Source organism: Microbacterium sp. ZW CA_36 (assembly GCF_044987475.1).
Lineage (GTDB): Bacteria > Actinomycetota > Actinomycetes > Actinomycetales > Microbacteriaceae > Microbacterium.
Genome location: NZ_JBJDRL010000008.1, coordinates 1 through 56,394 on the forward strand (window position 1 = coordinate 1; position 56,394 = coordinate 56,394).

At 67.5% G+C, this 56,394-nt stretch carries 57 protein-coding genes (1 of these 57 only partly in view); 34 read left to right on the plus strand and 23 right to left on the minus strand.

Annotated elements, in window-relative coordinates; translation table 11 throughout:
• Positions 1-2,326 (plus strand): chitinase N-terminal domain-containing protein (locus tag ACI3KX_RS05700; protein ID WP_404908511.1); only part of this gene is annotated, 2,326 nt, incomplete at its 5' end.
• 414 nt (positions 2,327-2,740) lie between these two features.
• On the opposite strand, the gene ACI3KX_RS05705 is transcribed toward ACI3KX_RS05700, so the two are convergent.
• Positions 2,741-4,153 (minus strand): PLP-dependent aminotransferase family protein, encoded by a 1,413-nt coding sequence (locus tag ACI3KX_RS05705; RefSeq protein WP_404908514.1) that lies wholly within the window; start codon positions 4,151-4,153, stop codon positions 2,741-2,743.
• Between ACI3KX_RS05705 and ACI3KX_RS05710 the strand changes: the two genes are divergently transcribed.
• Positions 4,152-5,096, plus strand: a complete 945-nt coding sequence (locus ACI3KX_RS05710) for a DMT family transporter (RefSeq protein WP_404908516.1) — start codon at positions 4,152-4,154, stop codon at positions 5,094-5,096. The genes ACI3KX_RS05705 and ACI3KX_RS05710 overlap by 2 nt on opposite strands.
• Positions 5,096-5,704 (plus strand): FMN-binding negative transcriptional regulator, encoded by a 609-nt coding sequence (locus ACI3KX_RS05715; RefSeq protein WP_363356713.1) that lies wholly within the window; start codon positions 5,096-5,098, stop codon positions 5,702-5,704. Before ACI3KX_RS05710 ends, ACI3KX_RS05715 begins: the two co-directional genes overlap by 1 nt.
• A gap of 121 nt (positions 5,705-5,825) precedes the next feature.
• Here ACI3KX_RS05715 and ACI3KX_RS05720 read toward each other — a convergent pair whose 3' ends face one another.
• Positions 5,826-7,157 (minus strand): DUF222 domain-containing protein, encoded by a 1,332-nt coding sequence (locus ACI3KX_RS05720; protein WP_404908519.1) that lies wholly within the window; start codon positions 7,155-7,157, stop codon positions 5,826-5,828.
• 167 nt (positions 7,158-7,324) lie between these two features.
• On the opposite strand from ACI3KX_RS05720, the gene ACI3KX_RS05725 reads away from it, so the two are divergent.
• Positions 7,325-8,344, plus strand: coding sequence for a zinc-dependent alcohol dehydrogenase family protein (locus ACI3KX_RS05725; protein WP_404908521.1), 1,020 nt, complete (start codon positions 7,325-7,327; stop codon positions 8,342-8,344).
• 135 nt (positions 8,345-8,479) lie between these two features.
• On the opposite strand, the gene ACI3KX_RS05730 is transcribed toward ACI3KX_RS05725, so the two are convergent.
• Positions 8,480-9,520: a lactonase family protein gene (locus tag ACI3KX_RS05730; protein ID WP_404908524.1), complete on the minus strand. Its 1,041-nt coding sequence runs from the start codon at positions 9,518-9,520 to the stop codon at positions 8,480-8,482.
• Positions 9,521-9,560: 40 nt separating this feature from the next.
• Between ACI3KX_RS05730 and ACI3KX_RS05735 the strand changes: the two genes are divergently transcribed.
• Positions 9,561-9,827: a hypothetical protein gene (locus ACI3KX_RS05735; protein ID WP_404908526.1), complete on the plus strand. Its 267-nt coding sequence runs from the start codon at positions 9,561-9,563 to the stop codon at positions 9,825-9,827.
• A gap of 97 nt (positions 9,828-9,924) precedes the next feature.
• Here the strand turns inward: ACI3KX_RS05735 and ACI3KX_RS05740 are convergent, their stop codons facing one another.
• From ACI3KX_RS05740 to ACI3KX_RS05755, 4 genes are all read right to left on the minus strand, one after another.
• Positions 9,925-10,056: a hypothetical protein gene (locus ACI3KX_RS05740; protein WP_404908528.1), complete on the minus strand. Its 132-nt coding sequence runs from the start codon at positions 10,054-10,056 to the stop codon at positions 9,925-9,927.
• Between the two features lie 241 nt (positions 10,057-10,297).
• A complete protein-coding gene (locus ACI3KX_RS05745) occupies positions 10,298-11,143 on the minus strand; it encodes a class I SAM-dependent methyltransferase (protein WP_404908531.1) in 846 nt (281 codons plus the stop codon).
• 124 nt (positions 11,144-11,267) lie between these two features.
• Positions 11,268-12,356 (minus strand): alpha/beta fold hydrolase, encoded by a 1,089-nt coding sequence (locus ACI3KX_RS05750; RefSeq protein WP_404908533.1) that lies wholly within the window; start codon positions 12,354-12,356, stop codon positions 11,268-11,270.
• Between the two features lie 64 nt (positions 12,357-12,420).
• Positions 12,421-13,782 carry a D-alanyl-D-alanine carboxypeptidase family protein gene (locus tag ACI3KX_RS05755; RefSeq protein WP_404908536.1) on the minus strand — a complete coding sequence of 454 codons (1,362 nt, stop codon included), beginning with the start codon at positions 13,780-13,782 and terminating at the stop codon, positions 12,421-12,423.
• Positions 13,783-14,092: 310 nt separating this feature from the next.
• Here ACI3KX_RS05755 and ACI3KX_RS05760 point away from each other — a divergent pair, with 310 nt between their 5' ends.
• From ACI3KX_RS05760 to ACI3KX_RS05770, 3 genes are all read left to right on the plus strand, one after another.
• A complete protein-coding gene (locus ACI3KX_RS05760) occupies positions 14,093-15,112 on the plus strand; it encodes a carbohydrate ABC transporter permease (protein WP_404908538.1) in 1,020 nt (339 codons plus the stop codon).
• Complete coding sequence (locus tag ACI3KX_RS05765) at positions 15,112-16,062, plus strand: carbohydrate ABC transporter permease (RefSeq protein ID WP_404908540.1); 951 nt, start codon at positions 15,112-15,114, stop codon at positions 16,060-16,062. The genes ACI3KX_RS05760 and ACI3KX_RS05765 overlap by 1 nt, the downstream gene beginning before the upstream one ends.
• Positions 16,063-16,132: 70 nt before the next feature.
• The gene (locus ACI3KX_RS05770) at positions 16,133-17,500 is read left to right on the plus strand and encodes an ABC transporter substrate-binding protein (protein ID WP_404908542.1); all 1,368 of its coding nucleotides are present in this window, start codon (positions 16,133-16,135) and stop codon (positions 17,498-17,500) included.
• Positions 17,501-17,529: 29 nt separating this feature from the next.
• Here the strand turns inward: ACI3KX_RS05770 and corA are convergent, their stop codons facing one another.
• A complete protein-coding gene (corA, locus tag ACI3KX_RS05775) occupies positions 17,530-18,528 on the minus strand; it encodes a magnesium/cobalt transporter CorA (RefSeq protein ID WP_349426165.1) in 999 nt (332 codons plus the stop codon).
• 109 nt (positions 18,529-18,637) lie between these two features.
• Between corA and ACI3KX_RS05780 the strand changes: the two genes are divergently transcribed.
• From ACI3KX_RS05780 to ACI3KX_RS05835, 12 genes are all read left to right on the plus strand, one after another.
• A complete protein-coding gene (locus ACI3KX_RS05780; protein WP_404908545.1) occupies positions 18,638-19,636 on the plus strand; it encodes a squalene cyclase in 999 nt (332 codons plus the stop codon).
• Between the two features lie 69 nt (positions 19,637-19,705).
• The gene (locus ACI3KX_RS05785) at positions 19,706-20,629 is read left to right on the plus strand and encodes a S1C family serine protease (RefSeq protein WP_404908546.1); all 924 of its coding nucleotides are present in this window, start codon (positions 19,706-19,708) and stop codon (positions 20,627-20,629) included.
• Between the two features lie 355 nt (positions 20,630-20,984).
• On the plus strand, positions 20,985-21,347 hold the full coding sequence (locus ACI3KX_RS05790) for an SdpI family protein (protein WP_404908549.1): 363 nt from the start codon (positions 20,985-20,987) through the stop codon (positions 21,345-21,347).
• 103 nt (positions 21,348-21,450) lie between these two features.
• Positions 21,451-21,858 (plus strand): hypothetical protein, encoded by a 408-nt coding sequence (locus ACI3KX_RS05795; protein WP_404908551.1) that lies wholly within the window; start codon positions 21,451-21,453, stop codon positions 21,856-21,858.
• Positions 21,859-22,040: 182 nt separating this feature from the next.
• The gene (locus ACI3KX_RS05800; protein ID WP_404908553.1) at positions 22,041-22,487 is read left to right on the plus strand and encodes an HTH domain-containing protein; all 447 of its coding nucleotides are present in this window, start codon (positions 22,041-22,043) and stop codon (positions 22,485-22,487) included.
• A 174-nt stretch (positions 22,488-22,661) separates the two neighbouring features.
• Positions 22,662-22,853 (plus strand): hypothetical protein, encoded by a 192-nt coding sequence (locus ACI3KX_RS05805; protein ID WP_404908713.1) that lies wholly within the window; start codon positions 22,662-22,664, stop codon positions 22,851-22,853.
• A 94-nt stretch (positions 22,854-22,947) separates the two neighbouring features.
• A complete protein-coding gene (locus ACI3KX_RS05810; protein ID WP_404908556.1) occupies positions 22,948-23,364 on the plus strand; it encodes a hypothetical protein in 417 nt (138 codons plus the stop codon).
• A 152-nt stretch (positions 23,365-23,516) separates the two neighbouring features.
• Positions 23,517-24,551 carry a DUF4037 domain-containing protein gene (locus ACI3KX_RS05815; RefSeq protein ID WP_404908559.1) on the plus strand — a complete coding sequence of 345 codons (1,035 nt, stop codon included), beginning with the start codon at positions 23,517-23,519 and terminating at the stop codon, positions 24,549-24,551.
• 87 nt (positions 24,552-24,638) lie between these two features.
• On the plus strand, positions 24,639-25,052 hold the full coding sequence (locus ACI3KX_RS05820) for a hypothetical protein (protein WP_404908561.1): 414 nt from the start codon (positions 24,639-24,641) through the stop codon (positions 25,050-25,052).
• A gap of 174 nt (positions 25,053-25,226) precedes the next feature.
• Entirely contained in the window at positions 25,227-25,472 is a 246-nt protein-coding gene (locus ACI3KX_RS05825) for a hypothetical protein (RefSeq protein ID WP_404908564.1), read from the plus strand.
• A gap of 155 nt (positions 25,473-25,627) precedes the next feature.
• Positions 25,628-27,007: an FAD-binding oxidoreductase gene (locus ACI3KX_RS05830; RefSeq protein WP_404908567.1), complete on the plus strand. Its 1,380-nt coding sequence runs from the start codon at positions 25,628-25,630 to the stop codon at positions 27,005-27,007.
• Positions 27,004-28,344, plus strand: a complete 1,341-nt coding sequence (locus tag ACI3KX_RS05835; protein ID WP_404908570.1) for a class I SAM-dependent methyltransferase — start codon at positions 27,004-27,006, stop codon at positions 28,342-28,344. Before ACI3KX_RS05830 ends, ACI3KX_RS05835 begins: the two co-directional genes overlap by 4 nt.
• Positions 28,345-28,797: 453 nt before the next feature.
• Here ACI3KX_RS05835 and ACI3KX_RS05840 read toward each other — a convergent pair whose 3' ends face one another.
• Together ACI3KX_RS05840 and ACI3KX_RS05845 are read right to left on the minus strand one after the other, a co-directional pair.
• Positions 28,798-29,868 carry a serine hydrolase domain-containing protein gene (locus ACI3KX_RS05840; protein WP_404908573.1) on the minus strand — a complete coding sequence of 357 codons (1,071 nt, stop codon included), beginning with the start codon at positions 29,866-29,868 and terminating at the stop codon, positions 28,798-28,800.
• Between the two features lie 529 nt (positions 29,869-30,397).
• Positions 30,398-31,231 (minus strand): hypothetical protein, encoded by an 834-nt coding sequence (locus ACI3KX_RS05845; protein WP_404908576.1) that lies wholly within the window; start codon positions 31,229-31,231, stop codon positions 30,398-30,400.
• A 237-nt stretch (positions 31,232-31,468) separates the two neighbouring features.
• Between ACI3KX_RS05845 and ACI3KX_RS05850 the strand changes: the two genes are divergently transcribed.
• The 6 genes from ACI3KX_RS05850 (at position 31,469) to ACI3KX_RS05875 (ending at position 38,510) form a co-directional block, all read left to right on the plus strand.
• A complete protein-coding gene (locus ACI3KX_RS05850; protein WP_404908578.1) occupies positions 31,469-32,098 on the plus strand; it encodes an ATP-binding cassette domain-containing protein in 630 nt (209 codons plus the stop codon).
• 71 nt (positions 32,099-32,169) lie between these two features.
• Entirely contained in the window at positions 32,170-33,588 is a 1,419-nt protein-coding gene (locus tag ACI3KX_RS05855) for a hypothetical protein (protein ID WP_404908581.1), read from the plus strand.
• A gap of 164 nt (positions 33,589-33,752) precedes the next feature.
• The gene (locus ACI3KX_RS05860; protein ID WP_404908583.1) at positions 33,753-35,201 is read left to right on the plus strand and encodes a WD40 repeat domain-containing protein; all 1,449 of its coding nucleotides are present in this window, start codon (positions 33,753-33,755) and stop codon (positions 35,199-35,201) included.
• Positions 35,202-35,702: 501 nt separating this feature from the next.
• The gene (locus ACI3KX_RS05865; protein ID WP_404908586.1) at positions 35,703-36,533 is read left to right on the plus strand and encodes an alpha/beta fold hydrolase; all 831 of its coding nucleotides are present in this window, start codon (positions 35,703-35,705) and stop codon (positions 36,531-36,533) included.
• On the plus strand, positions 36,530-36,967 hold the full coding sequence (locus ACI3KX_RS05870; protein WP_404908588.1) for a GbsR/MarR family transcriptional regulator: 438 nt from the start codon (positions 36,530-36,532) through the stop codon (positions 36,965-36,967). Before ACI3KX_RS05865 ends, ACI3KX_RS05870 begins: the two co-directional genes overlap by 4 nt.
• Positions 36,968-37,751: 784 nt before the next feature.
• Positions 37,752-38,510 carry a class I SAM-dependent methyltransferase gene (locus tag ACI3KX_RS05875; protein WP_404908591.1) on the plus strand — a complete coding sequence of 253 codons (759 nt, stop codon included), beginning with the start codon at positions 37,752-37,754 and terminating at the stop codon, positions 38,508-38,510.
• Between the two features lie 573 nt (positions 38,511-39,083).
• Here the strand turns inward: ACI3KX_RS05875 and ACI3KX_RS05880 are convergent.
• The gene (locus tag ACI3KX_RS05880) at positions 39,084-39,236 is read right to left on the minus strand and encodes a hypothetical protein (RefSeq protein ID WP_404908593.1); all 153 of its coding nucleotides are present in this window, start codon (positions 39,234-39,236) and stop codon (positions 39,084-39,086) included.
• Positions 39,237-39,619: 383 nt separating this feature from the next.
• Here ACI3KX_RS05880 and ACI3KX_RS05885 point away from each other — a divergent pair, with 383 nt between their 5' ends.
• Entirely contained in the window at positions 39,620-39,952 is a 333-nt protein-coding gene (locus ACI3KX_RS05885; protein WP_404908596.1) for a DUF3887 domain-containing protein, read from the plus strand.
• A 416-nt stretch (positions 39,953-40,368) separates the two neighbouring features.
• On the opposite strand, the gene ACI3KX_RS05890 is transcribed toward ACI3KX_RS05885, so the two are convergent.
• Both ACI3KX_RS05890 and ACI3KX_RS05895 read right to left on the minus strand, forming a co-directional pair.
• Positions 40,369-41,040, minus strand: a complete 672-nt coding sequence (locus tag ACI3KX_RS05890; RefSeq protein WP_404908599.1) for a DUF6226 family protein — start codon at positions 41,038-41,040, stop codon at positions 40,369-40,371.
• A gap of 115 nt (positions 41,041-41,155) precedes the next feature.
• The gene (locus ACI3KX_RS05895; RefSeq protein WP_404908601.1) at positions 41,156-42,049 is read right to left on the minus strand and encodes an alpha/beta fold hydrolase; all 894 of its coding nucleotides are present in this window, start codon (positions 42,047-42,049) and stop codon (positions 41,156-41,158) included.
• Between the two features lie 409 nt (positions 42,050-42,458).
• Between ACI3KX_RS05895 and ACI3KX_RS05900 the strand changes: the two genes are divergently transcribed.
• A complete protein-coding gene (locus ACI3KX_RS05900; protein WP_404908604.1) occupies positions 42,459-43,283 on the plus strand; it encodes an MOSC domain-containing protein in 825 nt (274 codons plus the stop codon).
• A 514-nt stretch (positions 43,284-43,797) separates the two neighbouring features.
• On the plus strand, positions 43,798-44,505 hold the full coding sequence (gene budA, locus ACI3KX_RS05905) for an acetolactate decarboxylase (protein ID WP_404908606.1): 708 nt from the start codon (positions 43,798-43,800) through the stop codon (positions 44,503-44,505).
• 168 nt (positions 44,506-44,673) lie between these two features.
• Here budA and ACI3KX_RS05910 read toward each other — a convergent pair whose 3' ends face one another.
• Together ACI3KX_RS05910 and ACI3KX_RS05915 are read right to left on the minus strand one after the other, a co-directional pair.
• Complete coding sequence (locus tag ACI3KX_RS05910; protein ID WP_404908608.1) at positions 44,674-45,168, minus strand: hypothetical protein; 495 nt, start codon at positions 45,166-45,168, stop codon at positions 44,674-44,676.
• 295 nt (positions 45,169-45,463) lie between these two features.
• On the minus strand, positions 45,464-45,949 hold the full coding sequence (locus tag ACI3KX_RS05915) for a tetratricopeptide repeat protein (protein WP_404908610.1): 486 nt from the start codon (positions 45,947-45,949) through the stop codon (positions 45,464-45,466).
• Positions 45,950-46,076: 127 nt separating this feature from the next.
• Here ACI3KX_RS05915 and ACI3KX_RS05920 point away from each other — a divergent pair, with 127 nt between their 5' ends.
• Together ACI3KX_RS05920 and ACI3KX_RS05925 are read left to right on the plus strand one after the other, a co-directional pair.
• Positions 46,077-47,057 (plus strand): hypothetical protein, encoded by a 981-nt coding sequence (locus ACI3KX_RS05920; RefSeq protein WP_404908613.1) that lies wholly within the window; start codon positions 46,077-46,079, stop codon positions 47,055-47,057.
• A 315-nt stretch (positions 47,058-47,372) separates the two neighbouring features.
• Complete coding sequence (locus ACI3KX_RS05925) at positions 47,373-48,176, plus strand: trypsin-like serine protease (RefSeq protein ID WP_404908616.1); 804 nt, start codon at positions 47,373-47,375, stop codon at positions 48,174-48,176.
• 261 nt (positions 48,177-48,437) lie between these two features.
• Here ACI3KX_RS05925 and ACI3KX_RS05930 read toward each other — a convergent pair whose 3' ends face one another.
• The gene (locus tag ACI3KX_RS05930) at positions 48,438-49,829 is read right to left on the minus strand and encodes a DUF2252 domain-containing protein (protein WP_404908618.1); all 1,392 of its coding nucleotides are present in this window, start codon (positions 49,827-49,829) and stop codon (positions 48,438-48,440) included.
• Between the two features lie 50 nt (positions 49,830-49,879).
• Positions 49,880-50,473 (minus strand): TM2 domain-containing protein, encoded by a 594-nt coding sequence (locus ACI3KX_RS05935; protein ID WP_404908621.1) that lies wholly within the window; start codon positions 50,471-50,473, stop codon positions 49,880-49,882.
• A 294-nt stretch (positions 50,474-50,767) separates the two neighbouring features.
• Here ACI3KX_RS05935 and ACI3KX_RS05940 point away from each other — a divergent pair, with 294 nt between their 5' ends.
• On the plus strand, positions 50,768-51,127 hold the full coding sequence (locus ACI3KX_RS05940) for a hypothetical protein (protein ID WP_363356762.1): 360 nt from the start codon (positions 50,768-50,770) through the stop codon (positions 51,125-51,127).
• Between the two features lie 129 nt (positions 51,128-51,256).
• Here the strand turns inward: ACI3KX_RS05940 and ACI3KX_RS05945 are convergent, their stop codons facing one another.
• From ACI3KX_RS05945 to ACI3KX_RS05955, 3 genes are all read right to left on the minus strand, one after another.
• The gene (locus tag ACI3KX_RS05945; protein WP_404908623.1) at positions 51,257-52,402 is read right to left on the minus strand and encodes an RNA polymerase sigma factor; all 1,146 of its coding nucleotides are present in this window, start codon (positions 52,400-52,402) and stop codon (positions 51,257-51,259) included.
• Between the two features lie 5 nt (positions 52,403-52,407).
• The gene (locus ACI3KX_RS05950; protein WP_363357050.1) at positions 52,408-52,815 is read right to left on the minus strand and encodes a YciI family protein; all 408 of its coding nucleotides are present in this window, start codon (positions 52,813-52,815) and stop codon (positions 52,408-52,410) included.
• Positions 52,816-53,275: 460 nt separating this feature from the next.
• Positions 53,276-54,025, minus strand: a complete 750-nt coding sequence (locus ACI3KX_RS05955; protein WP_363356764.1) for a YhjD/YihY/BrkB family envelope integrity protein — start codon at positions 54,023-54,025, stop codon at positions 53,276-53,278.
• 300 nt (positions 54,026-54,325) lie between these two features.
• On the opposite strand from ACI3KX_RS05955, the gene ACI3KX_RS05960 reads away from it, so the two are divergent.
• Together ACI3KX_RS05960 and ACI3KX_RS05965 are read left to right on the plus strand one after the other, a co-directional pair.
• Complete coding sequence (locus ACI3KX_RS05960; RefSeq protein WP_363356765.1) at positions 54,326-54,607, plus strand: type II toxin-antitoxin system RelE/ParE family toxin; 282 nt, start codon at positions 54,326-54,328, stop codon at positions 54,605-54,607.
• A 13-nt stretch (positions 54,608-54,620) separates the two neighbouring features.
• On the plus strand, positions 54,621-54,917 hold the full coding sequence (locus tag ACI3KX_RS05965) for a HigA family addiction module antitoxin (protein ID WP_349426184.1): 297 nt from the start codon (positions 54,621-54,623) through the stop codon (positions 54,915-54,917).
• 754 nt (positions 54,918-55,671) lie between these two features.
• Here ACI3KX_RS05965 and ACI3KX_RS05970 read toward each other — a convergent pair.
• The 3 genes from ACI3KX_RS05970 to ACI3KX_RS05980 all read right to left on the minus strand — a co-directional run.
• Complete coding sequence (locus ACI3KX_RS05970; RefSeq protein ID WP_363356766.1) at positions 55,672-55,869, minus strand: helix-turn-helix transcriptional regulator; 198 nt, start codon at positions 55,867-55,869, stop codon at positions 55,672-55,674.
• Complete coding sequence (locus tag ACI3KX_RS05975) at positions 55,866-56,285, minus strand: hypothetical protein (RefSeq protein ID WP_349426187.1); 420 nt, start codon at positions 56,283-56,285, stop codon at positions 55,866-55,868. Before ACI3KX_RS05975 ends, ACI3KX_RS05970 begins: the two co-directional genes overlap by 4 nt.
• A 105-nt stretch (positions 56,286-56,390) precedes the next feature.
• On the minus strand, positions 56,391-56,394 hold the 3' portion of the coding sequence (locus ACI3KX_RS05980) for a MerR family transcriptional regulator (protein WP_363356767.1). Its footprint extends 788 nt past the window's final position; the window shows 4 of its 792 coding nt (coding positions 789-792); its start codon lies off the right edge, out of view — the gene reads right to left on this strand; it ends in the stop codon at positions 56,391-56,393.

Below are 56,394 nucleotides of genomic sequence, written 5' to 3' on the forward strand. Positions count from 1 at the left end.
GATCACATCGGCGCTGACGCCCAAGGACGTCAGCGCCGATGTGATCGACCTCGGCGTGGTGTCGATCACGTCGGCCGATCGCACGCTGCCGGCCGAGCTCACCCTTGCGGGTGCCGAGGCGAAGGTGACCTGGAGCCTCGGCTCCGTCGCCGCCGCGAAGACCACGGCCGAGCTCGGCACGTTCGCCGCGACGGGCCGTTCGACCGAGAAGCTGTCGTCGGGTGTGTACCAGCGCTTCAGCGCCACGGTCCTCGTCGTGCCGGCCGACCTCGAGTACTTCATCGACTCGGGATCCTCGGGTGCGCCGGACGGATCGGTGTACGCCGCCGCTCTGGCATCCTTCCCGGATCTGCGCAACGGCACGAGCGACCAGAAGTGGGACGGCACGACGGCCGGCGAGACGTGGGGCTACTCCACGACCGCGACGACCCTGGCGGCCGGCACGCCGCAGGACTGGGGCTCGTCGTACGTCGGCGCCGACTACAACAAACCCGTCACCTATCACCTGACGCTGCCTGCGGGCTCGTACAACATCGTGGGCGTCCAGGCGCCGCGTCCGGGCCTCACGACCAACGTCTACTCCAAGCTGAAGGTCGCCGGCGCCGAGACCACGAAGACCGCGGTGTCGACGGGATCGGCGACGCCGGTCGCGCAGACGCTGACGATCGACGAGGACGCCGTGGTCGACGTGGAGTTCGGCACCAACGGCACGAGCGGCTACAACGCCCGCCTCGCGCTGGTCTACGTGCAGAGCCTGCCGCGCGACCTCGGTCTGCAGGGTGCTCTCGGCGTCGAGGACGACCTGCCCGAGACGGTCGACGTCGCGGGCACCGAGCGGGCCGTCCAGTGGGATGCCGCGTCCGCCGCGCAGCCCCGCACCGAGTACGCCAAGCTCACCGTGGCCGGTCGCCTGACCGACACCGATCAGGCCGTCATCGCGGGCTTCGAGATCGTTCCTCCGGCGCTGGTGTACTACATCGACGCGGGAACGAACGGCGCACCGTCCCCGCAGTACGCGGCGGTCGCCGACGCCGTGGCGCTGCGCAACGACAAGGTCGACCAGGTCTCGACGGCCGCCGACCAGTGGGGTTACGTCGCCGACGGCATGAAGACGAAGGGCACCACCGACATCAACGACAAGTACTCGACGGGTCTCTACCAGGACACGACGAAGCTCGTCTACCGGCTGCCGCTCGACGCAGGCACGTACACGCTGACGGGCGGTTTCACCGAATGGTGGGGTGTGAACCGCGCGATGTACCAGACGGTGTCGGTCGCGGGAACCGAGCTCGCCAAGGGCACCGTGCCGCTGTCGGGCTCGAGCACGCCGATCGCCGCTCCGCTCACCTTCACGCTGAGCGCCCCGGCCGTCGTCGACTACCTCGTCACCAACGAGGGCGCCGGCAGCGAGAAGCCGGTCATCTCGTGGCTCGCCGTCGCCGACCAGACGCTTCCGGGGGCGCCGCAGAACGTGACAGCCGCTCTCGCGGGCGACACCTCGATCGCCGTCTCGTGGGATGCCTCGGCCCTCACCGGACCGGGATTCACCGGCTACCGGGTCTACGAGGCCGGTGGGACCGACGCCGTGTGCGAGACGAGCGGCACGACCTGCACCGTGAAGGCGCTGGAGCTCGGCACGACGCACGCGTACGAGGTGGCTGGTGTGAACGTCCTCGGCGAGGGTGCGCGGTCGGTGGCCACGGCATCCGTCACCCTCCCCGAGGTCGCTTCCGACGACGGCGCGAAGACGGCGCCGGGCAAGGGCGTGCTCTCGTCGAACGACGGCTGGGACACCGGCCTCGAGGACGGCACGTTCCAGGTCACGATGAACCTGTGGTGGGGCGAGAACGGCTCGCTGTTCAAGCTCTACCGCGACGGCGAGCTCGTCGCCAAGGTGCCGCTCACGATGATGACGCCGGGTGCGCAGCGCGCCGTCGTCGACATCGCCGGCCTTCCGAACGGCACCTACGTCTTCACCGGCGAGCTGCTGAACTCGAAGGGCGCGACCGCGAGCCAGCCGCTCACTGTGAAGGTCACCGACGCCGCACCGGGCAAGCCGGTCCTCTCGGCCGACAACAAGGACGGCGACGGCAGGTACACGGTCACGGCCGACCTGTGGTGGGGCACGAACGCCACCTCGTACCGGTTCCTCGAGAACGGCGCCGAGGTCGCCTCGGGCCCGCTGACCGCGGCCTCGCCGGAGGCGCAGCGCGCGACGCTCCCGGTCACGGGCAAGGCGAAGGGCACGTACACCTACACCGTCGAGTTCACCAACGCGGCGGGGACGACGGTGAGCGCACCGCTCAAGGTGACCGTGTCGAAGTAGCAAGTCCCTGACGGATGCCGCTCTCCGGTCGTTGAGCGAGCGAAGCGAGACGAAACGCGCTCAACGACCGGGTGATGCGGCGTGTCGGTCGTTGAGCGAGCGAAGCGAGACGAAACGCGTCGGGCCCTTCGGGAGCCTCGGCGCGTTTCGTCTCGCTCGTTCCTCGCTCGCTCAACGACCGGTGACGTGCATGTCGGTCGTTGAGCGAGGGAGCGCCGGCGACCGAGACGACCGGGGACGTGCATGTCGGTCGTTGAGCGAGCGAAGCGAGACGAAACGCGTCGAGTCCTGCGGGAGCCTCGGCGCGTTTCGTCTCGCTCGTTCCTCGCTCGCTCAACGACCGGGTGATGCCGGCATGTCGGTCGTTGAGCGAGCGAAGCGAGACGAAACGCGCTCGACGACCGGGTGACGGCGTCAGCCGGTGATGATGTCGAGCACCTCGCCGAGGATCTGCGCGGCCTCTCCGAAGCGGGCCGGGGCTTCGCTCGAGTAGTTCAGGCGCACGTAGGGTCCTGACGGCTCCGCGGGGAACCACTCGTCGCCCGCCGCGATGATGAGCCCCCGCGCCTCGGACTCGCGGACGACCCGCGCGGCGTCCACACCGTCGGGCAGGCGCGCCCACAGGTTGAGGCCGCCGGCGGGGACGGTCTCGATGTGAGCCGTCGGCGCGTGCTCGCGAAGGCCGTCGAGCAGGAGGTCGCGGCGGCTGCGCAGCTGCGGGCGCAGGGCGCGCAGGTGACTGCGCCACGACGGCTGGGTCACCACGTCGAGCGCTGCCGCCTGCAGGAGCCCGCTGACGTACATGGACTCTGCGGCGCGGTCGGTGAGGATGCGCTCGCGTGCCGGTCCGCGGGCGATCACGGCTGCCACACGCAGTGCGGGAGAGACGCTCTTGGTGAGGGAGCGCACGTAGATCACGTGCCCGTCGTCGTCGTGCGCCGCGATCGGACGCGGGTCTGCGTCGATCGCGAGATCGTGCGCCCAGTCGTCCTCGATGAGGAACGCGCCGCGCCGGCGGCAGATCTCGAGCACGGCGTCGGAGGTCGAGGCCGGCCACTGCCCGCCCGTCGGGTTGGCGAACGTGGGCTGGGCGTAGAACGCGCGCGCACCGCTGCGCTCCAGCGCGCGATCGACCTCGTCGGGGTCGGGGCCGAACGCGCCGGACGGGACGGGCACCAGGGTGACGCCGGCCTGCTCGGCGGCGAGCATCGCGCCCCAGTACGTGGGCGACTCGATGACGAGCGGCTGCCCGGGACCCACCACGGCGCGGAAGATCGACGACAGCCCGCTCTGACTGCCCGAGATGATGAGCACGTCCCGGGCGGTGGGCGGCGTGACGCCCGCCGGGGCGGCCTCGGCGAGCTCGTGGGCGAACCACTCCTGAAGTTCCGGCATCCCGGCGACCGGCGAGCGGGCGATGGCGGCGTGGGTGCGTGCCGCGCGGGCGATCGCAGCCCGTACCGCGCGCTCCGGAAGCAGATCGGATGCCGGATACCCGGAGTGCAGCCCGATGGCGTCGGGTGCCGCCGATCGCTGCGTCGACGACAGCATCGACACGCGCGCCGGGGGAGAGCCGAGGGCTGCGGTCTGCCACCCGTACTCCGCCGGACGTGCGGTCCGCACCGCGCGTACGAACGTCCCGACCCCGGGGCGGCTCTCGACGAGACCGGCGCCGATGAGGTGCCGCATGACCTTCTGCACGGTGACGGGGCTCGCGCCGTACCGGGCGACCAGCGCACGGTTCGAGGGCAGCTGGGCTCCCGGCGGCGCCGCGGCGATCCACGCGCGCAGTTCCGCGGTCATCCGTGCGGTGCTATCCTGACTCATGACAGAACAGAGTAGCGCTACTCTCCGCGAAGCGACAGTGCTACCCCGACTTGCTGGCCTGGGGTGGGGGCTGCTCGGCATCGTCGCCTTCTCGTTCACGCTTCCCTTCACGCGCGTCGCGGTCGGCGGGCTGTCGCCGCTGTTCATCGGATCGGGTCGTGCCGTGGTCGCCGCGGCGCTCGCCGTGATCGCCCTCTCGATCGCCCACCGACGGCGGCCGGGCTCCGTTCCCGTGCCGTCCCCGAGGCAGTGGGCGCGTCTGGCGATCGTCGCCGCGGGCGTCGTCGTCGGGTTCCCGCTGCTGACGTCGTTCGCGCTCACGTCGGTGCCTGCCAGCCATGCGGTCGTCGTGATCGGTCTCCTTCCCGCGGCGACGGCCGTGTTGGCGGTGCTGCGCGGCAAGGAGCGACCGGCCGTGTCGTTCTGGGTGTTCGCGAGCCTCGGGGCGGTGGCGGCCATGACCTTCGCATCGCTGCAGAACGGCGGGCTCGGAGAACTGCACGAAGCCGATCTGCTGCTGTTCCTCGCGGTGGTGCTGTGCGCGATGGGCTACGCGGAAGGCGGTCTGCTCGCGCGCGAGCTCGGTGCCTGGCAGACCGTGTCGTGGGCGCTCGTGCTGGCCGCGCCGCTGATGATCGTCGCGACGATCGTGGCGGTCGTCCAGCAGCCGCCCGCTGCCGCACCGGTCGAGTGGGCGGCGTTCGCCTATCTCGCGGTCGTCAGCATGTTCCTGGGATTCTTCGCCTGGTACCGCGGTCTCGCGATCGGCCCGATCGCCCAGGTGAGCCAGGTGCAGCTCGTTCAGCCCGTGCTCGGCATCCTCTGGTCCGCCGTCCTCCTGCACGAGCGGATCGGCATGCCCACCCTGCTCGGGGGGCTCGCCGTCATCGCCTGCGCGGGCCTCGCCGTCCGCACCCGACTCACCCGAAAGGACACCCCCTGATGCGTCACACGCCGCGCTACCTCATGACCGACCCCGAGCAGGTGAAGGAGCTCATCCGCCACCACCCGTGGGCCACGTTCGTCTCGCACACCCCCGACGGGCTGGTGGCCTCGCACTATCCCGTGCTCCTCGACGAGCAGGCCGACGACATCGTCGTGCTCAGTCACTTCGGGCGACCCGACGACGAGCTCCACGAGCTCGGACAGCACGAGATGCTCGTCATCATCCAGGGGCCGCACGACTATGTGTCGTCGAGCTGGTACGCGCCGGGCGACCTCGTTCCGACGTGGAACCACGTGACCGCCCACCTCTACGGCACGCCGGAGATCCTCTCCGACGAGGCGAACTACGCCATGCTCGCGCAGCTCACCGACCACTTCGAGCAGGGGCATCCGCACGGTCGCAGCCTCGCCGAGGACGAGACCGGCACCCGCCGCATCGCGAAGGGGACCGTCGGCCTGCGCCTGCGCGTCACGCGGTTCGATGCCCGGGCGAAGCTGAGCCAGAACAAGCCCGCCGAAGTGCGCGACGGCATCGCCGCCCACCTCGACGCGCACAACGCCGCACTCGCGGAGGCGATGCGGGCCGTCGACCTCAGCGACCGGTGACCTCAGCGACCGGTGACCTCAGCGACCGGTGACCTCAGCGACCAGTGACCTCAGCGACCAGTGACCTCAGCGACGGTTGACCTCAGCGACCGATGACCTTCCGGGCGTGGGTCGCTCGCCCTCAGAAGGGCGCGTCCGCGCCATCGCCGGCGAGGCGGGAGGAGGCGGAGCCTGAAGCGGTGAACACGGGGACCTTGCGTTCCGGACGCACGACATACTGGCGTCCGGTGGGGGAGGTCCACGCCACAGCTCCCCCCGAGCCTTCGAGTTGGCGGACGCTCCAGTCGGTGTTGTCCTTCACGAGGTGATGGCCCTTGCAGAACGGCAGATTGTTGTCGAGGCCTGTCTCGCCGTCGTCGGCCCACCGGATCTGATGATCTATCTCGCAGCGAGATGCCGGCATCGCACAGCCGGGGCCCATGCACCGGTCGGCGCGCCATCTGACGAGCCGTTGCAGGGCGGCGGGTGGGCGATAGCTGTCTCGACCGACGGAGAGCACCATTCCGGTCTCGGGGTGAGTGAGCACCCGCATCCACCGAGCGTCGCCGCCGCACAGTTCGCGTGCCTTCGACAGCGGGATCGGGCCGATGCCCTCGACGACCGGCGATTCGCCGGCATCTGCGTACTCGTCGTCGAGAAGGGCGAGGACCGGAACGGTGACGACGACCTGTGCGCGGATGCCCGACGCCTCGGACGGGAGGTGGTCGGTGGTGCCGTCGATCAGGAGGTCGGCGGCGACGTCGGCGCGCAGCTGATCGAGAGTGCGGGTCTCGCCGTCGACTCGTCCGATCGCCTTCGCGATCTGGGTCATGCGGTTATGGATCGCATGGATCTCGACTTCGGGGCCGAAGATCCAGAGGCCCGCCATGGCGTCCGGCCCGCGCTCGACCATGATCCGGCGCTGCGCGACCGCTCGATGGTGTCGCTCTTCCAGTGTCGTCGCCTGTGCGGCCTCGATCAGGGTGCGCAGCGCTCGCCGGAATGTGCCCACCGGCTCGGACTCGGCCAGCGGCACCGCGCGCCGCAGGAGCTGTTCCCGGAGCTCGGCCGGCGCCTCGTCGAGCAGATCCGCGATGATCTCGGCGTGCGTCTCGGTGATGCGGGCCGCACTCAGGGCATCGAGAGCGGAAGGGTAGCGTCGTGCGAGCGCTTCGGCACGTGCGAGCAGGCGGCCGGCGGCATACTCGGTGACCCGCATCGCCGCCGCCAGCTCGAGCCGGATGGACCGTTCGACGATGTCGCGTACGCCCTCGCCGCGATCGATCGCCTCCTGCAGCAGCTCGCGACGCATGGAGTCGATACGAGTCAGCCGCTCTGCCGCGAACACCGACATCATCACCGCGGTCTCGACGACCAGGTCCACGGCATCCGGAACCGGCGGGATGAACTCATCGCCGCTCCCGATCGGCCACGCCCCACCCTCGATGTCGGGGGGAGAGGGTGGTTCAAGCATGAGTCGAGTTTAGAACATAGTTTCGAACAAAGCAACCCCTGAATCGTGAGGAGAAGAACGGCCGACAGCGGCGCGAAGGGGGTCCTCCTGGTACCGGTCAGAGCCGCACCTGGCTGAGGCGCTGCCGACGGGGTTCACTGGGTGCGACCCACACGAAGGAGAACCACATGCGCGCCGTCGTCATGTACGCACCCGGTGACATTCGCGTCGAGGAGCGGGAGGACCCGGCCATCGTCGAGCCCACCGACGCGATCATCCGCCTCGCGGCCACCTGCATCTGCGGGTCGGACCTGTGGCCCTACCGGGGTGACGACGACGTCGATCACACCCCGATGGGGCACGAGTACGTCGGCGTCGTCGCCGAGATCGGCGACGAGGTGAAGACGCTCCGGGTGGGCGACTTCGTCGTCGGGTCGTTCTTCGCCTCCGACAACACCTGCGAGATCTGCCAGGCCGGATACCAGTCGCGCTGCATCCACGCGTACCCGATGGGTGCCCTCGGCACGCAGGCAGAGTACGCGCGCGTCCCGTTCGCCGACGGCACCCTGGTCGCCACGCCGGGCATGCCCGACGCCGACCTCGTCCCGTCGCTGCTCGCGGCATCCGACGTCCTCGGCACCGGCTGGTTCGCCGCCGTCGCCGCAGAGGCGGGCCCCGGCAAGACCGTCGCTGTCGTGGGCGACGGCGCCGTCGGACTGCTCGGCATCCTCGCCGCCCGGCAGCTCGGAGCCGAGCGGATCATCGCGATGAGCCGTCACGCCGACCGCCAGGCCCTCGCCCGTGAGTTCGGCGCCACCGACATCGTCGAGGAGCGCGGTGATGCGGGCGTCGCGAGGATCAAGGAGCTCACCGGCGGCTACGGCGCGCACAGCGTGATCGAGGCCGTCGGCACGCAGGAGTCCATGATGCAGGCGATCCGCGCGACGCGGCCCGGCGGTCACATCGGCTACGTCGGGGTCTCGCACGACGTGTCGCTCGACGGACTCGAGCTGTTCTTCTCGGGCGTGCACCTGCACGGCGGGCCGGCGCCGGTGCGCCGCTTCCTTCCCGAGCTCATCCAGCTGATCTGGGACCGCCGGATCGACCCGGGCAAGGTCTTCGATCTCACCCTGCCCCTCGAGGACGCGGCCGAGGGCTATCGGGCGATGGACGAACGGCGCGCGACGAAGGTGCTCCTGACGGTGTGATCCCGCGCTGCCGGCCGTCGCGCACGGCCGGCGGCGCCTCACGTCGCAGGCCGGCGGTCGCGCACGGCCGACGGCGTCTCGGTCGCGGGCCGCCCGAGGCGGGTCGACTTCCCACCCGCTCTTCGGCGGTCAACGTCACACGAAGCGCACCCAGTTCGCACCGCGACCGGTCTCGGCTCGCCGGAGCAGCTCGAGGCGGTCACCGTCTACGGCGTAGAGGGAGATCGTCGTCGACCGCTCGCCCGCAGCGATCAGGTGTGCGCCGTCCGGACTGAGGGCGAAGCCGCGCGGCTGCGGCTCGGTCTCCACGAAGCGCTCGGGCGCCGACACCGAGCCATCGTCCGCGACCGACACCGCACCGAGCGTGCTCTCCGTCCGCTCCGAGCACCACAGCCGGCGCCCGCCGGCGCCGAAGTGCAGGTCGGCGCCCCAGATGAGGTGATCTGCGCGCGGATCGGCCCCGAAGCGGCTGTGGTGAAGGCCCTTCGACGGGTCGAAGGCGTCTGCGGCGTCCCGCAGCTCGAGGGTCCCCGCCTCGGCGTCGCGTGTGAAGTGGAGCACCTGCCCGGAGAACTCGGTGAGCACGTAGACAGCGTCCTGCGCGTCATTGATCACGAGATGCCGGGGACCGCTGCCCTCGGGCGCGGCTACCGTCGCCGGCTCCAGCGCCACGAGCCGCAGGTCGTCGGTCAGCGCGTACTGCGCGACCAGATCGGCACCGAGCGACACGAAGTACGCGAACCGGCCGCCCGCACTCGGCAACACCGCGTGCAGGTTGGGGAACTCGATACGTGACACGGGGGCGCCGACGACACCATCGGCGACCGCGCAGCTGATCCCGTAGCCGCCGCCGTAGGAGGCGCCCAGGAGACCCGCGCCGTCCCTGCACAGCGCGAGATAGTTCATGCCGCCGTCCGGGAGATCGAGCCGCGACACGGGGTCGAGCCGCCCGGTCTCGCGGTCGAGGCGCAGCGTCACGATGCCCGCCGGCTCGGCATCCGACCCGCCCTTCACCGCCGCGTAGACCAGGTCCCGGGCCGAGTCCGCGACGAAGGACGAGCAGCCAGGAAGGCCACCGCTCACAGCGAGCCGCTCGATCGAATCGCCCGAGAGCCGGAAGGTGCTGATGCTGCCGTCGCCCGCGTTGGCCACGAGAACGAGTGAGGAGTCGGTCATGCACCGATCGTAGGCGCGGCGCGACGTCTCACGCTTGCCTATGCGAAGAGCCGGCGAGGCGGTCGCCGCAGGTCAGCAGCGAGGAGACGCTCAGCGCGACAGCGCGGTGAGGGGATCCACGCGGGATTCCGGCGGCGAGCGAACCGAGCACGGCGATGGCGTCGCGGGGAAGCCGGCGTGCGTATCGCTCACCTCGCGCACCCAGCGCGCCTGGAACACGAGTGCTGCGGGTCGCGCCCTTGACCTGTGCTTCGAGTCCGGCACCTTCGGCGGCGCCGACTTCTTCGCCGCCTTCGAAGAGGACTGACGACCCCCGGGAGCAGGTCGCGCGTGCGCGGTGCCGCCGTGCCGCCGTGCGAGAAAGCCCGCGTCCTCGGTGAGAGGACGCGGGCTTCCACGGCGGGTTACAGCATCGGATGACGGGTGTCGTAGTCCCACGCGGTCGGATGAGGCGGTCGCGGGTCCCGAGCCCACGCGACGATGGCGCTGATCGCGCCGACGAGGCAGAGGGCGGCGAGCGCAAGCACGAGAACCATGTCGAGCCTCAGCTCTTCGCGACCGGGCGAACCTGCCCAGTCTCCAGACGAACGGGCCACGCCCGCAGGCGAAGACGCAACGCCCCGAGGCGAAGACGCCACGCCCGGAGGCGAGCTCGTCCCGTCAGTCCGGCTTCCTTGCGGGCGGTGATGAACGCGTAGCGTGCCGCGGCATCACGGCTCACCTCGCGACTGTCGGGGAGCAGGCCCTCGTACATCAGCGGATGCAACATGGCCGCGCCTAACGACGTTTCGCGGTGACGATGACGTACTCCCAGGACATGATGCCGTCGTGGAAGAAGCGGTCGGCGAGCGCGGCGATGTCCGCATCGAGGGCGGCGACCCGCGTCGGGTCGTCGGCGATGAAGCGGTAGACCGCGATCGTCGGGCCGTAGTTCGCCTTGAAGAAGTCGCGCAGCTGGGCTCCGTCGCCGAATCGGTCGACCCGTAGCCCCTGCTGGTGCGCGACGAAACCCTCCACACGATCGCCCAACAACGTGCGGACGTGGTCGACGTCGCCCCAGAGCGGTGCCGGCGACGCCCCGGCGGGAGGCGGGGGTGCGAAAGGCTTCATCGTCGCGAAGAGCTCCCCGATGAAGCCGTTCGGCGTCCAGCTGAGGACGCCGATGCTCCCACCGGGACGGCAGACGCGGACGAGCTCGTCCGCCGCCAGCTCGTGGTGCGGAGCGAACATCACGCCGATGCTCGACAGGACGACGTCGAAGTCGGCGTCGGCGAACGGCAGGGCCTCGGCGTCGGCGGTCTGCCACGTCAGGTCGAGTCCTTCCGCTTCGGCGGCGTCGCGTCCGACCGCGAGGAGCTCGGGCGTGAGGTCGGTGGCGACGACCTCGGCGCCGCGCCGGGCAGACGGGATCGCGGAGGTGCCGGTGCCGGCGGCCACGTCGAGGACGCGCTGCCCGGGCTGCACGTCGATCGTCTCGACGAGGATGCCGCCGAGGGGGTGCACGACGTGCTCGACGACCGTGCGGTAGCTGCCGCTGGCCCACATCGCAGCGTGCTTCGCCTTGAGCGCGCGGTCTTCGTCGGTTGCGGTCACGGTGTCGGTGGTGCGGGTAAAGGATGACATCTGGTTTCCTCCTGTGGATGGGTGATGCCACCACGGTAGGAATCGCGCACCGCCCGCCACATCGGCGCTGACGCGCAGGCAAGGGCCGACGGGCGTACTGCTGTTGGCGGCTGACGCGTACGCGTCATGCGTGGGAGAGCAGCCGCGCGACGGCGGCGGTGCGCGCCGTCCGGCCGCTCAGCCCGAGCTTCGCGTAAGCGTTCTGCAGGTGGCGCTCGACCGTGCGCACGGAGAGGAACAGCTCCGCCGCGATCGCGTCGTTGTCGTGGCCTGCGGCTGCCAGTCGCAGGATCTCGAGCTCCCGGCGCGAGACGAGAGCAGCGACGTCGTCGGCGATGACGTCGGGTGCGTGCCGCCGGTCAGGTTCCATGAAGTCGGTGATCTCGCGCAGGAGCGCCGGCCAGGCGGGCTCGTCGGCAAGCACGATGTGATTGCTGCTCTCGAGTGCCACGAGGCGTGCGCCCCGGATGCCGGCGGCCAGTTCCCGCGCGTGGTGGAACTCGTTCATCTGATCGCTGCGGCTGTGCAGGACGAGCGTCGGGAGATCCAGCTGCGGCAGACGCCAGGTGGAGTCCGTGCTCTGTCGCTGGGACCACGACATGACCGCCGTCTCGCTGTCGCACGCCTGCTTCTGCAGATCATCGAGCCAGCGCATCTGCTCCTCGGTGCCACCCGGGATCATCATGCTGCTGAACACGCGACGAAACTCGGACGTGGGACGTGCCCAGCCGACTCTGATCAGTGCCTCGAACGCGGCGAGAAGTTCCAGCTCCTCTGCACTCGACCCTGCCCGGGCGCCCGAGTAGCTCCCGTAGAACATGAGGCGGGTCAGTCGCTCCGGGTGTCGTGCCGCGTACTCGATCGCCACCGGGCCGCCCTGCGCCATGGCCATGAGTGCGAACCGATCCAGTCCGGCATCCGCCACGACCGCTTCCAGATCACCCACGCGGGCTTCCAGACCGTGGTCGGTCACGCCTCGGTCGGAGAGGCCGTGGCCGCGCTCGTCGTAGCGGATGACGGTCGCGATCTTTCCAAGCTCGACCAGGTAATGGCGCCAAACCGGGCTCTCCCAATCGAACTGAAGATGACTGAGCCAGCACGCGTCGATGAGCAACGGCGGGCCAGAGCCATGCATCGCATACGCGACCCCGACGCCGTCAGCGGAGCGCGCGAAGCGGATGTCCTGCACGACGTCCGCCTTCAGCGTCTCCACGCCGACATCATAGGAGCGCTATCGGCCGAGCACATCAGGGTCGCATGACGGCCCGTATCGCGGCCTACCCCTCGCCGAGCTCGGACGGGTGCGTCAGGCGCCACCACTCGGTCGGCGGGATGATGGTCCCGTCGACCTCGAGCGGGACCGTCGTCGTGTTCGGACCCGCCGTCCACGTGATGCTGCCGACGATCTCGCCGTCCTCGTATGTCTTCGGCGTCGTGGTCGTCATCGTCGCCGTGATCGGGGTGTCGGACCAGGTGAAGATCGACGCGTCGTCGGCGACGACCATCCGGGCGGTCGACCCCCACGGCGTCGAGAAGGACCCGACTTCCCGGCCCTCCGACACCAGTGGCACGTGCTGGAAGCCCGCCCGGATGCTGTCGAGCGTGCGGATGACGTCGCGGTTCACCGACTCGCGCGTCGCTCCGCCCAGGGCGACTCCGACGACGGTGAGCGGCTCGGCCGCGCCCACATCGAGGGTCGCTGAGTACAGCAGGTTGTAGCTGTCCTCGCCCAGGTTGCCGGTCTTCAGCCCAGTGATCCCATTGACCCCGAGAAGCGTGTTCGTGTTGGACATCCCACCGGGACCGGGCAGTGACAGTGAAGGCGTCGCGGCGATGCTCGCGATCGCCGGATGGGCGATGGCGAGCTTGCCGATCATGAGGAGGTCGGCGGGCGTGCTGGTGTTGCGGGAGCTGATGCCGGTCGGTTCGACGATGGTGGTGCCGGTGAGTCCGTGGGCGGAGAGCCACCTCCGCGCCGCATCGAGGAAGGCGCCCTGGGAGCCGAACGCCCAGGTCGACACCGCCTCGGCGTAGTTGCTGGCCGACGGGATCAGCATCGTGGCCAGCGCGTCGCGCAACGACATCGTGCTGCCGGTCGGCATGCGGGCGATCGTCGCGCCCATCACGTAGTACGTGTCATAGAGGTCGTGATCGGCCTTATCGAAGGTGATCGTCGGCCCGGGGTCGTTCGCGTCGGCGAGCGGCTTCGCATCCAGGATGACCATCGCGGTGATCAGTTTCGTGAGGCTGGCCATGGCGCGCGCCTCATCGGTACCGGACGTCGCCCAGATCCCGCTCGCGGTCGGACCGAGGTAGGCGTCGCCTCCCGAGACGCTGATGGCCGCCGCGCCCTGGGACGGAAAGGCGAGGGTGGCGGCAGCAGGCGCCGCCCCCACGGGCGTGCTCGACACCACGGCGTCGGGCGCGGCGAGGGGAGCGGTCAGCGCCCAGCCGATGTAGGTTCCCGACCCGCCGAGCAGGAGGGCGAACACGACGGCCGTGATGATCCAGCCACGGCGGCGACGGGCCCGTCGCACCCTCGGGTCGACCCCGTAGCCGCGACCGGGGAACTCCTCCTCGCGCCGCATGAGGTCCGCGAACTCCGACAGCTCGTCGGGCGTCTGCTGGTCGGTCGTCATCGCAGGAACACCGGGACGTGACCGGTGCGGAGGAGGGCCGGCGAGATCATCGGATGCGAGTCGCCGAGACCATACATGAGGCCACACTCTCATGCGCGGCGCGAGGGCGCATCGCTCGATGCCGAGCTGTGGATAACGTCAGCCCCGGTGTCGCAGGTCCTCGATCAGAAGCACACGAGACGGCTCTCGCGCAAGCCCCGTGATCGGCGCGACACGGCGTGTCTAGCATCACGCGCATGACGGCCCCTGACACTGGGCGTCGGGCTCCTGGTGAGCCCGACGCGGAGGCCCCGCTGGGGGAGGACCCGCGATGAGCATCACGACGCCGCAGAACGACGCCGTCGTCGAGGCGCTGCACGAGGCGTCCGACGAGAGGGACGGTCGCGGCCGCGCCGGCCGTTCCCGCCGCAGGGAGCGTGCCCGCAAGGTCAAGGTGCACTACAACAAGCGCGAGGCGCTGGCCGGCTACCTGTTCATCTCGCCCTGGATCATCGGCTTCCTCGTGTTCACGGCGGGTGCGATGGTCTACAGCCTGTACATCTCGTTCAGCAACTACAACCTCGCCACCAACACGGCGAAGCCGGTGGGCTTCGAGAACTACGCCAACCTCTTCGAGGACCCCCGCGTCGGGGTGTCCCTCGCGAACACGCTCTTCTACGTCGTGATGGCGGTGCCGCTGGAGATCATCTTCGCCCTCACCCTCGCCATGCTCCTCAACCGCGCCGCACGCGCGGCCGGCTTCTGGCGCACGCTCTACTACCTGCCGAAGATGACGCCCGCCGTCGCCACGGCCGCCGTCTTCTTCCTGATGCTCAACGGCAACACCGGAGCGATCAACCAGTTCCTGCGAGTCTTCGGCATCGAAGGCCCGCAATGGCTGGTGGACCCCGCATGGGTGAAGCCGAGCATCGTGATCATGACGCTGTGGACGGTCGCCGGCACCATGGTGATCTTCCTCGCGGCCCTCAAGAACGTGCCCGTGGAACTCTACGAGGTGGCTTCTCTGGACGGCGCCGGCGCGGTCCGCAAGTTCTTCTCGATCACGCTGCCGATGATCTCCGGCGCGATGTTCTTCAACGTCATCGTGCTCTCGATCGCGGCGTTCCAGGTGTTCGACCAGGCCTTCCTGCTGTTCTGGCGAGATCAGAGCAACGCCTCCCCCGAGGCATCCCTCTTCTATGCGATCTATCTGTTCCAGCAGGCGTTCCGGCAGTTCAACTTCGGCTTCGCCGCGGCGATGGCCTGGCTGCTGTTCGTGATCATCATGATCATCACCGTCATCCAGGTGAAGTTCGGGAACCGTTTCGTCTACTACGAGGGAGACCGCTGATGTCGGCGTCGCTGCAGACCCCGGGCGTCACCCGAGCCGTGCCCGAGGCGGCGACCGTCGCGGTCACCGTCCCGAAGCGCTCGCGCTGGCGCCGGCACATCGCGCGGCCCAAGACCTTCGTCGGCCGCATCGTCCTGACCATCGTCCTCATCGGCTTCGGCCTGCTGTTCCTCTACCCGTTCGTGTGGCTGCTCTCGGCGAGCCTGAAGCCACGCGGCGAGGTGTTCGACAACGCGCTCATCCCCAAGACATGGATGCCCGAGAACTACGTCGAAGTGTGGAACCAGCTGCCCCTCCTGAGCTGGATGTGGAACAGCGTCGCCATCGCGGTGCTGGCGGCCGGGACCGTGGCGATCTCGAGCTCGATCGTCGCATTCGGGTTCGCGTACTTCACGTTCCCGGGTCGCGGCCTTCTGTTCGGCCTGGTCCTCGCCACGATGATGCTCCCCGGCGCCGTCACCATGATCCCGATCTACCTGATCTGGAAGGAGACCGGGTTCCTCGGGACGTGGGTGCCGCTGTGGGGCATGAACCTCTTCGGCTCGGCCTTCTACATCTTCCTTCAGCGCCAGTTCTACCTGGGGCTTCCCAAGGAGCTGTTCGAGGCGGCACGCCTGGACGGCGCCAGCTACTGGGGCCTGTTCTGGCGCATCGCGATGCCGCTGTCGATCCCGTCGTTCATCATCGTGTTCCTCTTCGAGTTCCAGGCCAGCTGGAACAACCTGCAGGCCGCCCTGATCTACCTCAACGCCGGCTCGGTCGACGAGTTCACCGCGCCGCTGGGGATCGCGTACGCCATGACCAAGTACAGCCCGACGGCCGGCGGCCAGGGCGACTACCAGTACGTCATGGTGGCGTCGTTCCTCGTCACCCTGCCGATGCTGATCATCTTCGCCTTCGGGCAGCGCTACTTCATCGAAGGCGTGGCGACTCAGGGCAGGAAGGGATGAGACGGATGCCGCGATGCGGCCGACATCGATTCCACGACGTACACACAACACCGGATCGAAAGGGAAACAGATGCGCAAGCGCATGATCGGAATCGCCGCACTCGCGGCATCCGCTGTCCTCCTCGCCGGCTGCGGAGGCGGCGGCAACGGCGGCGGCGGTACGGGCGGTGACGTCGACTTCGATGCCGAGCCGACCGGGTCGCTCACGGCATGGGGCTTCGAGAACGCCGACGACGTCGGCCAGTCGCGCCTGGACTACGCGGAGGAGCAGCTGAGCGACGTCGATGTCGAGCTCGACGCGACCGCCTTCGACGCCCAGAAGTTCACCACCCGCATCGCGAGCGGCGACGTGCCTGACGTCGTGCAGATGGACCGGCGCTACGTGACGCAGTACGCGGCGCAGGACCTCATCATCCCGCTGGACGCGTGCTTCGAAGCGCACGACGTCACGCCCGACGACTACTGGTACCCGTTCGTCGTGGACGACGTGCGCTACGACGACGAGGTCTGGGCGGTGCCGCAGTTCTACCAGCCGCCGGCGATCATCCTGAACAAGAGGGTGATGGACGAGGCGGGCGTCACCACCGAGGAGATCGACACGTCCAACCCGGACGCCCTCCTCGGCGCGATCGGCAAGATGTACCAGGAGTCGGGCGGCGTTCCGACGCGCCTGGGCCTGGACCCGGTGTCCACCGGCCAGGCGCCCCTGTGGATCCTCGGCATGGGCGGCCAGCTCACCGACGAGGACGGCACTCCGACGCTCGATGACCCGAGCAACATCGCCGGCATCGACATGCTCACGCAGATCAACGACGCGCAGGGCGGCTACGCCTCCGTCAAGAGCTTCACCGACTCGTTCGACACCTTCGGAGAGAACAACCAGTTCGTCGCCGACCAGGTGGGTGCGCAGGTGAACGCGCAGTGGTACCCGAACGTGCTGTCGCCGTATGTCGACCAGATCCAGATCGAGGCGGTGCCGTTCAAAGACAGCGAGGGCAACCCGTTCTCGGTGGCGGGCGGACAGGCGTTCGTGATTCCCGCCGGCGCGGAGAATCCCACCGCGGCCTGCGCCTGGATGATCGCGCTGACGAACGAGGAGGCCTGGGCGGCGGCGGGCGCGGCCCGCGCCGCGACGCGCGAAGAGGACGGCGGCATCAACACCGGACTGTTCACCGGCGCACCCGGTCCTGACCAGTCGATCCGCGACGAATACGTCGTGGAGTCGGGCAATGCGGGCTTCGACCAGACCATCGCGACGTACTACGACGTGCTGGACTACGGCCGGTCGTTCGGCTCTTCGCCCGCGGGTCAAGACATCCAGAACGAACTGAACAACGCCGTCACGGCCGCTCTTCTCGGAGACAAGACGCCGGAAGAGGCGCTCGCCGACGCGCAGGCCGCGGCCATGCGGGCGTACGAGAACGCGACCGCCGGCTGAGGAGCTCGCCAAGAAGCTCGAGGAGTTCGTCAGAGCCAGTGCCGCTTGCGGAAGACCCAGTACAGCGTGAGACTCGTCGCTGCCATGAGGGCGAGCGCCATCGGATAGCCGAGCGGCCATTCCAGCTCGGGCATGTACACGAAGTTCATGCCGTAGATCGTGCCGACGAGCGTGGGACCGAAGAGGATCGCGGCCCAGCCCGAGATCTTCTTCACCTGCTCGTTCTGCAGCAGCGCGGTGTCGGTCTGGCGCTGCGTCACGATCGTGGCGTTCACGGTGAGCGCGTTGTCGAGGATCGAGCGGAACGCGGCGGCCTTGTCGATGATCCGCAGCGCGTGGTCGTGCACGTCGCGCAGCGACCGCTGCAGCTCGAGGTCGACCTCGTACTTGGGCGCCCCGCGCTGGAGGGCCTCGAGCATGTCGGCGAGCGGCGCGACCGCGCGCTGCAGGGTGATCACCTCGCGCGACAGGTCGTAGATGCGCTTGGAGAGGGTGACCCCGCCACTCTCGAACAGAGCGTCCTCGATCTCGTCGATGTCGTTCTCGACGCCCTCGATCACGGGCGTGTACTCGTCCACGACCTCGTCGAGGATCGCGTAGAGCACGGCCTCCGGACCGAGGGCGAGCAGCTGCGGGTCGCGCTCCATGCGGTGGCGCACGCGGCTCAGATCGGGAGACTCGGCGTGGCGGATCGTGACGATGAAGTCCGGGCCGACGAACACGTGAAGCTCGCCGAACTCGACCGTCTCGGTCTCGTCGACGTACCGCGCGGGCCGCAGCACGATGAAGAGGATGTCGCCGTACCGCTCGAGCTTCGACCGCTGGTGACCCGTCAGGGCGTCCTCGACGGCGAGGGAATGCAGTGAGAACTCGTCGGCGACCTGCGCGATCTCCTCGGCGGTGGGGCGGAACAGCCCGATCCAGGCCATTCCATGCTGCGCGCGCGTGTACTCGAAGGTCTCGGCCAGGCTCGTAGGATTCTTGATCCGCTGTCCGGCGACGTACACGCCGTTGTCGACGATGGGCATCGGGCAATCCTCCCTCGCCGCCGGGCACCCGGCAACGATCCTCACAGTATCCAGACGAGCGGATGCCGTGGCCCTGTGCCACGTCGGCGGCCCTGGGTACTCTGCCCTCATGTCCACGCCGCGACTCGTGCTCGACTGGCTGCTCGACTCCGACCCGTCGCTGCGCTGGCAGGTCGAGCGGGACCTCGTCGGCGCTCCGCCCGCCGTGTGGGAGGCGACACGAGCGCGCGTCGCGACCGAAGGTTTCGGCGCGCGGCTCCTCGCGGAGCAGGACGCCGACGGTCAATGGGCCGGGGGTGCCTTCTTCCCGGCGGGCTTCTTCGCCAGCGCCGAGGCGGAGGCGCCGGGTCAGCCCTGGGTTGCGACGACATGGGTGCTCAAAGAGCTGCGGGAGTGGGGCGTGGATGCTGCCGTGCTCGAAGGCACCGCTGAGAAGCTCGCAGCGCACAGTCGGTGGGAGTATGAGGACCTGCCCTACTGGGGCGGCGAGGTCGACGTCTGCATCAACTCCTACACGCTCGCGAGCGGTGCCTGGCTCGGCGCTGACGTGTCGCAGCTCGGCGCGTGGTTCCCCGAGCATCGCCTCGCCGACGGCGGCTGGAACTGCGAGGCCGAGGAGGGCGATTCCGTCCGCTCGTCGTTCCACTCGACGTTGAATGCCGTGCGGGGCATGCTCGCGTACGAGCGGATCACCGGCGACTCGAAGATGCGCGGGGCCCGTCACGGCGGCGAGGAGTACCTGCTCTCGCGGCGGCTCATGTTCCGCGCCAGCACGGGCGAGGTCGTCGGCGACTTCGTGACCCGCTTCGTCAACCCGAACCGGCACCGGTACAGCGCACTCGCCGCGGTCGACCACTTCCGCGACGTCGCGCTGTTCGAAGGCACGACGCCCGACCCGCGGCTCGCCGAGGCGATCGACGTCGTGAGGGCGGCCCGGCAGCCCGACGGCACGTGGCTGCAGACGACGCCGCTGCCGGGGCGGACCTGGTTCGACGTCGACGCGCGCGAGGGGGAGCCCTCGCGCTGGCTCACCCTGATGGGCACCCGCGTGCTCGACTGGTGGGACTCATCGGCGGGCTCCTCGCCGGTGGCGGATTCCGAGGACTGACGTCGGCCCCAGGCTTCCGCCGTGCGCGAACTCGCGCCGTGTGAGCCGTGAGAGGTCGACACTGGTCGCATGGACGACAGGGAGGCGCTCGACGCGTACTCGTCGACGGTGATGCGCGTCGCGCAGACGGTGCTGCCGTCGGTCGCCGCGGTGAGCGTACGCACCCGTCAGGGGATGGGCGCGGGCAGCGCCTCGGTCATCACTGATGGGGGACACCTCCTCACCAGCGCTCACGTCGTCGAAGGGGCGGTGGGTGTCGAGCTGGCCTTCCCCGACGGCACGGTGGCGGCGGCATCCGTCATCGGCGCCGACCCGCTCTCAGACCTGGCCGTGCTGCACGCCGACGGACCGACGCCGCCGCCGGTGCGGATGGGGGATGCCGCCGCCTTGGGAGTCGGGCAGCTCGTGGTCGCGCTGGGCAACCCGCGCGGCTTTTCGGGAAGCGTGACGGCCGGCATCGTGTCGGCACTCGGACGATCGCTGCCGACCCGCTCAGGGCGGGTCATCGACGAGGTCATCCAGACCGACGCCGCACTCAACCCCGGCAACAGCGGCGGCGTGCTGGCCGACAGCGCCGGCCGGATGGTCGGCGTGAACACCGCCGTCGCCGGCATCGGACTGGGACTCGCCGTGCCCATCAACGCCACGACGCGCGAGATCATCGAGGCCTTGCGCACGACCGGCCGGGTGCGGCGCGCCTGGCTCGGGATCGCCGGTGCGACGGTGCCGCTCGGCCCCGACGTGGCACTCAAGGCCGGGGCGCGGGTCGGGATGCAGGTGGTCTCGGTCGTGGCGAACAGCCCGGCCGCCGCAGCCGGTGCCCGCACCGGCGACATCGTGCTGTCATTGGACGGCGTCGCGATCGCCGACCCCACCGCGCTGCAGCGCCGCATGGTCGCGGGAGCGATCGGGCGGCGGATGGAGATGACGGTCTGGCGCAACGGCGCCCTCGTCGATGTGGTGGTCGAGCCCGAGGAACTCCGCGTCGGCTGAGCCCGGTGGTTATGCGATCCTCGGTGCGGGGCCGAAAGCCGGGCACCGGAGATTGCGGATCCGCCACCCACCGAGAGCGCGGCGGCGTGCATCTGTTAGCGGGCCCGCGCGGGCAAAATCAGCCCGTCCGCTCCTACCGCACGTGGGAGCGCGGTGGGTGAACCCAGCGTGGCGGCGTCCCCGCCAGCCGCGCTGACGGGGTGAGCGCCCACGAGGCGGGACCTTCGACACTGCAGGGGTCGCCGGCCCCGACCAGCACAGCCGCTCGATCAGGGACCGGCTAGGGGCGCAAGCCAATCGCGCAAGCTGGCTTATGCGAGCCGCAGCTGATCGGGAGAGAGATAGCCTCGGAGCTGTGGAGAACGAGTGGATAGCGAGGGCCGTCTTGTTCGTCGTGATGGTTGGCGCGGGCATCCTCCTCATCTGGATGGCGAATGCGGCAGCGTCTGGGCGGATGAAGCGGAATCAGCTCGCGGGCATTCGGATTCCCAGCACGATGGCGAGTGAAGAAGCCTGGCTGGCCGCACATGTTCGAGCGCGGGGAGCGACGGTCTGCGCCGGAGTCATCAGCATCCTGGGCGGGGCGTTCGCTCTCGTTCCCGTTCCGATGCCCGTGGTGACTATCGGGGTGCTTCTTGCCGCGGTTGCCGCGCTCGGATTCGTCCTCTATGGGGCTCAAGTCGGGGGCACGGCTGCGAAGGCCATTTCCGAGTCCTGACCGCATTCGACCCGTCCGATGAAGGACCGGCATCCGGGCAATCACGAACCCCCTAGGCGACGCTGCTTGCACGCTGGCCCTGGCCACCCCTACGGCTCACGCCATGAAGCGCCGCGTCCCCGTCTTGGTTCTTGCCTTCCTCGTCCTGGGGGCGGCGCTCGCGGGATGCGCGCAACCCAGCACACCCGCAATCTTGGACCGCCAGCGCACTGCTGTAGATGAGCTGCCCGCAGACCTCACGGCCGAGGTTGACGCCGAGACCAGCAGGTATGTGGGTGAAGATTCAACAGGCAATCGCTACTGGGTGGTCCGGAGCGAAGGAATCAACGAGACGTGCATCATCCTCCTCGAAGAGGACACCGCCGGCCCCTGGGCGGGCTGCGCCGGCGCGCCCATAGCTCTGACGATCGGAAGCGGGTTGAGGGTAGAGCTCGCGGACTACCCGGACCAGTTGTCGGAAAGCAACGCCGAGCTAGTGGGCGACACACTCCTCGTCGGCACGACGCGCTAGAGCGGCCGAACGGACTCACTTGCGCGAGCCCGCACCTCGCAGTCGACACAAGGCTCGTCGATGGACGCACAGGGACCGGCGTCCGTGCGCTGTCAGACTCCGGGGTGAGAAGCTGTCCGAGCTTCCTCGTCTTCACTGCTGCTGCCCATCCCACCGCCATCGCCCCGAAAGGAACACGAGTTTTGACGACGACTGCAGATCCAGCCGATCAACTTCGTAGTGTCATCGCTGCCGGCGGCATCTCAGAAGACGCTCTGCACGCGATGACCGGGATTGCGTCCGAGACCCTGGCGCACTTCCTGCGCGCCGGAGCGGCGGAATCTCCGGGCCTCTCCACGAACCCGCCGGTACTCACGGGAAACGACAGCGTCCGAGTGTCCCTGCTCGCCGCTTGCTTGGCGGACGGGATGCAGAGCGATAACGACGAGCGACTCAAGGGGATCCTTGAGTCATTGACGATCGAGTGCCGGCTCACACCCGGCAACATTGCGCGACTGGCAGGCGTCGGCGTCGAGGATGTCGAGCTGGCACTGAATGACCCGCACGCCGTTCCACTCGACAAGAGGTACGCACTCGCTATCAAGAGTTCGTTCCTCATCACCGCCGTCAATCAGGCACGCCGTCAGTGATGGCGACGGTCTCTCCCGCCGCTTGGACCGAACCTCTGCCGTCGGCAGACCGCGCGCAGAGGGACCCATGACCGTTCAGCGCGGCGCATCTCGTGCGACGATGCTCGAGTGGCTCAAGGTGACGGTTTCGTTCTTGACGAGCAACCCGTCTACCCCGTCGCCGCGATCGACACCATGGGAGCGGGCGATGCCTTCGTCGCCGGCTACCTCAGCCTGTGCAGGGAAGACGTCCTCCCCCTGCACCGTCGCCTCGAGCGAGCCACAGCGGCCGGCGCGTTCGCCTGCACCGTGGTTGGTGACTGGGAAGGAGCGCCGACCATGGCCGAATTGAACCGACTCAGTGATCTCGAAGGCATTGCTCATTGAACTCCCTGCCGCCACCCTCCACGCCGACCAGCAACCGCTCCAAACGCCCGCGAGCCTTCCCGCCGCGGCCTAACACTTGACATAGGAAAAACTCGTGATCGAGATTGCGCGAACCCGCCGCACGTCTAGTGCCCCGGCCTCGTTGTTCTTCGAGCGCTGGTGCGCTATCGAAACGCACCCCGAGTGGGCGCCGAGTATGGAGTACTTCAGGCTGTCAGAGCCCTTCGGCGTGGGCGCCCGCGGAGTCCTGAAAGCGGTCGGTGGTCAAGAGTCGCCGTTCCGCATCACGACGGTGGGGCCGGGCTTTGTCTATGCCGACACCACCGAACTCGATGGGGCGGAGTTGACCGTGCACCACGAGGCCGTCGAAGGGCTCGACCATACCGAGGTCACACTGTCTGCATGGCTCGATGGGCCAGCCGAAGCGCAGCTGGCAAGGGGAATGTCTGCCGAGGTTCAGCACAGCCTGGAGCGCGACCTGGCTTCGCTCGCAGCGCTGCTCGAGGGCTAGCATCAGTCGGCGAGCCAGACGACGGGGCCTGCAGACGCGGAGACACGAGAACGAGCGCTGGAGGTTTCCTGCGCGCTCAGGAGACCGTCTCCGGTCGCCCGTTCGCGGACCCGCGTTCGCACGCGATCAGTCGAGTCGTGCAGGATCGAACCGTGAAGCAAACCGGCTGGAGCGGCGTCGATCTTGCGCGGCGTTACCACTCAGATCTGGTGCGTCCAATACTCGCGGAGCGGTTCCCTCACCTCCCATATGCGGCGGGCCGCGTCGGTTCGGGCTCCGACGTCCTTGGGTTCGATGACGACACCTCCCAAGACCATGACTGGGGCCTCCGACTGAACCTGTTCGTACCGGCGGACGCCGTCGACGAGGTAGACCGAGAACTCGAGCGACAGCTTCCCGAAACGTACGAGGGACTCCCGACCCGCTTCGCATTCACCGGTCAGACCGAGCGCCGCCACCACGTGGACGTCACCTCAGTCTCCGAGTTTCTTGACGTGCGCCTGGGCTTCGACCCGCGCACAGGCCTGTCCGTCGAAGACTGGCTGTCGCTCACCGGACAAGCCGCACTCGAGGTCACCGCCGGTCCCGTGTTCATTGATACCGACGGAGCGCTCATTGCGGCCCGCCATGCGCTGGCCTGGTACCCAGACGACGTTTGGCGCTACATCCTCGCGTGCGACTGGATCCGCCTGGCGCAGGAACTCCCGCTGATGAGCCGCGCCGCCGAGGTCGGCGACGAAGCCGGCTCTCGCGTCATCGCCGCCCGCCTGACTCAGATCACCATGCACCTGGCGTTCATGCTCGAACGACGCTGGCCCCCCTACGCGAAATGGTTCGGCACGTCGTTCAACCGCCTCACACGCGCGAAGGAACTTAGCGAGCCGCTCAACAAGACACTCCACTCAGACGACGACGCCGAGCGACAGTCCGGCCTCGCCCGTGCACTCGAGGTGTTGCTGCGCGAGCAGAACACTCTCGGCCTCACCATGGCGACGCAGGCCATCGTGCCCTTCTGGGATCGCCCCCACATCCACCCGAACCCATCGATCGTGAGCCAACTACTCGGTGGCATCGTTCGCGACGAGGTGAGAACACTTCCGTATGGCCGTGGGTCCGCGGAGCAGCGCACCGACAACGTTGACATCCTCGTCAACGCTCGTGCCCGGGCACTTCTCGTGGCAGGCTAATCCGCGACCCGAACTCAAACGTTCATGACGACGCTCGCAGAGCGACGGTTTGCCGTGCACTGTGGGCATACGCGAGAAGATCGGAGCGTGGACGGGCACCTGGAACCCCAAGCTCTCGCGGATCTCATTTGCGCTGAGCTAAATCCACTGATGATCGCCAACGGATTCCAAGCAGGTCAGTCCGGGGTCGGCGACGACATCGGGATCATCTACTGCGCGCCGCATGTCGAGTTCCGCCAACGGTTTCCGGGGCTGGCACTGACAATTCAATACGACGATGACGGCGCCTGCACCGATCTAAACATTTACGCCGGCACAGAAGTAGGTGCAAGGCTCCACGAAATCCGCTTCGACGGCGTCACGCTTCGGGAATTGCTTGCCGAGGAGGGCATCGATTTCGCGGGCGAGGCGGACGCCATTGCAACCCTGCCGGCAGATGAGGGGGTTGTGCGGCTGCGGTCGGTGCTAAACGCGCTGTTCGCTCGCCACGCAGCGGCCTGATCGATACCCGGGCAACAGCGGATCCAGGAAGTCGGTGTTGGCGTGGCAGCCGGCCCGTGCCCTGCGGTTGCGGAGCGACACCTGGGGCCGCAGTCGGCGGCCTTCGTCTAGTCAAACCGCGCGCGGAGGGACCGACCAGCGGGCGGGCCAGCGGGAAGACAGTACGGTGAGGCCATGGACGCTCGGACGCGGAAGATCGTCATCCTCGTCAGCACCGGCATCACGGTCGTAGCAGGGATCATCACGGTCATCTACTTCTTCCAGCCGTGGCGCAGTTGTTCCTACGAGGACACCTCCGCCGGGTGCGCGATGCTGCCGGGCGATGCTGTGGTCATGGCAATCTCGATGTGGTCCACGCTCGTAGGACTTGTCCTCCTCGGATCCGTGCTCCTGATACGGCCGCGGGAACCCGCTCGCTGATCGACCCCCTGGTGCACGCGACGTCGTGCTTCGGGCCCACACTTGCCCACCTCGGCAACGAATTCGACACGAGCGCGGGGGTGGCTGTGAAACGACCAGACCGGCAGGGAGCGGGATCCTTCACCCGAACCCCGCCGCGGACTAGCGTGGGGGTCGTGTCCGCACCCGCGACCGAAGCCCGCACTGCGCACGCCGCCGGCGTGCGGCGGCTGCTCGAGAGCTACTGGGCGCTGCCGCCGGACGCGCAGGTCCGGCTCGCCAAGCGCACCTCGAACCTGTTCCGTTCGCGTTCGGTAACTGCCGCCCCCGGCCTGGACACGTCGGGGTTGACGGGAGTCATCCGCGTCGATCCTGAGGGTCGCACGGCGGACGTCGCGGGCATGTGCACCTACAAGGATCTCGTCGCCGCGACACTGCCGCACGGGCTGGCACCCCTCGTCGTGCCGCAACTGAAGACGATCACGCTCGGCGGCGCGGTCACGGGCCTCGGCATCGAGTCGACGTCGTTCCGAAGCGGGCTGCCGCATGAATCAGTGCTCGAGATGGACATCCTCACCGGCGCGGGGGAGGTGATCACTGCATCCCCGAGCGAGCACGCCGACCTGTACCGGGCGTTTCCCAATTCCTACGGCACTCTCGGCTACGCGGTGCGTCTGCGCATCGAACTCGAGACGGTCCAGCCGTTCGTGACCCTCCGGCAGGTGCGCTTTCACACGATCGCCGATCTGATGGCGGCGATGGACCGCATCGTCGCAACGCGTCGACTGGACGACGTGCCGGTGGACTATCTCGACGGCGTGGTGTTCAGCGCCGACGAGAGCTATCTGTGCGTCGGGACCCAGAGCTCCGCGCCCGGCCCGGTCAGCGACTACACGGGGCGACACATCTACTACCGGTCCATCCAGCACGACGACGCCGGGAAAGCCGACCGGCTCACCATCCACGACTACCTCTGGCGGTGGGACACCGACTGGTTCTGGTGCTCGGCGGCGTTCGGGGCGCAGCATCCCTTCGTCCGTCGCGTGTGGCCCCGACGCTACCTCAGCAGCGCCACGTACAGCAGGCTCATGCGGCTGGAACGCCGATTCGACATCGGCGATCGCCTCGAGAAGCTGCACAGGCGCCCCGCGCGCGAGCGCGTGATCCAGGACGTCGAAGTGCCGATCGCCCGGTGCGCCGAATTCGTCGACTGGTTCCTCGGGAACGTGCCGATCACGCCCATCTGGCTCTGTCCGCTGCGATTGCGCGACCATCACGCGTGGCCGCTTTACCCGCTGCATCCAGCCGAGACCTACGTCAACGTCGGCTTCTGGTCGACCGTTCCGGTCGGGGCGACTGAAGGCGAGACGAACCGGCTGATCGAGCGGAAGGTGTGCGAGCTCGACGGGCATAAATCGCTGTACTCCGACGCGTTCTATTCGCGGGAGGACTTCGACTCGCTCTACGGCGGGGCGGACTATCGAGCGGCGAAAAGGCGGTACGACCCCGACGGGCGACTGCTCGACCTCTATCAGAAGGCTGTGCAACGACGATGACCACATCCAAGGATCGGACGGATGCCTCGGCCGATGGCGACGCGGCCGGCACGGCCGACGCGGAGTCCGGAAAACTCACGCTCGCCGAGGTGCTTGAGATATTCACGTCGGGCCGGCTGCCGCTGCGCTTCACCGCGTATGACGGCAGCACGGCCGGCCCTCCCGACGCGCCCTTCGCCCTTGACCTGAAGACACCCCGCGGCACGACGTATCTTGTCACCGGGTTAGGCGATCTCGGGCTCGCGCGCGCCTACATCGCCGGCGATCTCGACATCCGAGGTGTGCACCCCGGCGACCCATACGAGCTGCTCAAGACGCTCGAGAGCCTCGAGTTCACGCGAGCATCGCCGCGGCTCATGGCCCGGATCGTCCGCTCGATCGGCATCGAGCATCTGCGCCCGGTCGCGCCGCCGCCGCAGGAGGTGCCCCCGCGCTGGAGGCGCATCGCCGGTGGCCTGCGGCACAGCAAGTCGCGTGATGCCGAGGCGATCCACCACCACTACGACGTCTCGAACATCTTCTACGAGTGGGTGCTCGGCCCGTCGATGACCTACACGTGCGCGTGCTACCCGCACCTCGACGCTTCGCTGGAGGAGGCACAGGAGAACAAGTACCGGCTCGTGTTCGAGAAGCTGCGGCTGAAGCCGGGCGACCGGCTGCTCGACGTCGGCTGCGGCTGGGGCGGCATGGTGCGCTACGCCGCTCGTCGGGGCGTCCACGCCCTCGGAGTGACGCTGTCGCAGGAGCAGGCCGGGTGGGCGCAGCGCGCCATCGCCGACGAAGGGCTGGAGCACGCTGAGGTGCGGTATGGCGACTATCGCGACATCGCCGAGACCGGTTTCGACGCGGTGTCGTCGATCGGGCTGCTCGAGCACATCGGGGTGCGCAACTACCCGGCGTACTTCCGCTTCCTGTGCTCGCGGATACGCCCGGGAGGCCTGCTGCTAAACCACTGCATCACCCGCAGCGACAACAAGACCGAGCCCGCGGCGCGGGGGTTCATCGACCGTTACGTCTTCCCGGACGGCGAGCTGACCGGTTCCGGTCGCATCGTCACCGAGGCACAGGATGCCGGGCTCGAAGTGCTGCACGAGGAGAACCTGCGCCCCCACTACGCACTGACGCTCCGTGACTGGTGCGCGAACCTCGTCGAGCACTGGGACGAAGCGGTCACCGAGATCGGACTGCCCGCGGCGAAGGTGTGGGGCCTCTACATGGCCGGATCACGGCTCGCCTTCGAATCGGGCGGGATCGAGCTGCACCACGTTCTGGCCGTCAACTCCCGGGGGAACAGCGACGATGCCGACCTTCCGCTGCGGCCGTGGTGGACGCCATAGCGGCGCGCGGCCGGAGTCGCTGCGGTTCTCATCTCAACTCCGCCACGCTCCGTGCCGCGATTGTGCGACCCTGCTTTCCCTCCGCCACCCTCCGAACCTCCGGTGCTCCACGATCACGGCCCGGAGCCCGACGGCCGCGCCCGTGAGCGTGGGGCGCCGTGGGCCGGTGGGCGTGCACGGGTGCACCTGCGTGCCTTGAGGATCGAGTATCGACCTTTGGCTTCCGGTACCACGGTTAATCGTCGATCGGCATGATCGAGCCGAGTTGCGCGGACATGGCCCGGCCTTCGTTCCTCGCCCGCAAGCGGACCGGCTTACGGACCACTGCGGGACGCCTGTGACTCGATCGCGAAACACTCTCGCCTAGGCGTATCTCGCTGGCCGCCGCGATCGCTACGGCTCAGGCCGTCCTGGCCCCCCGCTGAGCGTTCGCGGCAGTGGTTCTGCGACGGCTCATTGATAGGGTCGCTCAGTGAACCAGATTCCGACGAGGTCGTCGGCCATACCGTCCACATCGATCCCGTCCTGGTTGCACGAGATGGCGCCCGTGGTCTGCCGGTCCGCGCTGACCCCGAACGCGGTGTAGAGACCTGCTCCGTCTCCGGGATGTCCGAGTGAGCCGTCCGGGAAGAGGAAGAGGCCCGGCCCGTAGGCGGATCCATCGTCCAGAGGTGCCCCGTTGCTGAGGGCATCTGCCAGCGTCTCGGCGCTCACCAATGACGGCTCACGCAACTGATCACCCCAGAGAACCAGATCCGAGACCGTCATCGTCACGAAGCCAGCTCCGCTCAGCACCCACGGCCACGCCTCCACCTCGGCAAACTCGGCGCTCGCATCCCCCTCATAGCCCCTGGGATCAGAGGGAACCGACGGCCCGATCCTCGCCTCCAGATCCAACGGCGCGAAAACATTCGCCTGCATCCACGCGGCGAACTCCGTCTCGGTGACCGCGGCAACGATGTCCGCGAGCAGCGCATAGTTCGTGTTCGAATAGTGGAACTCGCCCGGGATTCCGGGATGGGCGAGCGGACTGGTTCTCACGAACTCGAGGGCGTCGGCGTTCGTCATCGGCGGCGTGCCGAAGACGCTCGGCGGCAATGACAGCACATCCTCGATCCCAGAGGTGTGGTGCAACAGGTCGTTCAGCGTCAGTTGCTGCGCCCACTCCGGCAGCCCGTCCAGGTAGACGGCGGGTGAATCATCCAAAGACAGCTCGCCTCTGTCGGCGAGTATGAGCACCGCCATCGCGGTGAACTGCTTTCCCACCGAGCCCACGTGAATTGGGGTGGACGTCTCAAAATCTGTGTTGGTTTCGAGGTTCGCGAGCCCGCGCGCCTCAGCCCACACCACCTCACCGTCGACGGCGATGGCGGCGGAGCATCCCGGTGCGTCGTCGGGAACGCCCGCCTCGAGAATCGCGGTGCTGGCCGTGCGCTTGGCGTCGAGCGGGTCGGCAGCGCAACCAGAAATCGCCGCGAGCAACAGGAAGGGGATGGTGATATGTGCGACACGGGAAAGCCACATCGCCGCCTCCGGTGACAAGACCCTCTTGGCAGTCCGCCACAGCAGCCGAGGGCCGCTGGGCCGGCGTGGTGAGCAGCGCGGTCTCACTTATCGAGTCCGGCGGGCCGACTCTGGGTACCGACGCGATGCTGGCTTCAGGATGCCTGACTTTCACGAGTGCCACCAGACCGGTGACAGCCGGCTGCCGCAGGCGTGTTCCGACATGTCCCGTCAGCGAGCACCACAGTAGACGGCTCGTCACCTACACAGATGAACCATCCACGCAATCGCACCCGAGCACGCGGAGCGGCGTCGTGGGCGTGCATGCTCACAGGCCGCGATCGCCGAAGCCTCATGCCTGACGGTTCGCTTCCCGCGCTCGCGCCAGGGTCATCGCGGCGCGATCAGGAACCGCTGATCGAGCCCCGCTCGTCAGGCGCGGGTTAGCCGTAGGCGCGCACGCCCGTCAGTCCATCGCTGGGCTGCCGACCGTTCCGTCGGCAGTGGCGGCTCGCAGGTCGCGTCCCACGCGAGCTGTGATGGGTGCGGCTCAGTCGACTGGTGGAGGGTGGACGACAACGTCCACGGTGTTCTCGCGGAGGTGAAGGCTGATGACGCTGCCGTCTGCGAGCCACTCACCGAAGCTGTCGCCTGCCTCCGCGACTACCGGCATATGGAGGGCGAGCTCGACCGCAGGGGGCAGGCACTGAAATTCGAATCGACCGCTGCCACCTCCGCGGTCCCAGGCGAGGAGGCAGATGTCGCCAGAGCCGTTGTCGACGGACCAGACGGCTATTTCGCGGTACCGCTCGAAGTGGCGCAGCGTGGAGATGTCCGGGTTGCCTACATCGGCGGTCAGCTCTTGGATGACACTGTTGTCCGGCTCGACCGCGGTCGGATGCAGCGTCGCATCAGGGTGCGGTGTGAGGAGCCAGATCGCGGCATAGATGAGGGACGCGACGATCACGACCGCCCCTACGACGAACCATGCACGGCTGCGCAGCAGCGTCGCGCGGTGCCGCGCCGGGCGCCCGGCGCCCTCGCCCGAGGTCGTCGGGATCATCGGCTCCGCCCCCGGCGGTCGTGAGCCTTCCGCGGCGTCACCAGAGGCCGGAGCAAACATTGGTGTCGCACCAGACGTGTGGTGGTCGGCAGACGCGGTGACACTAACGGGGGTCACAGCGGCGATATTGGCCGCTTCGAGTTCGATCAACCGCGACATGGCCGCCGGATCGGCCTCGATGTCGGGTTCTGGACCATACGCCCGTGCACGCAGGTCATTCAGCTCACGCGCGACGTCGTCTGCTGCGACGTCAGTCGCGCGTTGCCGTTTGCGCTGAAGTTCGTCGGCCTCGCGCCCGGCCGGCCCCCGAGGGGCGTCCATACCCTCATTATCCCCGCGGGTGCAACCCGGCGATAGGGAGGGGTCAGCAGCGCACGACGCCCCTACCTTGAGGCCATGAGCCTCGACTTCTCAGATCCGAATGAGTTGCTTCTGTTCTGGGTGAGGATCGTCCCGTAGCCACGACGACCAACACACGCGGACGGTGTGACCGCTCAGCGACCCCGAGCGGGCGGTCTTGTCGAGTTGCGGGTCTGCGGTCTCTGGGAGAGTGGATTCATGATCGAGGTGGACGACGTCTGCGTGAAGACGGGTGACGTGACCCTTCTCGCTGCCGTCTCCGTGACGGCGCGGCGGGGTGATGCCCTGATTGTGCGAGGTCGGAACGGGGCAGGGAAATCGACCTTCTTGCGAGTGCTTGCCGGTGTCCGGAAACCGACGGCGGGGCTCGTACGCATCGGGGGTGCTGACGTGGCTGAGCGGGATCTTGAGTTCCGGCGACGGGTCGCGGCGATGATCGGGCTGCCACCGATGGCGCCTGACCTCACCCTCTATGACCATGTCCTGCTGGTCGCTGCTACGTGGGCGCGCGCTCCGAGGACGGCGGTCGCGACCACACGTGACGTGCTGGCGGAGCTTGGGCTCAGCGGGCTGAGTGAGCGTTTCCCGCATGAGCTGTCGTCTGGTCAGACGCAGTTGCTTGGTCTCGCGATGACCCTTGCCCGCCCTTTTGAAGTGTTGATCCTCGATGAGCCGGAGCAACGGCTGGATCCTGAGCATGTCGAGTCGGTGGCCCGCGTCTTGCGCGCTCGCCGCGAGCGGGGCGTAACCCTGGTGCTTGCGACGCACAGTTCAGCACTTGCGGATGGGGTGGGCGGACAGACCGTCTGGCTGGGTGCTGCGGCATGAGCGCACGCTCGGAAGCTGCGATTCGCGTATGGCGCGCTCGTAGCGCTCGTACCGTCGGTGACCGCGGATACGTGGTCTACATGTTCTTCATGGTCACGCTTGTGGTGGCGGCGCCCGTTGCGCGCGCCGTGTGGTTGAGCGCGTTCAGCACGGAAGGGGCTGCCCTGTTCGCGTCCCCTGCGGCGCCGGCAGTGACCGCGCTCGTTGTGGTGTGTGTTTGGGCGGGTGCGCTGCTGCTGGGTCGCGAACGTGGCCCCGCCCTGCTTCCCCCGTTCCTCACCCATGCGCTGGCGACAACCGACCTGCCCCGATCGGACACATTTGCCGGCCCGGTACTGCGCGCCGGCGCCATTGTGACGGCGTCGACGACGATCGCGACGGGCGTCGTTGCGAGCAGTCTTGCAAGCCGTGGCCTGGCTGAGCCGCTTCATGCACTGGCGTTCACCGCGGTCGGAGCGGCAGTCGGGATTATCACAACCGCCTTCTGGCTCATCGGCCAAGCCTTCTCCCGAGCCGCCATCCTACTGGCCCTTGGCTCGCTGGCACTCGGCGCAGCCACCGCGACAGTCCCCAGTACGCGACCGTTCACCCCCTGGGGATGGGTCGCCCTCGCTTACCCAGGTATCGGTTCAATGTCCGCCACCGCCGCGGCATGCACGCTCGCCATCGCACTCGCCGCCTCGCTCCCGACGCTGATGAACCGACTCAGTCACGCAGAACTCGCAGCGCAGGCGGCGCTTTGGGATTCCGCCACGATTCACGCCGCCGGCATGGACTTCAGCACCGCCGCCGCGATCTACCAGCGAAGACCACACCAGGGCCGCCGTCTTCGCGCCGTTCGACCGATGAATCGGCTATCCGTGACGTTCTTCATCCGCGACGCCGTCGGAGCGACGCGCACACCGGGCCGCTTGATCGCTGGCATCTTTGCCCTCACCGGCGCAGGTGCACTCATCGTGCTTGCTTTCGCGCCCACAACACCCAGCCTCCTTCTCGGGGCAGTGGCTGGCGTGTTTCTGTTCACGGGACTCGGACCCCTCACTGACGGGTTGCGCCACGCCGCCTACGTCGCATCAGGCCTCCCGCTGTACGGGATCAGCGACGCTCACCTATTGGCAAACCACCTGCTCTTCCCGCTGACCATGACCGCGATCGTCCTAGTAACCGCTGTCTCGGTATGCGCGGCCGTCACGGGAATCGCAGTCATCCCATCGCTTCTGAGCGCTTTGACTCTCGCACTCTTGACCCTGGTCGCAAGAGTCAGTAACGCCCTCAAGGGCCCACTCCAACCCGCCCTCCTCGCACCCATCCCCACCCCAATGGGCGACCTAGGGGCGGCGATTCGACTCATCTGGGCCCTCGACGCAGTGCTCGTGGCCGCGATAGCTGGGGTATCCGCGACGCTCATCCTCCAAACTCCAATACTGATCGTTGGCATCACAAGCGCCATGCTCGCAGTCGCTGTTCACCGATGGCGTCGGCGCGGATAGCCCACCGAAGCGCCGAGCCCCGTGGACACCTAAAAGGCGCGCAGCAGGACCGGTTTGCGGGCGGCGAGCAGCCGATCGCCGCCGGGAGGGACCAGCTGCCGCCACGTATCTCCAGCGTTCGTTTCGCTCTCTACACGAAGCGAGGCGAAAGGGGGCGAGTGCAAATGAGTGGTCACGAAGTTCTGTTGTCCAGTCGTGTTGAGCTCCTTAGCGACCGGCAGAGCGCCATGTGGGGTATTCGGCTTTTGCAGATCGTCGGTGAGTTGGCGCTCGTGGGCGACGATGGGCAGTTGTTCGTTGTGTTCGTGGAGGACGGAGACAGGGACACCTGGGTTTTCCCCCTATCCGACGTCGCCTGCCTCGGCGACGCGCCGCCGTTCTTCGGGAGCCAGTCACTCGCAGCTCTCGCCCTCCGGGTCGACTTCGCGGGCAAGCGTCGCATCGTTGTGTTCCAAGGAGACCGGGGCGAGGCCAAGGCTGCGCTCAACGACCTCAATATGGACCGGGTCATGGGTGACCTAGATCCCGTGTCCATCGTGAAGGGTGTCAAGTCCTTGCTCGACATGCCTGGAACGATGCGTCGCGCCAAGGAAGCCCGGGAGGTCTGGCGCTCTGTGCTGGAGTCCGGCGACTCGGCCGTCGAACTCGCCAGCTCGACGCCGCCGGGCGCCCGCCGGAGCGCGGGGAGTGCACTGCCGTCTATGCCTACTGGGCCGGAGGCGCGATTCTGCTTCGAGGACGTGGCTGGATGGGCCACGGCTGTCGCGTTCAGCCCCGATGGTCATTTCCTGGCCGGTGCCCACAGTGGCGGCGTCGTCAAGTTGTGGCTCTCCGGGACGGGGCAGGAAGTTTTTCAGCTCGCGTACCCGCGGGAGGAAGGAGCAGCGGAGCACGATCCGATTGTGAACGCCATCGCCTTCTCGCCGGACGGACAGTTCCTCGCTACAGGTGCAGACGACGCGACGGCGCGCCTCTGGCGTGTCCGGGACGGCTCGGAGGCGCGGTGCTGGGTGCATCCGGACACGGTGGAGCACGTGGAATTCGGCCCCGACGGCGCCAATCTACTCACGGTCTCCGACTGTCTCCCTCGCCTGTGGGCGGTTGAGGGCGAGGGCACGCTGGTTTGGGAGCCTTCAGAGGACGAGATTCCGCTATGCACTTACGCCACGTTCGCCGGCGGAGGCCAACGACTCCTCATCACGAGCCAGTACAGGGTCATCCTCTGCAACTGGGTAAGCAGCACCGTGGATGACTACGAAGATGTGCTCGAGGACCTTATGACCGATAAGGCCATGTTCACGCCGTCCGACACGATCCTCGTCCCCCTGGACTCAGGCGGCTTCCTGACCCTAGACCCGGAAAGCCGCACAGCAGCGGCCGAGGAGAAGTACGGTCACGCCGGTCGGATCGTCGCCTTCAGCGCTGACCCCCCGCTGGTCGCAACTGGAGTCGAGGAGAAGGTGACGGTGTGGGATGCCGCCACGGGAGCGTCGCTCTTCGTCCTCCCTCACGACGACGAAGTCGACGACGTGTGCTTCAGTCCCGACGGCACACTATTGGCCACCGCCTCGGTACTCGGCGTGCGGGTTTGGGTCCTCGATATGGTGGAGTAAGTGCCAGCCGGGACCCTCGTCGAGAACCTCAGCTCACGGCTGGTCAACCCGACAATGCCGCATTCCCGTGCGGGGGTACAGGGCGAATCGCGATGACGGGCCGCGGCGCATGCGGGGCCCTTGCGTTCTCGGGGTGCTTCCTCGGTTTTCGTCGCCGCGACGTGGCTCGCAGCAACGACGAACGGGCCTACGGTTCTCATCGCGGTTGCGGTCGCGATTGTCTCATTCGTTGTTGCTACGTGGACTTTCGGCAGGATCCGTCGGACACGGCGAGCACACCAGAGGCGATCCCGCCGCCGATCAGCCCCAGTTGAGTACCTCGGACTCGTGCGCGTGCACCGACCCCGCTGCCCGTGCCGCTCGATCTCGATGAGGTCGCAGTGCGATCCCGGAAGAGAGCCTCCACAAGGCTACCGACGCCGATGCGCTAGGACGGTCGCTGCCTCGCCGCGAGGAAGGCCTGCGGTTGCGCCATCCGAGGTGTGACTCTAGATTCTGAGAATGGTGAAACTAGACCACCGGATCTCGCGTGGCACTGCGGATATCGCATTTGCGGATACGGGTGGCTTCGGACCGGCCGTAGTGCTCACGCACGGTGCGGGGCTGGACCACTCGATGTTCGAGGAACAAGCCGCCGCCCTGTCGGCGGCCGGCTTCCGTGTGATCATGTGGGATCTACCTGGACACGGTCAATCCACGATCAGCGGGGGTACCCGGTTCACCGCGTCCGCCGCTCTCGCAGATCTCGACGCGCTGCTCGTCGAATGTGATGTCGATCCCCCTGTGCTCGTCGGGCATTCCCTCGGAGGCAACCTTGCGCAGGCGTTCGCCAAGGACAGCCCCGACCGGGTGCGAGGACTGATCATCGTGGACGCCACGTGGAACACAGGGCCGCTCACGGGGTTCGAGCGCTTCGCGCTTCAGCTCGCAGCACCTGCGCTGACACTGATTCCATCCAGGACTCTTCCGGGACAGATGGCTCGCGCATCAGCGGTCTCCGCGTCTGCAATCGCGCGGGCTCGAGGGGTCTTCGCGCGGATGCCGAAGAGCCGATTCGTGGACGTGTGGAGAGCGACGGTGTCGCTCGTCGACCCCGACCCTGACTACCGGTCCCCGGTCGCTCTCGCACTTGTGCGCGGCGCGGCGGACCGCACCGGAAACATCGCCACGGCAATGACCCGCTGGGCCGCCGCAGAGGGCATCGACGCACATGTCATCCCAGACGCCGGTCACATCGTGACGTGGGATGCCCCCGCGGCGACCTCGAGCGCACTGCTGACGGTCCTCGCTGACTGGGATCTGACTCCGAACCGGGAAGGCGGCCCACAATGACCCCGGCCCAGCACCAGTTCGTGAACGCGATGGGCGACACGATGGCCACATGGAACCTCCCGCGCGCGACCGGTCGCGTCTATGGCTATGTGCTGCTGCGAGGCGACGCATCGAGTTCGGAGCAGTTGCGCTCCGAGCTGTCGCTCAGCGCCGGCGCGGTGAGCACGGCGATCCGCGACCTGGTGTCGTGGGGACTGGCCCGCACGATCCCGCAGCCGGGCAGTCGACGGCTACTGGTAGAGGCCGCCGGCGGCTTCGAACAGCTGCTCGCCGCGAGTCACGAACGCACCCGCACCTTCATCCGCACGCTGCATGCCGCTGAACAACTAACCGAGGACACTCACGCCGCCAAGCGCCTTGGCGACGTCACAGCGCTGTTCACCGCCTACGTCAGCGCCGGCGAACAAGCACTCCGCGAATACTCGCAACGATGACACGGTGAGGACCGTTTTGGCGCTGGGGAGGTGGTCCCGACTGCGCGAGGTTGACCCTCACGCGACGTGAGGATCCAGGGTGTCTCACATGGCCGAATACTTCAATGCATTCGAGATGAGCCCTGTTCCGGACGGGCCGGACGCGGTCGCGCCGGATCCATTCCTCGGCATCTACGCGATGCCGATGTTGGTGAAGATCCCGACGAGCGACCTTGGCACGTCGACCGATTTCCTGGGTTCGCGGACTCGGCTTCGTCGACTTGTTCAGCGTCCCCGGGCAGATCGTGCATCTGCGAGGGTGGGCGTTCCAGGACGTTCTGTTGGTTCCCGCCGACGACGATTCGGCGCCGTCAGCGGCGTCCACGATTCAGGTGTTCGTCTCCTGCGTCCTCGGCCAGCTCGAGTCGGTGGCCGAGGCATGTCGAGGACTGTCGCCGGATTCGGTGACTGGGCCGTACGACACGGCGTGGAGAACTCGCGATATCACTGTCCTCACTCCCGAGGGCACGCACGTCGACCGTCGAAGAGCGCCCGGAAACGGACGCCCCCTCGCGATGGACGACGTGTCTGACCCGCGATCCCTCCGCGCGTCGCGCGTGGACATCGCAAACGACGTTCGCACACGGACCGGCATTCGAACGCTGAGGGCGGTTCGGGCGCTCGGGACGCAGCACTTGTCAGCGCAGCGGGTCGTCTGCCGTCTGCACGGGCGTTCGGATGCTTTGGGCGCCCGGCCGTCCACTACGGCATTGACCGGTTGACGGCACCCGAAGAGGATGGCGTGATGGTTGATCAGCAGAAGCTCTGGGACGACGTCGCCGCCCAGAACTACGACACACCGGGCGAAGGCATGTTCGCCGATGACGTCCTCGGGCCGACGATCGACGTTCTGGTCGATTTCGCCGATGGCGGCCGGGCTGTGGAATTCGCCATCGGTACCGGCCGTGTGGCGATCCCGCTCTCCGAGGCGGGTGTCGGGGTGAGCGGCATCGAGCTGTCGACCGCTATGCTCGCGCGGCTGCGGGAGAAGATCGGGCCGGATGCGCTGCCTGTCGTCGAGGGCGACATGACCACAGCCAGCGCGGGCGACGAATTCGCACTCGCCTACCTCGTGTTCAACACCATCTCGAACCTTCTCACCCAAGACGAGCAAGTCGAGTGCTTCCGCAACGCCGCGCGCCACCTGCGACACGGGGGTCGTTTCGTCATCGAGCTGTGGGTGCCGCAATTGCGCTCACTGGCGCCCGGGCACGGCGGAACACTCGAGGTCAGCGAGCCGGGCTACATATTGGTCGACACATACGACCCCCTCCAGCAGCTGGTCATCTCCCATCACGTGTCCTTCGACCCGCAGATTACTGGCAGTCACGAAGCCCGGATAGGGCGGTCCCCGCACCGCTACATCTGGCCGAGTGAACTGGATCTCATGGCGCGTCTCGCAGGGTTCGAACTCGAGTCCAGATGGGCCGACTGGGATCGCAGTCCATTTACCGCCGAGTCCCGAAGTCACGTATCGGTCTATCGCCTCGTCCATCAAGCCTGAGGCGGCAACGGCCCGCTCCCACCAGTCCTTCTCCGTGGCAGCCCGCTCGAGGACCGGCCACCGAGCGCGGCCGGGCCGCTGCCGCACGTCGAGGACCGTACCCCCCCATGGAGGCCAACCTCGAGCGCAGGGTGCTACGGGTGCGACGCCAGCAATCCCCGCTCTCCACCGAAGCGAAAGCGGCCGCTTGCCGTGCGAGCGGCGGGCGGCCGTCAAGCTCCGCGGCGGCCGCCCCATTCGGCGTGCCAGTACGCGGCATCCTGACTCCCGACTTGGACGATCCTGTCGTCGGCTGGCGGCGCGCGCCAGAGCTGGATCGTGTACCAGTCGACGATGCCCTCGGCGAACTCGCCGGCCTGACCGGCATCCCTGCCACTCGCGCCAACGCGAACCCGATATGTGCCCGAAGGAACGTCGAGTGTGTCGCTCGACTCGCCGGCCCACTCTCCCAGGACAGGCCGCCTTCGCTCACTTCCAGTGAGACTTCGACGATGTCTTCCGCCTCGTCCAGGTCAGGCTCATCCCGATGCAGTTCAATGCGCACGGCTGAGCCGCCCGATCGTCGGGCAAGCACTACATGGACCACCCAGGAACAGCGGCGCCGACCCACCCGTTTGCCTGGTCGGCGAAGAACCGGTTGGCATCCCCATCGAAGCCGTCAGCACCCTGGAGAATCGTGAACTGGCCGTAATCCGTGCGCACCACCTTGTCGAGAAGTATCAACACGCGCCTCAGGCTAGCGATACGACCCAACACGTGCGCTTGCGGACCGCCTGGCGGCCCCAGCCAATGGCAGATTGACTTCCGAACTTTTGTAAACGTATCCTTTACACATGCAATCCAGCTTGACAAGTGCTCTGGCCGAGTTGGCGGCGCGTAGTGACGCGCTGCTTGTGGCTCCGGTACTCGGCGATCCCGATAACCGCGTCGGGCTCGTCCTAGGCGCTGTCGGGATTAGGGAGAGCGCAGAGCGGGTTGTAGTCGCCGCCGTGCAGCAGGCGCGGAGCGAGGGAACGAGCTGGCAGGCCATCGGTGACGCGCTAGGTGTCACCCGACAAGCGGCATTTCAGCGCTACGGCAGACCCACCGATCCACGAACAGGAGAACCGATGAACACCACCCCGCTCGCCGAGGCCGCACCCATCGCCGCCTCGGTAATCGACGACCTCACCGGCGGGCGTTGGGACGCCGTAACCAGCCGCTTCGACACCGCAATGCAAACTGGTCTTTCCGAAGACGCGCTGGCCGCAGCGTGGGGGCGAATCGTTGGGCTCGCCGGTAACTACGAAGGCCGCGGCGACACCGAAGCGACTCGGACAGCGGACATTACCGTCACCAACACGCCCTTGAGGTTCGAAGCCGGCGACTACGTTGCGCGCATCGCGTTCCGAGACGACCTCACGATCGCAGGTCTCCACATTCTGAACCCGGAACTTGCATGAGCAGTTCTGCGGCCGGCACCGTAGATGCCACAATCGCCGATGGCGACTTGGTGGTCGTCCCACGGGACGGTGAAAGATCTTCAGCCTGCGTCGGCGGCTTCGCATCGCTCGCTGGGCCATTCTCTCCACTCGAGTGGCGGGAGACCCGACCACCGAGATTCCCGTCCGCTTTCGCGTCGGAGGTACCGGCACGGTGGCCATCAGGGCTGGGTACATGCGAAGAGGCGAACAGCGCTCGTGGTGGTGCTATCGGTACGGGCAACCGGCCGTCATCATCACCCTGACGCTTCCGAGATTGCGGAACCTCGTCATCATCACCGACAACAACGAAGCCACAGCCCAATCTCTCAACGAAAGCGCCCGCTGAGGGACCGGCTTACGGACCGTGGCGGAGGGTCAGCTCTTCGCCAGACGCGTCATAGGTCGTATTGATCAGGAGGGTGTGGATCGACTCTCGGCCACGGTGACCACCCTGCCGAGAGTCTCCCGAGGATCGACTTCGCCGCTCTGAGACGCTCGGGTGACATACCTTGCTCGCGGGATCCGCCTGAGCGCGCGCCGTCCGAGTACGTGAATGCGTACCCGATCCAGGGGTCCAGTTCGCGGAGCTCAACGGTCTCTCGGTAGCGTCCAGCGACGACTGCGAGCACTTGTCGCTCGAGGTCGTCGGCTTCGCCCTCCCAGTTCGAGTCGCAGGCGTCGCAACCACAGACCGGATAGTGGAAGTCATTGAGCAGCCCCGCGTGCATGTAGATGCCGGGGTAGGCGGTGAAGACCAGTGTCAGCGACGCGCACGCCCGATCATTCGGTCGTATCCTTATGGCGCGCACCACGTCGTGATAGCTGGGGTGCAGCAGATCCGCGGCCAGCACCGCGCCCTCGTCGATGTCGACGTCGTAGGTGTCACGCAGGTGCGCGATAAGGGCATCGGCGACAGCGTGAAGGGGAGCGAACCGCTCGGGATGCGTGTCGACCGAGTAGGTGTTCTCCGGAGGCGACCCGTCCCATCGGTGTCCGTAGTCGACTACCTCACCGAATGAGTCGCGAAACTCCGGCGCGTCAATCGACGGACGCGAGTAGGAGGCCACCTCGTCATCCTGCCGCACCGGCGTGGCATCCCGACAGCTACACGGTGACGGTCGGCGCGCTCAACGACCCGTTGAACGGGCCGCCCTTTTTGGGAGTCTGCGGGGGCTTTGACGATCAGCCGGCAGCATCTACCATCCCGATCACTACAGCTGCGATCTCATCGGGCACGATCGGCAGCATCGCATGCGGCGCGTCGACTGTGATCGTCGCCGACGGATCGAAGTGTGCGATGAGGTCTGCCTGCATCTGCCGGATGCCGGCCCGGAACGCCTCAGCGCTCGCCGGGTCGGGCGCCTCCAGGGATTCCGTCACGAAGATCGTGCCTGGCACCGATGGAATTCCGGCGAGTGCCTCGCGGGCGACGGGGTAGGCGCCGAGCACATCGATCTGCTCGCGCGTGTCCTGCCACGCCTCGTAGGGGAGCCACATGCTCTCGGGGAGGAGTGACTTCTCGATCTCGTCCTCGGACTGGAGGGTCGGATCGAGGAGGACTACCCCGGCCACATCGGCCGGATGGGTTCCCGCGTACGTGTATGCCACAAGTCCCCCGAACGAGCCGCCGACGAGTACCACAGGAGATGCGAGACCCAGCCCCTGGATCAGCCCCTTGAGGTCGGCGACCGTGTCCGTCACAGGAAAGGGCCCGTCGACCTTCGAGCTGGCACCGACGTTCACCCGCTCGTACTCGCAGTAGGTCGTCTCAGGTGCGATGCGCTGTTGCAGCTCAGGGGAGTGAGCCCATCCGTCGGAGTCGCCTCGCATGATCAGGCCGTGCAGAAAGATGACTGCTGGGGATCCTGATCCCCAGCATGTCGCGCTCACAGATCGGCCGTTGCCGACATCCACGAGCTTCACCTCGGCTTCCGCGGCCGTGGATGAGGGTGTGACAGCCGCCGGCGAATCCCGGGGGACCTCGCTTGCGGTGCACCCTGCTCCGACAAGTACCAGGGCGAGAACGCCCGTGACAGCAGCTATCCTCACCGTGCCCCAGGTGAGTCCAGTCCCCATGTGCAAGCAGACTACGGGCTCGGGCCGTCGAGCAACACGGTGATGTGCGAAAGCGGATCCGAATCGAGCGCTCGCCCGGATACGGATCCCAGAGTGCGTCGGCGCGTTAAGGGATGGCGAACGCAAGTGCCGCCGGCCCGGCGGCTCCCTTTGGGAGCGGTGGGCCCAGTCGCGAGGCGTGCGGCTACGAGCGGAATCGCGCGGCGCCGCCACGGCCGATCATGCTTACGCCGTCGGGATCGCCCGCTGACCCGACCCGCTTGTGAACTCGTGCGGGCAGGATGTGGCCAGCGGCTGAGCCGCGCGATTCCCTCCCGCGGGAGCGACACTGGTATCCCCTGGTCAGAGTGGTAGGACCGGCCGCCCGGCGCGCTCAGCGACGGGCTCGTGTGCGCGGTAGCGTTCTCGGGTGCAGGTCACACGACTCCGCGTGTATCCCGTCAAGTCGTTCGCCGGCGTTGACGTCAGTTCTGCGCGAGTGTTGCCGTGGGGGCTCGCGGACGATCGTCGCTGGGCGGTGGTCGATTCCGACGGCCGACCCGTTACTGCGCGGGAAGCGAACGTGCTGCTCTCGCTCACCGCGGCAGTACGGCCCGACGGAGGTTTGCTGCTGGCCGATCGTCACGGCGGCGCTGCACCGCTGCGGGTCGATGTTCCGACCGGCGCGGCGCCGGTCAGCGTGGGCCACTCGCGTCAGGGCACCGCGTTGCCGGCCGGCTCAGACGTCGATGCCTGGCTGAGTCTCCGTCTCGATCGTTCGGTGCGGCTCGTTTGGCAACCCGACCCCCGAGCTCGACCCGTGAACCCCTTGCACGGCGGGCGGCCGGATGACCGAGTGTCGCTCGCAGACGTCGCGCCGCTGTTGTTGACCAGCGAGTCCTCATTGACCCAGCTGGACGCGTGGACCGGTGATGATGAGCCGCCGCTGGACATGGTGCGGTTTCGCCCAAACGTGGTTGTCGATGGCGACCCGAGCGAGCCTTTCGCCGAGGACGCCTGGCCATTTGTGCAACTCGGCAAGGTGCGTTTTCGGGTGATCGGAGTGTGTGACCGATGTGTCATGACGACAATCGATCCGCGGTCGCTGGTGCGGGGCAAAGAGCCCATTCGCACCCTTGCGAAGTACCGCAAGTGGGATGGCAAGACCCGGTTTGGCGTCTGGCTTGTTCCCGATCTCGCAGCGTCACCGGCGCAGGCTCTGATCACGGTCGGCGACTCGGTGGTTGCAGCCTGAGACGTGCGCAACGGTGGTTTGGTGGATGCGCCCCGGTGGGCCGACCAGTCGCGGCTCGGACGAACTCACACTTGAGGATCGGCAACGAGATGGACAGAAGGTGTCAACCCGTGACGGGGGCGCTCAGGAACGTATGCGGCTGAGGCATCTGCATTGACAAACCCGAACACACGAGGTGCGCAGGGGAGGACGACGAAGCGGACACCGCATCTGGTGGTGCGCTTCCTCGGCCACCCCACCACCGGACTGGACGAACTCTTCGCGTGCACGCGAGACTGCGCTGTCGAACTCATGGCCACCAGAACCAGCTGACATCCGGCCCGACAACACCCGACCACGGCTGCCACCCCGCTCAGCCCCGCGGCTGAGTCGATAGTGCGAAAGCGGAGCCTAACCGTGCAGGCGCCCGGGTCAGGATCCCGTCATTGAAGCAGCGGGGAGCTTGGTCGGATGGATCTGGCGCCGGTCGCGGTAGCCTCGCGACGTGTCAGGTCGACAATTCGCAGACGCTGCGGTGACCCAATTCGCGGTGCTAGACGCGCTCCTCGCGGGTACCTACGACTCGGGGATGTCGGTGAAGACCGCGAAGGAGGTCGGCGACTTCGGCATCGGGTGCTGCGAGAGTCTTGGCGGCGAAGTGATCATCAACGAGGGTGAGGTCTTCGAATGCACCGTCGAGAAACCGCCGGCGCGGATGACTGATAGCGAGATTCTCCCCTTTGTCGTCGTCTGCCGGTTCCCCACGGCGACCCCCGAACCCATCACCGGGCTTGCGCTGGCGGCTTTGACGGAGCACATCGAACGGGCGCTGGTCAGCCGCAATCTCTTCCACGCTGTGCGCGTCGACGGCGTGCTGCGGTCAGCGCGCGTTCGAGTCACGCAGCGCCAAGAACACCCGTTCCGGCCGCTCGCCGAGGTCGTCAATCAACAGATCGAGACAGATCTCGTCGACGTGCGAGGCACGCTCATCGGATTCTGGGCGCCTGCGATCTATCAGGGCATCACCGTTGCAGGGCTGCACCTGCATTTCCTCGCCGACGATCGGAGTGTCGGTGGTCACATTCTGGATGTCACGATCGAAAGTGCCAGCTTGCAGATCGCATCGTATTCGCGCTTCGATCTGCGCTTGCCGACGGACAGTCGCTTTCTCAACACCGAACTCACGCACAACGACGACCATCGCATCGTTGCGGTCGAGGGCGGGGCAACCGCCGGTTCTTGACGGTTGCGGGAACACCAGAACGGTCGATCGCACGATGAAGGCGCCACCTCCGCGCGCAGCGCGGTTGCGGATGGGTCTCGAGCACTGACAGTCATTGCTGAGCGGGCGTGATGCGCTCAGTGCATTGCCTCCACCCCTCCGGGGCTCGGACACAGGTAAGCGTCAGTGTCAGCGACGACTGATCGAGCGCACGATCGCGCCCAGCACCACTACACCGCCCACGGCTGCGGCGATCACGACGCCGGGACGCTCGCGATAGGTCTGCTTCAGCTTGTCAGTCCAGTCCCCCGCGACCGTCTTGGTGTGGGCGACAAGGCTGTCGAGATCGACGTTGTCGGCGACATCCTTGATACTCGTGGTTGCGGCCTTCGCGGCATCGACGGCGGCATCCGCGGCTCTTCCGGCCGCGCCCCTCGCTTCGGATGCAGCGCTCTTGGCTCCATCGACGACGTCGCCGACCTTCTCGCTCACCTTGTCTGCGATGTCGCTCACGGTTCCTGCGACATCGCTCCTGGCGGCTTCCGCGCCGGCCGAGACCTCGTCAGCGATCTGCTCCGCCGTGGCGCCGAACGATTCTGCGCCGTCGGCGGCCGATGTGCGCACTCGCTCGGCGGCGTCTCGCGCCGCCTGGGTGGCTTCGGAGTTTCCCTGGATGTCGGTCATTCTCGTCTCCCTTCGTCGTGCGGTCGCGCAATCGTATGCGCGCCAGCCGTGAGCGAGCATGAAATCAAGGTGGGGTTGCCAGCGTCGCGGATGAGTGCTACGTCCCTCGGTCGGCCACAGCCTCTGCCAACGACGCGAGTGACCATCGGTCCTGCCCCTCCACACGCCGCCGCGCAGCGAGATCGGCAATCGCACCTGCGACCACGCACGGTGGGCACTATTGCGCGCGTAGCGGGGGAGCGGAAGCGCACCGCCCGCAGGCGGACCGGCTTTCGGGACATGGGTGGCGGACCGCTTAGCGCTCGGTGAGAGCCTTGGCATAGGCCCTCACCGAACGGCGGTAACGGGGCAGGGTCGGTTCGACGGCCTCTATCGCGACGCGGAGTGCCTCATCCTGTCGGCCGGCGCTGTGAAGGGCTAGTGCAAGGAAGACTCTTGGTGCGGCACCGGTGGCGGGGTGCTCAGGTGCGTCTTGGAGCATCGCGATTGCCTCGTCCACCCGACCGAGGTTCCGCAGGGTCGAGGCGTGCTGAACCACCATCTGCGCCGCCCGGCCGGCGTCTACGGTGTCTAGGCCGGCGGCAGTGGCGGCTGCGTAGTGCAAGTCGGCCTCGGCCTCGTAGCCGGCGGAGTCGAAGGCGCCGCCGAGCTCGAACCAACCGAGTGCCGGGTGAGGTGCGGCACCGGCAATGCTGCGCATGAGCTCGATTCGGCGCTGGTCGCCAATGGTCTCGTCGGCCCAGAGTGCGGCGACGCGGCGTTCCCAAGTCCCAGTACTCATCCGTCCAGGCTATTGCGCCGGGGTCGTAGTGCCCGCTGCCGTGAGACGTGAATAGCCGATCACACTCGCGCACGCTAATGGACCCGCCCGCGGCCGCGCATCGGGGCTCAGGTGTGATGATCGAGGCATGGACGTGTCCGACGATCATCCGCAGCTCGGTCACGCTGACGTCGATCGCGCGGCGATTCAACAGCCGGGCGTCGTCTTGCACGCGCTCGCAGCCGAGATCGGCGCGCGGGTGGACGAGGCCTCCGCTGAGGGTGCACCACCCGACGGTTGGCGAGTCCTCAAGCGACACCAGTCCGGCCAAGTCCTCATTGGCGCGCCTGTTGACGCCGAGGCGACTGTGTGGCGCGTCGCCCACGTCCAGCCGGTGTCATCCGACGCCACGGTCCGTGTGCATCCGGAGACCATGACGCTGCGCCCGAGCCGGGCGCAACGCAGACAGGGCCTCGCGTTGCGCTGGCCGACGCTCATGCAAGGTGCTTCCGGCAACGACGGATTCGCCGTCGACATCGTCAACACCGGCTCGCACCGCTGGATACCCAACGGTGACGGATTTCACGTCGTCGGCGTGTTCGCCGAACCCGGCGAGACGGCGTTTCACTTTGGCTGGGCGGACTCCGCTCAGCGCACGGCGGTCCCGCTGGATCCGGGAGAGTACGCACGCGTGAGCGTTGCGATCATGCCGAATGCCTGGGAACGCCTCGAGCCCGGCGCCCACGATCTGCACGCCGTGTTGGTCAGCCTCGGCGTGCGTACCGAGACGGCACTCAACGTGCATGTCTCGCGGGAGGTGCTTGGCTCTCACCGACAGCAGCGGCGGTCACAGCCCACACCCGACGATCGCCGCCGGGCTGTCGATGAGGAGGTTGCTCGCGTTCGGGGCGTTCTCGCCGCCGCCGGGGCATTCGCCGAAGTCACTGCCGCAATCGCCGCATCGAACACGGATGAGGATGCCGTTGCCCGACTGGGCGAGCTGCTCAACCTGGGCGAAGCGGCGGCTGAGGTCATCTACAACTCGACGCTCCGCCAGTTGCGCCCAGGCAACGCGGCGCAGTTTTATCGGCGGTTGGACGAACTGCACCGGCACCGCGAGGCGATCTAGCCACACAGCGCTCTGGGAGGTTGCTGAGCACTCGGTACCCGCACGCTGAGGGACCGGCCTACGGGCGACAGTCGCTGACCCCCTTGATGCGCGTGGGTTCATCGGGTGGAACGTTAGAGCCTCGAGGCGGCTAGCCGAGTACCCCCGTCGCCCATGATCGCGATGACTTCCGTACGCTCTGCGGAACAAATGTCACGGAGCGCTGATCACTGTCCGCAGAAGCACCGCGAGGACCCCCATGGATTCGAGCAAGACGCGGGTGTCTAATGGTGCGCATCGGAGCGGCAACCACCGGTAAGCCAAGGAGACTCCATCATGCGTCGACTATTCATCACGATAATCGCCTTGGCCCTCGTGTGCGCGAGCGCTGTCCCGGCATCAGCGATCACTTTCGGCGACCCCGACGGCGAACTGCACCCGAACGTCGGCGTCGTCGTGATAGACCGGAATGCTGCCAGCCCGGGACCCGACATCACCTGTTCCGGGACCCTGATCTCCGGAAATGTGTTCCTGACCGTGGCTCACTGCGTCGATGTCCTCGAACGGGTCGGGCAGCCGTATTGGGTCTCGTTCGCCACGGTGTATGACGAGGACGCGTCCGCGCCCACCGGCCTCATCGCAGGAAGCGCGATAAAGCACCCCCTCTGGGGTTCGGGGGGTCAGGCCGACACCCACGACATCGCCGTCATACTGCTTGACAGCTCACCTGGCATCACCCCAGCCGAGCTGCCCACGGCCGGCCTCCTCGACGAGCTGAAGGCAAGCGGACAGCTCCGCGACCAGACGTTCACCACGGTCGGCTACGGCTCCGTGCGCACGGACAAGACGGGCGGGCCGAACACAAACGAGGGGCGCGACGGTGTACGCCGCTACGCGCTGCAGAGCTTCCAGTCGCTAAGGCCGAACGCACTCGAGCTGTCGCAGAACCCGTCAACCGGCGACGGCGGCATCTGTGCCGGCGACTCGGGAGGGCCACACTTCCTCGGCGGTGTCGACAGCAACCTCGTAGTCTCAACTACCGTGCGCACCGACCGCTGGTGTCGTGCGACCAACCAGACGTACCGGCTCGACACTCAGTCAGCCCGAGATTTCCTGGCATCGTTCGTCGCACTTCCCTGACCATGGAAGGCCGAACGGCCAACCCGGGGCGCATCCGTAGCCGCGGTAGCCCGAACCAGCCCCGTCAGCGGCCGCATACGGCGAGCCGGCGCGCCAGGCGCAGGGGCCGCCTTCTGGAAGTGCGGACCAGTGAGTAGGCGAACGACTGGGTTCGCGCGGAAGGGGCCCGCTGAACGACCGGCCTGAGGGCACCGATGGCGGCATCCGAGGGCGGATGTGAGGCAGACCCGCCCTCGGGGCTGAGAGGCGCCCAGACCCGGCTCAGACGCCGGTCTCGGCCGGCAGGCGTCCGGATGCGACGGCTCGGCGCAGCAGCTCGAAGTCGGCTTCGGCGACATCGGCGTAGGCGGCCGACCATGCCGCCGTCGCCTCGGCGAATTGCTCGGACCGGCCGAGGTAGCCCACGATCGCGGCCGAGGCGGGGGACTGTCCGTGCGCCCGGGCCAGGAGCGCGGCGCACAGTGCCCCGTACGAGCGGAATTGGTCGGCGTCGAGCGTGGCCGGTTCGATCGAACCCTTCATGTCGCGGAACTGCCGCCAGTAGTAGTCCACCCGGTGACGTTCTGCGGAGTCACCGGCCCAGCCGCGGATCCATCCGACGAAGAGGTCGGAGTTCGCCTGCAGGATCCGCTGGGCGGCGACGACGCGGTGGCCTTCGATGAAGTCCGTCACGCCGGGGCGACCGGGGATGATCGACCGCCGGCCTCCGTACGTCGTCAAGACGGACGGCGGAGCCTCCTTCGCCTGGAGGAACAGCATGTCGCCGGTGGGCCCCTCGACGGCAAGCAGATAGCAGCGGGTACCGACGCTGCCGACACCGACCACCCGCAGGGCGAAGTCGACCACGCGGTACTGCTCCAGCAGGAACGCGATGTCCTCGCGCAGAGTCGCGCGGTACTGGGTGAAGAGGTCGGTGACCTCGCCCAAGGTCGCGTGGTCGACGTGGCGCAGGATGGGAGGTTGATCGACGATGCGGATGCCGCCGTCGACCGAGAACGTCGTCAGGCGCTGCAGGAGCCGCTCGGACGTGCGTGCGCGGGCCTTCTTCGCCGCCTTGCGAACCGTCCGCTCACCCTTCTCCCCGAGGTGACGTGCGACCGCGGACGTGTCGACCCGGGTGTAGTAGCGCTCTCGCGTGGAGAGGCGGCAATAGCCCCGCAACGTCTCGCGGTATGCGTCGGCCGCGACGAATGCCGCGTCGCGGCATGCGTCCTCGCTCAAGCCGATGTCGCGCCCGCTGATGTGCACGCTCGCGGTGAGCCGGCGCACGTCCCACTCCCACGGCGCGACGCCGCCCTCGTCGAAGTCGTTGAGGTCGAAGACGAGCGCGCGTTCGGGCGAGGCGAAGAAACCGAAGTTCGAGATGTGGGCGTCGCCGCAGGAGACGACCTCGAGGTCGGTGGTGGGTGCATCGCGCAGGTCGGCCGCCATGACCGCCGCCGTGCCCCGATAGAACGAGAACGGCGATTGCAGCATCCGTCCCACCCGCACCGGGACGAGATCCTGCAATCTCGACGCGTGCTGTTCCTCGAGGATGCCGATGGGATCCCGGTCGACGGGGAGGACCAGCTCGGCCAAGCCTCGTCGCGGCAGACGCTTGCGCACCTGGCGTCCGGCTTCGTTCGCGGATGACCGTCGCTCGCCGATGCCCATGCGGGCAGGCTACCGCGGGCTCGCGCGTCGCGAAGTGCTACTCGCTGTCTTCAGAGTCGGCGAATCGGCGGGAAGGGTGTCATCGGCGTGGGTGCCAGCGCTCGGGCGTTGGCGTTGCGCACGAGCGAGGGCAAGAGGAACAGGTCTACGAACCACCAAATGCCAGCAGCGACCATCATCGGGATCCCGATCGCGAGACCAGCGAGAATCCAGCCGCCCCACCACAGCACGTTGAACACGATCGCGGATCCGACAAGCCCGAGGTAGAACCGCTGTGCCGAGAAACCGCCGAGAAGGAACAAGAACAAGTACGCGATCCCGACCTCTTTCGCCGGGCGCGAGATGGCGGCGGTCGGCGGCGCGAATGGCCCCCATTGCCGACCATCCCACCACTGAAGTGCCCCGGTAGGACCGGGGTACCAGCCGGCGGGCTGAAGCTGGGCTGCGGAGTGAGCGCGAACTTGCGGCGCCGCCGGAATGACTTCCGTGCGTGGTGCTGGCAGGTAGGGGTCGAGCGCCGCGTATTCAGCCTGCGCGTTGGGGGCACCGAGGACGTCTGTGGACCACTCGCGTCCGTTCCAGAACCGCTTGCCGCCTGCAGGCACGTCGTACCAGCCTGCTGGAGGAATGGGAGGAGTATCCATCATTCTCGTCCTCGTCTCACGGAGCCACCCAGACATCCGTGCGCTCAACATAGCGTGTGCGCGCAGACGCTCGGCTTGCTCGGTACATGTCATGGCGCCGTGGAACCTGCGCTGGGCGGGTGAAAACGACTGGGTCAGGGGCATGAACCTGATCCGCGTCCGTGACGGCCGCATCGTCGAGGCGCGCGGTTACCTGAAGACGTAAGGAGCGGCGGGCGTGAAGCTTGACCGCACGATGCTCTGCCTGCGGAGAGGGGATAGCTCCGAGTCAGACACGCCTGAGAGGCTGTGGACATGGCGGTCATCGACGACGTTCGGGCGCTGGGCGCAGAGTTGGAGCGCTCCTACCATGCCTACGTGCGCGGGAGATTGAAGTTCCGCGTCGGTCAGATGGTCTATGTCGCGTTCTCTCTCGACGAGAGCGTGATGGGGTTCGCCTTCCCGAGGGAGGAGCGGGCAGCGCTCGTCGGGGGGAATCCGCGCAAGTTCCAGATGCCCTCGGACTCAGACCTGCGCTTCAACTGGGTCCACGCCGAGCTTGCCGCGCTGGAGCCTGCCGAGGCCCGTGAGCTCGTCGTTGATGCCTGGCGCATGGTCGTCCCGGCGAAGGTCTCCCGCGCCTACGATCTCGCGCATCCCGCGGGCCCGCAGTGATACGTACGCACGACCTGGGAGGCGCCTGATCTGGATGTTTCGGAAACCGAGGGAAGCGCTTGGCTGCTACATCGTGCCCGAGCTGGAATCGGCGCTCTCCGGCCACGTGCGACTGAGGGATCCTCATGCTCAGCAAGGATCCTGATTCGCGCCGAGGCGCTCCGCCTGACGCAGAAGGTGCTGTTGTTCGAGAGTGCTGGTCGCGCGGCGCGCGGCCTCCGCGTACTCGTCGGCAGCGGCATCCACCTCTCCGGCCCGTTCACGAAGGTAGGCGAGGGCGGCGTGGTATCGCGGCACATCATCGGCGACGAGGTCGAGGGCCGCGAGGCCCGCGCGCGGCCCGTCGGCCTCGCCGACAGCGACCGCCCGGCCGAGTCTTATGACGGGCGACTCCCCGAAGGCGAGAAGCTCGTCGTACCATTCCACGATCTGCACCCAGTCGGTCTCGGCCGCCGTCGGCGCATCCGCGTGCAGCGCCGCGATCGCAGCTTGCGCCTGGTACTGTCCCAGCCGGTCCCGTGCGAGCGCCGACTGCAGGATCGCGACGCCCTCGGTGATCGCATCCACGTCCCACAGCGAGCGATCCTGCTGGGCGAGCGGCACGAGCCGCCCACCCACCACCCGGGCCGGCCGCCTCGCATGGTGCAGCAGCATGAGCGCGAGGAGCCCTGAGACCTCGGGCTCGTCGTTGAGCGCGGCGAGCTGCCGCGTCACGCGGATCGCCTCGGCCGCGATGTCGATCTCGCCCGAGTAACCCTCGTTGAACAGCAGATAGAGCACGCGCAGCACACGGGACAGATCACCCGGCTGATCGAGCGGGATGCCGGCGAGCCGCTGTTTCGCGCGACTGATGCGCTGCGCCATCGTCGCCTCCGGCACGAGGAAGGCCTCCGCGATCTGCCGCGTGGTCAGGCCCGCGACCGCACGCAGCGTGAGTGCGATCGCCGACGTGGAGGTGAGGACCTGATGCGTGCAAAGGAAGTAGAGCCCGAGGGTGTCGTCATGCTGCGGTACCGGGCCGGGTTCGCGCTCCTGTGCGAGCCGCTCCTCCCGCGCGGCGCGGGCCGTATCGCTGCGCACCTGATCGAGGAACGCACGCCAGGCGACCGTGACGAGCCACGCACGGATGTCGCGCACGCCCTCGAGCACTGGTCGCTCGAGGGCGCGCACGAGGGCGGTCTGCACGGCATCCTCGGCCGACGCGAAGTCCGCGCCGCGCCGGACGAGGATGCCGACGACCTCAGGGATCGCTCGGCGCAGTGCCGTGGCATCCACCGGCGTCATCCGACGTCGGCGGGCACCGCGCTCATCACCTCACGCAGTTCGAGCCACTCGCCAAGAGCCGCGCCGCCGGCCCACGGCGCAGCCGAGAGCTCGGACGCGAGCTCCAGCGCGCGCTCGTACGAGTCGACCTCGATGAGCATCCAGCCGGCGATGAGGTCCTTCGTCTCGGCGAACGGACCATCGACGACCGGCGGACGCCCCTCGCCGTCGAAGCGCACCCACGCGCCGCCCATCGAGAGCGCCTCCGACGAGATCAGCTCGCCGGAGTCGATGAGGCGCCGCTCCATGTCCTGCATGTACTGCACGTGCGCCGTCCACTCTTCCGCCGTGAGCTGGTCCATCGGAACCGCGTTCGTCGAGGGACGCCCGCCCCGGTAGTGCTTCAGCATCAGGTACTTGGCCATGACGACCTTCCGTTCGGTGCGGCCCATTCTGGCCGCTTCGGATAGGAGACGGAACCGAACCGCCCATCTCTACATCGGGACGGGAAATTCTCTCAAGTTGTTGCCGCAGCCCGTTCAAGGACCCGTCGGCGGGAGGCCTGGCGTACGCCGACGGCGCGGCCGACGAACATCGTCCGCTTCGAGGACTCGGTTGCGCTCACCGCGTAGACAGTGGTCGGAATCTTGTCGCACTCTCCGCGAGTTTCCTCGTTCCGACGATCGGATTCTGGTCGGTCGCCGTCGCAGCAATCGCACTCGCGCCGGGTCTCATCGGCATCCGGATCCACAACCGACGTCTCTCGGCCAGCAGGTAGCGCAACGCCAAAATGCGCGCCGGCGGAGTGTCCTACGGTCGGCGGTTCTCTGAAGCTGCGCCGGATCCGTGGTGGGGTGCTTCAGCGGAGCGCATCGGGTCCAGCTCCTACAACCGAGCTGCTCGCACATCGACTCGGAACCTCGAAGCGGAGTGACGCCATGCTCGCCCCGAGTAGGTGAGATACACGACTCGACCGACCGTCGCCGCGATGAGAAGAATGCAAGCCAGCACGAGCAGCCATCCGATATAGGTGAACGCCATGCCCAAGACGCCGAATCGCTGTGCCGAGTCTGCGAGCAGCGGTGGCAGGAAGACTCTGCCGAACCTTCCGGCCACGGCGAATCCGATCCCCGCGAGAACGGAGCCCGGCAGCAGCTGTCGAAGGCTGACCCGGCGATTGACGACGATCCACGAAGCGACCCACCACAGCACGCCCCACAGCACGACCTCGGCGATGAACTCGATCACGCGCAGCGGTCCATCATCGCTAATGATGATGCGCGTCGCGACGACCACCGCGATTCCGACCACGACCGCTGCGATCGCCGCGAGCCACCGCCAGGCGAACTTCAGGCTGACAGCGGGCGCACGCCAGATCCTGCGAAGGCTCCGTTCCAGAGCCCGCGCGAATGAGGTCGCGGCGATGACGAGGAGGACCACGCCGATGACACCTGTCGCGCGAAGCTCCTGAGCGCCTCCCGGCAGTGACTTCTCCAGCGTCTCGGCCGTGGCCGCATCGAATCCCATGTGCTCCGCGAAGATCGCGGCCGTCCGGCTGTCGAGCCTGGACTGCAACGCGCCCACGACGATCAAGATCGGCAGGACCGACGTGAATGTATGCGCCGCGAGGGTCATGCCGCGATCGATAAGGCCCAGGTCGGCAAGATCGCGGGTGACTCGCAACGCGAATCGCCCAGCAGGTGACCGCGCACTGCTGCGGACGAGGCGACTCATGGTCCACCGAGCCATAGGCACCTCACGATCCGAGACGACGTCGCCCGATCCAGTCAGAGGCTAACACCGCGCACGAGGCCCACACACGAACCGACCTTCACGGCTGAGGCTTCACGATCGGCGCGCTGAGGGAGCGGCGATCGCGCACTCGTTCATCTGCTCACGTTTGCCAATACTATCGACTAGCGTTAGCATGGCGGGGTGATCCAGTCTTTCGCGGACGAGCCGACGCGCAAGGTCTGGGCGCGCGAGCATGTCCGGCAATTCGGGCCGGAACTGCAACGCGCCGCACAGAAGAAGCTTCGCCTGCTCAACGCAGCCGAGACGATCAACGACCTGCGGATCCCGCCGGGCAACCGGCTCGAGAAGCTGGCCGGCGACCGCGACGGACAGCACTCGATTCGCATCAACGACCAGTACCGCATCTGCTTCGTCTGGACATCCGCCGGTCCAACCGACGTCCAGATCGTCGACTACCACTGAGGAGGGACCACCGATGACGAAGGCACACAACCCGATCACCCCGGGTGAGATTCTCCAGACCGAGTTCCTCGAGCCGCTGGGGATCACGGCCTACCGCCTTGCGCAGGCGACCGGCCTGCCGCAGACCAGGCTCAGCGAGATCATCCGCGGCAAGCGGCGGATCACCACCGACACCGCCCTACGGCTTTCTCGCGCGTTCGGCCTCTCGGAGCGCTTCTGGCTCAACATCCAGAACGACTACGACATCGAGCTCGAGCACGACGAGCATGACGCCGACCTCGCACGCGTCGAGCGCCTGATCCCAGCCTGACTTCCGAGTCACGCGGGCCTGCGCCCGCACAAGGGCCGGCGTCCGTGCGCTCCGTTCCGGCGAGCAGCGGTGGCGGCCGAGCTGGAGCGCATTGCCGACAAGGAGACCGGAGAGCCGACTCGAAGGACGGAACGGCGTCACCGACACGCCTCACTAGCGCGGGCGTCTGGCTTCCCACGCAGTCGACACCAACAGCCAAATCAGGAAGATGGCAACGCCCACCGCGGCGAGCCCGACGAACGTGAAGAGCGCGAGAAGCACCATCATCGGCGCTCCCACCCACCGGCCGTCTTCGACCGGGGCGAATAGGTCACCACCCACGGATGAGTACAGGAATGTAGCGATCCACCACATGCCTAGTCCAAACGCGAGAATCGCGATAGCCGCTGCCCAGGCACCGAAGAACGACCCACCCGCCTCGTCGCGCCCGCATGCCATGCGATCAAGATAATCGACGCCCGCCACTCGGCGCGGACACCGACCGTCAAGCGGACGAATCCGTGGGGCTGCTCTGGTCCTGGCATGCCGGGACGGCGAAGCTGCCGCGAGCTAGCAGTGCGGCCCCGTCCAGCAGGAAGAGCCAGACGGCAGCCAACGCCACCCACTGGATGGAGCCCTCACTCCCCAAGAGACCGCCAAACGGCGATATGACGCGCGAGCAACCGGGCCGAGCCGATCGCGATGAGCCCTGCCCCACCAGCTGCGTGACGTTTTCGCTTCACGGGTCTCAACCTTCAGTGGTCGCCGCGGTCACCTAGGCCTGATCGTCCGTGAAGATGTCCTCGATCCGGAGGTCGAACAGCTTGGCGATGCGGAACGCGAGGGGAAGGCTCGGGTCGAACTTGCCCGTCTCGATCGCGTTGATGGTCTGTCGCGAGACGCTCGCCTGTGCGGCCAGGTCGGCCTGCGTCCAGGAGCGCTCGGCGCGAAGGTCCGAGATGCGATTCTTCATCGATAGCGGATCCTTCCGACGAGGAAGGTAATCAGGAAGACGATGCCGAGGAACACGGAGAAGGCGGCGATGTCGACATCGAAGCTGAGGAGACCTGCGGCATCGGCAACCACGTAGCCGAGGCCGGCAACCCACCCAGCGCCGAGTGTGATCGCGAGGGCACCCAGGATGATCTGTCGCTGCAGTTCGTCGACAGCTCGGAGGAAGCGCGTGAAAGCGACGATCCATCCGATGCCGGCGGCGAGATTGAGGATGACGGCGGCCCAGCTCGCCACCTGCTGGGTGGGTCCCCACAGCAACTCGGGGCCGAATCTGGCCAGGGCCAGCGTCGCGATCCAAGCGAGTCCCCACCCGAAGAGGTTGGCGGTAGCCCTGATCTCTTGCCGGTATCCGCCGGTAGGAGTGTCTGCCTTCACGGTCGTCCCTTCTGTTGCGCGCCGCCGCGCGGCGTGTCAAGTTCACTTGACAAAGTAGGTGATTGGAAGTCGGCGTGTCAAGTTCACTTGACATGCGATTCGGCATCAG

Coding starts and splice junctions, on each gene's coding strand:
- ACI3KX_RS05710 (WP_404908516.1), top strand. CDS start 4,152: ATGACAGAACAGAGTAGCGCTACTCTCCGCGAAGCGACAGTGCTACCC.
- ACI3KX_RS05705 (WP_404908514.1), bottom strand. CDS start 4,153: ATGAGTCAGGATAGCACCGCACGGATGACCGCGGAACTGCGCGCGTGG.
- ACI3KX_RS05715 (WP_363356713.1), top strand. CDS start 5,096: ATGCGTCACACGCCGCGCTACCTCATGACCGACCCCGAGCAGGTGAAG.
- ACI3KX_RS05720 (WP_404908519.1), bottom strand. CDS start 7,157: ATGCTTGAACCACCCTCTCCCCCCGACATCGAGGGTGGGGCGTGGCCG.
- ACI3KX_RS05725 (WP_404908521.1), top strand. CDS start 7,325: ATGCGCGCCGTCGTCATGTACGCACCCGGTGACATTCGCGTCGAGGAG.
- ACI3KX_RS05730 (WP_404908524.1), bottom strand. CDS start 9,520: ATGACCGACTCCTCACTCGTTCTCGTGGCCAACGCGGGCGACGGCAGC.
- ACI3KX_RS05735 (WP_404908526.1), top strand. CDS start 9,561: ATGCGAAGAGCCGGCGAGGCGGTCGCCGCAGGTCAGCAGCGAGGAGAC.
- ACI3KX_RS05740 (WP_404908528.1), bottom strand. CDS start 10,056: ATGGTTCTCGTGCTTGCGCTCGCCGCCCTCTGCCTCGTCGGCGCGATC.
- ACI3KX_RS05745 (WP_404908531.1), bottom strand. CDS start 11,143: ATGTCATCCTTTACCCGCACCACCGACACCGTGACCGCAACCGACGAA.
- ACI3KX_RS05755 (WP_404908536.1), bottom strand. CDS start 13,782: ATGACGACCGACCAGCAGACGCCCGACGAGCTGTCGGAGTTCGCGGAC.
- ACI3KX_RS05760 (WP_404908538.1), top strand. CDS start 14,093: ATGAGCATCACGACGCCGCAGAACGACGCCGTCGTCGAGGCGCTGCAC.
- ACI3KX_RS05765 (WP_404908540.1), top strand. CDS start 15,112: ATGTCGGCGTCGCTGCAGACCCCGGGCGTCACCCGAGCCGTGCCCGAG.
- ACI3KX_RS05770 (WP_404908542.1), top strand. CDS start 16,133: ATGCGCAAGCGCATGATCGGAATCGCCGCACTCGCGGCATCCGCTGTC.
- corA (WP_349426165.1), bottom strand. CDS start 18,528: ATGCCCATCGTCGACAACGGCGTGTACGTCGCCGGACAGCGGATCAAG.
- ACI3KX_RS05780 (WP_404908545.1), top strand. CDS start 18,638: ATGTCCACGCCGCGACTCGTGCTCGACTGGCTGCTCGACTCCGACCCG.
- ACI3KX_RS05785 (WP_404908546.1), top strand. CDS start 19,706: ATGGACGACAGGGAGGCGCTCGACGCGTACTCGTCGACGGTGATGCGC.
- ACI3KX_RS05795 (WP_404908551.1), top strand. CDS start 21,451: ATGAAGCGCCGCGTCCCCGTCTTGGTTCTTGCCTTCCTCGTCCTGGGG.
- ACI3KX_RS05805 (WP_404908713.1), top strand. CDS start 22,662: ATGGGAGCGGGCGATGCCTTCGTCGCCGGCTACCTCAGCCTGTGCAGG.
- ACI3KX_RS05825 (WP_404908564.1), top strand. CDS start 25,227: ATGGACGCTCGGACGCGGAAGATCGTCATCCTCGTCAGCACCGGCATC.
- ACI3KX_RS05835 (WP_404908570.1), top strand. CDS start 27,004: ATGACCACATCCAAGGATCGGACGGATGCCTCGGCCGATGGCGACGCG.
- ACI3KX_RS05840 (WP_404908573.1), bottom strand. CDS start 29,868: ATGTGGCTTTCCCGTGTCGCACATATCACCATCCCCTTCCTGTTGCTC.
- ACI3KX_RS05845 (WP_404908576.1), bottom strand. CDS start 31,231: ATGGACGCCCCTCGGGGGCCGGCCGGGCGCGAGGCCGACGAACTTCAG.
- ACI3KX_RS05850 (WP_404908578.1), top strand. CDS start 31,469: ATGATCGAGGTGGACGACGTCTGCGTGAAGACGGGTGACGTGACCCTT.
- ACI3KX_RS05860 (WP_404908583.1), top strand. CDS start 33,753: ATGAGTGGTCACGAAGTTCTGTTGTCCAGTCGTGTTGAGCTCCTTAGC.
- ACI3KX_RS05865 (WP_404908586.1), top strand. CDS start 35,703: ATGGTGAAACTAGACCACCGGATCTCGCGTGGCACTGCGGATATCGCA.
- ACI3KX_RS05870 (WP_404908588.1), top strand. CDS start 36,530: ATGACCCCGGCCCAGCACCAGTTCGTGAACGCGATGGGCGACACGATG.
- ACI3KX_RS05875 (WP_404908591.1), top strand. CDS start 37,752: ATGGTTGATCAGCAGAAGCTCTGGGACGACGTCGCCGCCCAGAACTAC.
- ACI3KX_RS05885 (WP_404908596.1), top strand. CDS start 39,620: ATGAACACCACCCCGCTCGCCGAGGCCGCACCCATCGCCGCCTCGGTA.
- ACI3KX_RS05895 (WP_404908601.1), bottom strand. CDS start 42,049: ATGGGGACTGGACTCACCTGGGGCACGGTGAGGATAGCTGCTGTCACG.
- ACI3KX_RS05910 (WP_404908608.1), bottom strand. CDS start 45,168: ATGACCGACATCCAGGGAAACTCCGAAGCCACCCAGGCGGCGCGAGAC.
- ACI3KX_RS05915 (WP_404908610.1), bottom strand. CDS start 45,949: ATGAGTACTGGGACTTGGGAACGCCGCGTCGCCGCACTCTGGGCCGAC.
- ACI3KX_RS05920 (WP_404908613.1), top strand. CDS start 46,077: ATGGACGTGTCCGACGATCATCCGCAGCTCGGTCACGCTGACGTCGAT.
- ACI3KX_RS05925 (WP_404908616.1), top strand. CDS start 47,373: ATGCGTCGACTATTCATCACGATAATCGCCTTGGCCCTCGTGTGCGCG.
- ACI3KX_RS05930 (WP_404908618.1), bottom strand. CDS start 49,829: ATGGGCATCGGCGAGCGACGGTCATCCGCGAACGAAGCCGGACGCCAG.
- ACI3KX_RS05935 (WP_404908621.1), bottom strand. CDS start 50,473: ATGGATACTCCTCCCATTCCTCCAGCAGGCTGGTACGACGTGCCTGCA.
- ACI3KX_RS05940 (WP_363356762.1), top strand. CDS start 50,768: ATGGCGGTCATCGACGACGTTCGGGCGCTGGGCGCAGAGTTGGAGCGC.
- ACI3KX_RS05950 (WP_363357050.1), bottom strand. CDS start 52,815: ATGGCCAAGTACCTGATGCTGAAGCACTACCGGGGCGGGCGTCCCTCG.
- ACI3KX_RS05955 (WP_363356764.1), bottom strand. CDS start 54,025: ATGACCCTCGCGGCGCATACATTCACGTCGGTCCTGCCGATCTTGATC.
- ACI3KX_RS05965 (WP_349426184.1), top strand. CDS start 54,621: ATGACGAAGGCACACAACCCGATCACCCCGGGTGAGATTCTCCAGACC.
- ACI3KX_RS05970 (WP_363356766.1), bottom strand. CDS start 55,869: ATGAAGAATCGCATCTCGGACCTTCGCGCCGAGCGCTCCTGGACGCAG.